The sequence below is a fragment of the Roseovarius sp. THAF27 genome, from assembly GCF_009363655.1.
Classification (GTDB): Bacteria; Pseudomonadota; Alphaproteobacteria; order Rhodobacterales; family Rhodobacteraceae; genus Roseovarius.
Genome location: NZ_CP045393.1, coordinates 2,469,912 through 2,525,014, shown reverse-complemented (window position 1 = coordinate 2,525,014; position 55,103 = coordinate 2,469,912). Strand labels below are relative to the sequence as shown.

Annotated in this window: 57 protein-coding genes (2 of these 57 cut by a window edge); 45 read left to right on the top strand and 12 right to left on the bottom strand. The window is 66.1% G+C overall.

Going from position 1 to position 55,103, the window contains the following annotated elements; genetic code table 11:
* A protein-coding gene (locus FIU89_RS12625) for a hypothetical protein (protein ID WP_152492926.1) crosses the window boundary here: on the top strand, positions 1 to 399 show its 3' portion. Its footprint begins 225 nt before the window's first position; 399 of the gene's 624 nt are visible here — the last part of the coding sequence; its start codon lies beyond the left edge, outside the window; it ends in the stop codon at positions 397 to 399.
* Positions 400 to 465: 66 nt separating this feature from the next.
* On the opposite strand, the gene FIU89_RS12620 is transcribed toward FIU89_RS12625, so the two are convergent.
* The 4 genes from FIU89_RS12620 to FIU89_RS12605 all read right to left on the bottom strand — a co-directional run bounded on the left by FIU89_RS12620 (position 466) and on the right by FIU89_RS12605 (position 3,879).
* Positions 466 to 1,038 (bottom strand): outer membrane protein, encoded by a 573-nt coding sequence (locus tag FIU89_RS12620; RefSeq protein WP_172978101.1) that lies wholly within the window; start codon positions 1,036 to 1,038, stop codon positions 466 to 468.
* Positions 1,039 to 1,176: 138 nt separating this feature from the next.
* Positions 1,177 to 2,820 carry a CTP synthase gene (locus FIU89_RS12615; protein ID WP_152492924.1) on the bottom strand — a complete coding sequence of 548 codons (1,644 nt, stop codon included), beginning with the start codon at positions 2,818 to 2,820 and terminating at the stop codon, positions 1,177 to 1,179.
* Between the two features lie 170 nt (positions 2,821 to 2,990).
* Positions 2,991 to 3,356, bottom strand: a complete 366-nt coding sequence (gene secG, locus FIU89_RS12610) for a preprotein translocase subunit SecG (RefSeq protein WP_152492923.1) — start codon at positions 3,354 to 3,356, stop codon at positions 2,991 to 2,993.
* 124 nt (positions 3,357 to 3,480) lie between these two features.
* Positions 3,481 to 3,879, bottom strand: coding sequence for a DUF6524 family protein (locus FIU89_RS12605; RefSeq protein ID WP_152492922.1), 399 nt, complete (start codon positions 3,877 to 3,879; stop codon positions 3,481 to 3,483).
* Between the two features lie 141 nt (positions 3,880 to 4,020).
* Here FIU89_RS12605 and FIU89_RS12600 point away from each other — a divergent pair, with 141 nt between their 5' ends.
* Positions 4,021 to 5,316, top strand: a complete 1,296-nt coding sequence (locus tag FIU89_RS12600) for an adenylosuccinate synthase (protein ID WP_152492921.1) — start codon at positions 4,021 to 4,023, stop codon at positions 5,314 to 5,316.
* Positions 5,317 to 5,341: 25 nt separating this feature from the next.
* The gene (locus FIU89_RS12595; protein ID WP_152492920.1) at positions 5,342 to 5,572 is read left to right on the top strand and encodes a DUF2842 domain-containing protein; all 231 of its coding nucleotides are present in this window, start codon (positions 5,342 to 5,344) and stop codon (positions 5,570 to 5,572) included.
* A gap of 1 nt (position 5,573) precedes the next feature.
* On the opposite strand, the gene ribA is transcribed toward FIU89_RS12595, so the two are convergent.
* The gene (gene ribA / locus FIU89_RS12590) at positions 5,574 to 6,656 is read right to left on the bottom strand and encodes a GTP cyclohydrolase II (protein ID WP_152492919.1); all 1,083 of its coding nucleotides are present in this window, start codon (positions 6,654 to 6,656) and stop codon (positions 5,574 to 5,576) included.
* Between the two features lie 172 nt (positions 6,657 to 6,828).
* Between ribA and FIU89_RS12585 the strand changes: the two genes are divergently transcribed.
* From FIU89_RS12585 to FIU89_RS12565, 5 genes are all read left to right on the top strand, one after another.
* Positions 6,829 to 7,515, top strand: coding sequence for a response regulator transcription factor (locus FIU89_RS12585; protein ID WP_152492918.1), 687 nt, complete (start codon positions 6,829 to 6,831; stop codon positions 7,513 to 7,515).
* Between the two features lie 300 nt (positions 7,516 to 7,815).
* Complete coding sequence (locus tag FIU89_RS12580; RefSeq protein ID WP_152492917.1) at positions 7,816 to 8,604, top strand: exodeoxyribonuclease III; 789 nt, start codon at positions 7,816 to 7,818, stop codon at positions 8,602 to 8,604.
* 829 nt (positions 8,605 to 9,433) lie between these two features.
* Positions 9,434 to 10,348 (top strand): co-chaperone YbbN, encoded by a 915-nt coding sequence (locus tag FIU89_RS12575; protein ID WP_152492916.1) that lies wholly within the window; start codon positions 9,434 to 9,436, stop codon positions 10,346 to 10,348.
* Between the two features lie 27 nt (positions 10,349 to 10,375).
* Positions 10,376 to 11,020, top strand: a complete 645-nt coding sequence (locus tag FIU89_RS12570; RefSeq protein WP_152492915.1) for an LON peptidase substrate-binding domain-containing protein — start codon at positions 10,376 to 10,378, stop codon at positions 11,018 to 11,020.
* Complete coding sequence (locus FIU89_RS12565; RefSeq protein ID WP_152492914.1) at positions 11,017 to 11,211, top strand: Trm112 family protein; 195 nt, start codon at positions 11,017 to 11,019, stop codon at positions 11,209 to 11,211. The genes FIU89_RS12570 and FIU89_RS12565 overlap by 4 nt, the downstream gene beginning before the upstream one ends.
* A gap of 179 nt (positions 11,212 to 11,390) precedes the next feature.
* On the opposite strand, the gene FIU89_RS12560 is transcribed toward FIU89_RS12565, so the two are convergent.
* Positions 11,391 to 12,131, bottom strand: coding sequence for a FadR/GntR family transcriptional regulator (locus FIU89_RS12560; RefSeq protein ID WP_152492913.1), 741 nt, complete (start codon positions 12,129 to 12,131; stop codon positions 11,391 to 11,393).
* Between the two features lie 68 nt (positions 12,132 to 12,199).
* Here FIU89_RS12560 and FIU89_RS12555 point away from each other — a divergent pair, with 68 nt between their 5' ends.
* The 19 genes from FIU89_RS12555 (at position 12,200) to FIU89_RS12465 (ending at position 30,004) form a co-directional block, all read left to right on the top strand.
* Positions 12,200 to 13,060 carry a DUF2182 domain-containing protein gene (locus FIU89_RS12555; RefSeq protein ID WP_152492912.1) on the top strand — a complete coding sequence of 287 codons (861 nt, stop codon included), beginning with the start codon at positions 12,200 to 12,202 and terminating at the stop codon, positions 13,058 to 13,060.
* Between the two features lie 3 nt (positions 13,061 to 13,063).
* A complete protein-coding gene (locus FIU89_RS12550) occupies positions 13,064 to 13,768 on the top strand; it encodes a DUF1326 domain-containing protein (protein ID WP_152492911.1) in 705 nt (234 codons plus the stop codon).
* Between the two features lie 11 nt (positions 13,769 to 13,779).
* Entirely contained in the window at positions 13,780 to 14,289 is a 510-nt protein-coding gene (locus FIU89_RS12545) for a DinB family protein (RefSeq protein ID WP_152492910.1), read from the top strand.
* A gap of 4 nt (positions 14,290 to 14,293) precedes the next feature.
* Entirely contained in the window at positions 14,294 to 14,542 is a 249-nt protein-coding gene (locus FIU89_RS12540) for a hypothetical protein (RefSeq protein ID WP_152492909.1), read from the top strand.
* Positions 14,542 to 15,645 (top strand): dimethylsulfoniopropionate demethylase, encoded by a 1,104-nt coding sequence (locus tag FIU89_RS12535; protein ID WP_152492908.1) that lies wholly within the window; start codon positions 14,542 to 14,544, stop codon positions 15,643 to 15,645. Before FIU89_RS12540 ends, FIU89_RS12535 begins: the two co-directional genes overlap by 1 nt.
* 155 nt (positions 15,646 to 15,800) lie before the next feature.
* Complete coding sequence (acuI, locus tag FIU89_RS12530; protein WP_152494507.1) at positions 15,801 to 16,790, top strand: acryloyl-CoA reductase; 990 nt, start codon at positions 15,801 to 15,803, stop codon at positions 16,788 to 16,790.
* Positions 16,777 to 17,283, top strand: coding sequence for a GNAT family N-acetyltransferase (locus FIU89_RS12525; protein ID WP_152492907.1), 507 nt, complete (start codon positions 16,777 to 16,779; stop codon positions 17,281 to 17,283). The genes acuI and FIU89_RS12525 overlap by 14 nt, the downstream gene beginning before the upstream one ends.
* 177 nt (positions 17,284 to 17,460) lie before the next feature.
* The gene (locus tag FIU89_RS12520; RefSeq protein WP_152492906.1) at positions 17,461 to 18,018 is read left to right on the top strand and encodes a DUF1629 domain-containing protein; all 558 of its coding nucleotides are present in this window, start codon (positions 17,461 to 17,463) and stop codon (positions 18,016 to 18,018) included.
* 844 nt (positions 18,019 to 18,862) lie between these two features.
* The gene (locus tag FIU89_RS12515) at positions 18,863 to 19,366 is read left to right on the top strand and encodes a division/cell wall cluster transcriptional repressor MraZ (protein WP_144435427.1); all 504 of its coding nucleotides are present in this window, start codon (positions 18,863 to 18,865) and stop codon (positions 19,364 to 19,366) included.
* A 3-nt stretch (positions 19,367 to 19,369) separates the two neighbouring features.
* Entirely contained in the window at positions 19,370 to 20,359 is a 990-nt protein-coding gene (rsmH, locus tag FIU89_RS12510) for a 16S rRNA (cytosine(1402)-N(4))-methyltransferase RsmH (RefSeq protein WP_152492905.1), read from the top strand.
* Positions 20,359 to 20,703, top strand: coding sequence for a cell division protein FtsL (locus FIU89_RS12505; RefSeq protein ID WP_152492904.1), 345 nt, complete (start codon positions 20,359 to 20,361; stop codon positions 20,701 to 20,703). The genes rsmH and FIU89_RS12505 overlap by 1 nt, the downstream gene beginning before the upstream one ends.
* On the top strand, positions 20,700 to 22,484 hold the full coding sequence (locus FIU89_RS12500) for a penicillin-binding protein 2 (RefSeq protein WP_152492903.1): 1,785 nt from the start codon (positions 20,700 to 20,702) through the stop codon (positions 22,482 to 22,484). The genes FIU89_RS12505 and FIU89_RS12500 overlap by 4 nt, the downstream gene beginning before the upstream one ends.
* A 24-nt stretch (positions 22,485 to 22,508) precedes the next feature.
* The gene (locus FIU89_RS12495) at positions 22,509 to 24,008 is read left to right on the top strand and encodes a UDP-N-acetylmuramoyl-L-alanyl-D-glutamate--2,6-diaminopimelate ligase (RefSeq protein ID WP_152492902.1); all 1,500 of its coding nucleotides are present in this window, start codon (positions 22,509 to 22,511) and stop codon (positions 24,006 to 24,008) included.
* Complete coding sequence (gene murF, locus FIU89_RS12490) at positions 24,005 to 25,447, top strand: UDP-N-acetylmuramoyl-tripeptide--D-alanyl-D-alanine ligase (protein WP_152492901.1); 1,443 nt, start codon at positions 24,005 to 24,007, stop codon at positions 25,445 to 25,447. Before FIU89_RS12495 ends, murF begins: the two co-directional genes overlap by 4 nt.
* The gene (gene mraY, locus FIU89_RS12485; protein ID WP_152492900.1) at positions 25,448 to 26,530 is read left to right on the top strand and encodes a phospho-N-acetylmuramoyl-pentapeptide-transferase; all 1,083 of its coding nucleotides are present in this window, start codon (positions 25,448 to 25,450) and stop codon (positions 26,528 to 26,530) included.
* 1 nt (position 26,531) lies between these two features.
* Positions 26,532 to 27,248, top strand: a complete 717-nt coding sequence (locus FIU89_RS12480) for a hypothetical protein (protein WP_152492899.1) — start codon at positions 26,532 to 26,534, stop codon at positions 27,246 to 27,248.
* Positions 27,249 to 27,266: 18 nt separating this feature from the next.
* The gene (locus FIU89_RS12475) at positions 27,267 to 27,677 is read left to right on the top strand and encodes an ACT domain-containing protein (RefSeq protein WP_152492898.1); all 411 of its coding nucleotides are present in this window, start codon (positions 27,267 to 27,269) and stop codon (positions 27,675 to 27,677) included.
* 70 nt (positions 27,678 to 27,747) lie between these two features.
* Positions 27,748 to 29,145, top strand: a complete 1,398-nt coding sequence (gene murD, locus FIU89_RS12470; protein ID WP_152492897.1) for a UDP-N-acetylmuramoyl-L-alanine--D-glutamate ligase — start codon at positions 27,748 to 27,750, stop codon at positions 29,143 to 29,145.
* A gap of 64 nt (positions 29,146 to 29,209) precedes the next feature.
* Positions 29,210 to 30,004: a phytanoyl-CoA dioxygenase family protein gene (locus tag FIU89_RS12465; protein ID WP_152492896.1), complete on the top strand. Its 795-nt coding sequence runs from the start codon at positions 29,210 to 29,212 to the stop codon at positions 30,002 to 30,004.
* A 160-nt stretch (positions 30,005 to 30,164) separates the two neighbouring features.
* On the opposite strand, the gene FIU89_RS12460 is transcribed toward FIU89_RS12465, so the two are convergent.
* Positions 30,165 to 31,346 (bottom strand): NAD(P)/FAD-dependent oxidoreductase, encoded by a 1,182-nt coding sequence (locus FIU89_RS12460; protein WP_152492895.1) that lies wholly within the window; start codon positions 31,344 to 31,346, stop codon positions 30,165 to 30,167.
* 127 nt (positions 31,347 to 31,473) lie between these two features.
* Between FIU89_RS12460 and FIU89_RS12455 the strand changes: the two genes are divergently transcribed.
* From FIU89_RS12455 to recN, 14 genes are all read left to right on the top strand, one after another.
* The gene (locus tag FIU89_RS12455; protein WP_152492894.1) at positions 31,474 to 32,418 is read left to right on the top strand and encodes a phytanoyl-CoA dioxygenase family protein; all 945 of its coding nucleotides are present in this window, start codon (positions 31,474 to 31,476) and stop codon (positions 32,416 to 32,418) included.
* Between the two features lie 109 nt (positions 32,419 to 32,527).
* On the top strand, positions 32,528 to 33,691 hold the full coding sequence (gene ftsW, locus FIU89_RS12450) for a putative lipid II flippase FtsW (RefSeq protein ID WP_152492893.1): 1,164 nt from the start codon (positions 32,528 to 32,530) through the stop codon (positions 33,689 to 33,691).
* Positions 33,692 to 33,899: 208 nt separating this feature from the next.
* On the top strand, positions 33,900 to 35,003 hold the full coding sequence (locus tag FIU89_RS12445; protein WP_152492892.1) for a glycosyltransferase: 1,104 nt from the start codon (positions 33,900 to 33,902) through the stop codon (positions 35,001 to 35,003).
* Between the two features lie 29 nt (positions 35,004 to 35,032).
* Positions 35,033 to 36,430, top strand: coding sequence for a UDP-N-acetylmuramate--L-alanine ligase (gene murC, locus FIU89_RS12440; RefSeq protein WP_152494506.1), 1,398 nt, complete (start codon positions 35,033 to 35,035; stop codon positions 36,428 to 36,430).
* A gap of 97 nt (positions 36,431 to 36,527) precedes the next feature.
* Positions 36,528 to 36,779: a DUF2484 family protein gene (locus FIU89_RS12435; protein WP_152492891.1), complete on the top strand. Its 252-nt coding sequence runs from the start codon at positions 36,528 to 36,530 to the stop codon at positions 36,777 to 36,779.
* Entirely contained in the window at positions 36,776 to 37,045 is a 270-nt protein-coding gene (locus tag FIU89_RS12430) for a DUF2484 family protein (protein ID WP_152492890.1), read from the top strand. Before FIU89_RS12435 ends, FIU89_RS12430 begins: the two co-directional genes overlap by 4 nt.
* A 68-nt stretch (positions 37,046 to 37,113) precedes the next feature.
* The gene (gene murB / locus FIU89_RS12425) at positions 37,114 to 38,046 is read left to right on the top strand and encodes a UDP-N-acetylmuramate dehydrogenase (protein ID WP_152492889.1); all 933 of its coding nucleotides are present in this window, start codon (positions 37,114 to 37,116) and stop codon (positions 38,044 to 38,046) included.
* A 96-nt stretch (positions 38,047 to 38,142) separates the two neighbouring features.
* A complete protein-coding gene (locus FIU89_RS12420) occupies positions 38,143 to 39,021 on the top strand; it encodes a D-alanine--D-alanine ligase (RefSeq protein ID WP_254701666.1) in 879 nt (292 codons plus the stop codon).
* A complete protein-coding gene (locus FIU89_RS12415; RefSeq protein ID WP_152492887.1) occupies positions 39,009 to 39,887 on the top strand; it encodes a cell division protein FtsQ/DivIB in 879 nt (292 codons plus the stop codon). The genes FIU89_RS12420 and FIU89_RS12415 overlap by 13 nt, the downstream gene beginning before the upstream one ends.
* Position 39,888: 1 nt before the next feature.
* Entirely contained in the window at positions 39,889 to 41,223 is a 1,335-nt protein-coding gene (ftsA, locus tag FIU89_RS12410; protein ID WP_152492886.1) for a cell division protein FtsA, read from the top strand.
* A 179-nt stretch (positions 41,224 to 41,402) separates the two neighbouring features.
* The gene (ftsZ, locus tag FIU89_RS12405; RefSeq protein WP_152492885.1) at positions 41,403 to 43,055 is read left to right on the top strand and encodes a cell division protein FtsZ; all 1,653 of its coding nucleotides are present in this window, start codon (positions 41,403 to 41,405) and stop codon (positions 43,053 to 43,055) included.
* 223 nt (positions 43,056 to 43,278) lie between these two features.
* Positions 43,279 to 44,202 (top strand): UDP-3-O-acyl-N-acetylglucosamine deacetylase, encoded by a 924-nt coding sequence (gene lpxC, locus FIU89_RS12400; protein ID WP_152492884.1) that lies wholly within the window; start codon positions 43,279 to 43,281, stop codon positions 44,200 to 44,202.
* Positions 44,203 to 44,366: 164 nt separating this feature from the next.
* Positions 44,367 to 45,218, top strand: a complete 852-nt coding sequence (locus FIU89_RS12395) for an outer membrane protein assembly factor BamD (protein ID WP_152492883.1) — start codon at positions 44,367 to 44,369, stop codon at positions 45,216 to 45,218.
* Positions 45,219 to 45,234: 16 nt separating this feature from the next.
* Positions 45,235 to 46,881: a DNA repair protein RecN gene (recN, locus tag FIU89_RS12390; protein WP_152492882.1), complete on the top strand. Its 1,647-nt coding sequence runs from the start codon at positions 45,235 to 45,237 to the stop codon at positions 46,879 to 46,881.
* 109 nt (positions 46,882 to 46,990) lie between these two features.
* Here recN and FIU89_RS12385 read toward each other — a convergent pair whose 3' ends face one another.
* Positions 46,991 to 48,367, bottom strand: coding sequence for an FAD-binding oxidoreductase (locus FIU89_RS12385; protein WP_152492881.1), 1,377 nt, complete (start codon positions 48,365 to 48,367; stop codon positions 46,991 to 46,993).
* 189 nt (positions 48,368 to 48,556) lie between these two features.
* On the opposite strand from FIU89_RS12385, the gene FIU89_RS12380 reads away from it, so the two are divergent.
* Positions 48,557 to 50,167, top strand: a complete 1,611-nt coding sequence (locus FIU89_RS12380; protein WP_254701665.1) for a chloride channel protein — start codon at positions 48,557 to 48,559, stop codon at positions 50,165 to 50,167.
* Positions 50,168 to 50,227: 60 nt separating this feature from the next.
* Here the strand turns inward: FIU89_RS12380 and FIU89_RS12375 are convergent, their stop codons facing one another.
* From FIU89_RS12375 to cobS, 4 genes are all read right to left on the bottom strand, one after another.
* Positions 50,228 to 51,463 (bottom strand): lytic transglycosylase domain-containing protein, encoded by a 1,236-nt coding sequence (locus tag FIU89_RS12375; protein WP_152492879.1) that lies wholly within the window; start codon positions 51,461 to 51,463, stop codon positions 50,228 to 50,230.
* Between the two features lie 4 nt (positions 51,464 to 51,467).
* On the bottom strand, positions 51,468 to 51,782 hold the full coding sequence (locus FIU89_RS12370) for a hypothetical protein (protein ID WP_152492878.1): 315 nt from the start codon (positions 51,780 to 51,782) through the stop codon (positions 51,468 to 51,470).
* 103 nt (positions 51,783 to 51,885) lie between these two features.
* Entirely contained in the window at positions 51,886 to 52,254 is a 369-nt protein-coding gene (locus FIU89_RS12365) for a hypothetical protein (RefSeq protein ID WP_152492877.1), read from the bottom strand.
* A 3-nt stretch (positions 52,255 to 52,257) separates the two neighbouring features.
* Positions 52,258 to 53,244 carry a cobaltochelatase subunit CobS gene (gene cobS / locus FIU89_RS12360; RefSeq protein ID WP_057789947.1) on the bottom strand — a complete coding sequence of 329 codons (987 nt, stop codon included), beginning with the start codon at positions 53,242 to 53,244 and terminating at the stop codon, positions 52,258 to 52,260.
* A 141-nt stretch (positions 53,245 to 53,385) separates the two neighbouring features.
* Between cobS and FIU89_RS12355 the strand changes: the two genes are divergently transcribed.
* From FIU89_RS12355 to FIU89_RS12345, 3 genes are all read left to right on the top strand, one after another.
* Positions 53,386 to 53,934 carry a sigma-70 family RNA polymerase sigma factor gene (locus FIU89_RS12355; RefSeq protein WP_152492876.1) on the top strand — a complete coding sequence of 183 codons (549 nt, stop codon included), beginning with the start codon at positions 53,386 to 53,388 and terminating at the stop codon, positions 53,932 to 53,934.
* Positions 53,931 to 54,626 (top strand): anti-sigma factor, encoded by a 696-nt coding sequence (locus FIU89_RS12350; protein WP_152492875.1) that lies wholly within the window; start codon positions 53,931 to 53,933, stop codon positions 54,624 to 54,626. The genes FIU89_RS12355 and FIU89_RS12350 overlap by 4 nt, the downstream gene beginning before the upstream one ends.
* Positions 54,627 to 54,732: 106 nt before the next feature.
* Positions 54,733 to 55,103 carry the 5' portion of a fasciclin domain-containing protein gene (locus FIU89_RS12345; RefSeq protein WP_152492874.1) on the top strand. 184 nt of this gene lie beyond the right edge of the window, so only the first 371 of its 555 coding nucleotides appear in the window; the start codon lies at positions 54,733 to 54,735; the stop codon falls past the right edge of the window.

The following is a 55,103-nucleotide window of genomic DNA, read 5'->3' as shown; positions in this document are numbered from 1 at the left end:
AACTACATGCCCAAGCGCGATGTCCCGCACGAGCTTTGCGGCGCGGCACAGATGCTGGATACGATCTGTCTCAGGCTGAACTCGGGCTTCTATCTTGCCTGGCCGGATCAGGATGTCTCGGATCGTGCCCGGATCCTGCGCTGGATGGATGCCCAGGCAGAGGATCGGCAGGAAGGCCGGCAGGGGCGCTATATTCTTGACGAACGGATCGTCGCGACGCTTCTGGATGATGAACTGCGCCTGGATCCCAGGGCGGAGACGGCCGTCTACCACGAAAACCGGTCGCTGTTGCGCGATCTTTTCAGTCCGGTCCTGGAACTCGGCGTGTCCCGCAGGATGCTTCGGTTTCATCCGCCGCAGGAAGATCCGAACGGCGATCTGACCAACCTGCGCTACTGACATGGGGCCGGAAACGGCAACAGGGCGCCCGGTGCAAGGCGCCCTGATCATTCTCTGGACCCGCGATCAGAACTTGTAAGCCACGCCGACGGTAAAGGCGTCGACGTCACCGTCGCGTCCGCCAAGGCCCGGCCCCGAGAAATCGTAACTTGTCCGGGTATACTCGAACCGGGTGGTGATGTTGTCGGTCAGCATCGTCTCCAGGCCCACACCGTAGGAGATGCCCTGGCCGGATCCCGAAACCCCGGCCGCTGCGACATCCCAGTCGGTCCAGCCATAGCCCAGCGAGCCGTAGAGCAGCGAGTTGCCGAAGGCATAGCCGCCGCGACCGCGGACGCTGACGTTGTTTTCCAGGTCCAGGCCCGTGCCCATCACCGTGTAGTCGAGCTTGCTGTCATATCCCAGTTCGGCGCCGATCACGAAATTGGGGGCAACGGCGTGGTTGTAGCCGCCAAAGACCCCGGCATTGATCTCGGGGTTGATGCCGAAGGGCACGTCCGAGATCTCGAGATTTTGCATGTTCACGCGGCCACCGAGGTAGAAGCCTTGCCACTTTTCGGCATCCTGTGCGGCGGCGTTGGTGGCGATGGCCGAGACCAGTGCAGCGGCGGCAGTCAGGGATTTAAAGATCGTTTTCATATGGAACCTCATGTCAGTTATCGGCCCGGGACAATCCCGGGGCTCGGACATGGGTCGGCGTGATCTGGGAAAGGGTTCAAACCGCGTGTTGAAAAAATGGGACGCTGCGGTTTCGCATTGAAATAATTGAAAAATATCTCAGACGAGGCGCGATGTCTCCACCGCCGCACGCACGAAATCGGCGAACAGAGGATGCGGCTTGAACGGCTTCGACTTCAGTTCGGGGTGGAACTGAACGCCGATGAACCACGGGTGATCGCTCCATTCCACGATTTCGGGCAGGCGGCCATCGGGCGACATCCCGGAAAAGACCAGCCCGCATTCCTCGAGCTTCTTGCGGTACTCGATGTCCACCTCGTAGCGGTGGCGGTGGCGTTCGTCGATGGCAGTACCGCCATAGACCTCGGCCACCTTCGAGCCGTCCTTGAGCACGGCATCATAGGCGCCCAGCCGCATCGTGCCGCCCTTGTCGTCGGTCACCTTGCGCTTGACCTTCTCGTTGCCCTGCACCCATTCCTTGAGATGGTAAACGACCGGCGTGAACCGTTTCTTGCCGGCCTCGTGGTCGAATTCCTCCGAGCCGGCATCCTTGAGCCCCGCCTTGTTCCGGGCGGCCTCGATCACCGCCATCTGCATCCCCAGGCAGATGCCCAGGTAGGGGATCTTGCGTTCGCGGGCGAATTGCGCGGCCTTGATCTTGCCTTCGGTGCCGCGCTCGCCGAAGCCGCCGGGCACGAGGATCGCGTGGTAACCTTCCAGATGCGGAGCGGCATCCTCGCGGTCGAACACCTCGGCATCGACCCATTCGACATTGACCTTTACCCGGTTGGCCATGCCGCCATGGGTGAGCGCCTCCTTGATCGACTTGTAGGCGTCTTCCAGCTGCGTGTACTTGCCGACGATGGCGATGTTGACCGCGCCGTCGGCGTTGTGGATACGGTCCACGACGTCTTTCCAGATGGTCAGGTCGGGACGCGGCGCCGGCGAGATGTCGAAGGCGTCGAGCACGGCCTGGTCCAGCCCTTCGTGGTGATAGGCCAGCGGCGCTTCGTAGATGGAATTGAGGTCGTAGGCGGCGACGACCGCCTCCTTCCGGACATTGCAGAACAGTGCGATCTTCTCGCGTTCCTTTTCCGGGATCGGCTGTTCCGAACGGCAAACGAGGATGTCCGGCGCGATCCCGATGGATTGCAGCTCCTTCACGCTATGCTGGGTCGGCTTGGTCTTCAGCTCGCCGCTGGCGGCAAGATAGGGCAGAAGTGTCAGGTGCATGAAGATGCACTGCCCGCGCGGGCGGTCGTGGCTGAACTGCCGGATCGCCTCGAAGAAGGGCAGGCCCTCGATGTCGCCCACCGTGCCGCCGATCTCGCACAGCATGAAATCGACCTCGTCATCGCCGATCGAGATGAAATCCTTGATTTCGTTGGTGACGTGGGGAACCACCTGGATGGTCTTGCCGAGGTAATCGCCGCGGCGTTCCCGCTCCAGCACGTTGGAATAGATGCGCCCCGAGCTGACCGAATCCGTCATCCGGGCGGGGACGCCGGTGAAGCGTTCGTAATGGCCCAAGTCGAGGTCGGTTTCGGCGCCGTCATCGGTGACGAAGACCTCGCCATGCTCGAAGGGCGACATCGTGCCGGGATCGACATTCAGGTAGGGGTCCAGCTTGCGAAGACGCACCGAAAAGCCGCGCGCCTGCAACAGCGCGCCAAGTGCCGCCGAGGCAAGACCCTTGCCGAGAGAGGAAACAACGCCGCCGGTGATGAAAATATAACGTGCCATGCGCTGGCAATCCCCCGTGATTGCGGCGTTTATCGCCAGTTAGATGCGGTCGAATCGAAGCCATAAGCACCGCATCACCACGGGACTCGAGCCATAAAGGATTCGGATGAAAGGCGCAATATGCTGTGACGCGCGGGTGCGCGTCCGCAAGCCTTAGTGGTGTTTCTGGGTCAGTCTGCGGTAGGTGTCAATGGCGCGTCATCGCCGGCCGACGGAGGCAGGAGTCCGTCGCCGCTGCTGTCGAGACCAGGGTTGCTTTCCTCGGCCGCGGGGCGGTCATCGGTGATGCGGTCCAGAACCGAGGAGCCGCCGGAGTTCTGCGCCGCGATCACGGTCAGCGTCAGCGTGGTCGCAAAGATCGACAGGCCCAGGATCCAGGTCAGCTTGCCAAGCGCGGTGGTGGCCGAGCGCCCGGTGTTCACGTTGCCGCCGCCGCCGCCCATGCCAAGGCCGCCGCCTTCGGAGCGCTGCAACAGCACGACACCGATCAGCGCGAGCGCCAGCAGCAGGTGAACAAGCAGGATGACATTTTCCATAAGACGCGGTCCCTCGGGTTCGGATGGGCGGTATCTAAGCAATTCGGGCGTCCCCCGCAACCCGCCGTTTTCGCAGTTTGCGCAGCCGCGTGCATGGCCGGGAGCGGATCTTGGGGACTGAAGATTATTCGTCCACGTCGTCCATGTCGGACTGGCCCGACAGGCGGCGACGCACGTGGCTCCAGCTGAGCCCGATTCCGAGGACCAGCGACAACGCGGCAAGGCCCAGCCACAGATTTTGCGTCGGACTGTCGATGTTGAGGAAACCGTAGTCCACGAGCACCCATGCCACCGCCGCGGCAATGGCGAGGATCAGCCCCATGCCGAACGCCCCGATCGAGCGCAGCGTGGCGCGCAGGTAGATGATGTAGCCCACCAGAAGCAGCAGCGCGAAGAGCACGGTCAGCGGCATCTGCGCGTCCCAGTTGTTTTGCGCCCAGACGATGAAATTGTACCGGGTCGGGTTGAACGTCGCGGCCAGCAGGACAAAGGCCAGTGCCCACCTCACGATAAATCCGGTCATGCGTGCTCTCCTGCCTTGCGTCCGGTCAAGAAGTGCCCGGCCCGGCGCGGGCTGTCCAGCCCGGGCGCGAAATTCCGGTTTCGCAGGCGGGACGGTGTGGGTATACGGGCGCGGGGTTCAACCACCGCCTGAGAGGTTTTCATGGCAAATGTCGTCGTTGTCGGCGCCCAGTGGGGTGACGAGGGTAAAGGCAAGATCGTTGACTGGCTGAGCGAGCGCGCGGATGTGATCGCGCGGTTCCAGGGCGGGCACAACGCGGGCCACACGCTGGTCATCGACGGCAAGGTCTACAAGCTGAACGCGCTGCCGTCGGGCGTGGTGCGCGGCGGCAAGCTAAGCCTGATTGGCAACGGCGTGGTGCTGGACCCGTGGCATCTGGTCAACGAAATCGCCTCGATCCGCGAGCAGGGCGTCGAGATCAGCCCCGAGACGCTGATGATCGCCGAGAACACGCCGCTGATCCTGCCGATCCACGGCGAGTTGGACCGCGCGCGTGAGGAAGCGGCCAGCAAGGGCACCAAGATCGGCACCACGGGTCGTGGCATCGGGCCGGCCTATGAGGACAAAGTCGGCCGTCGCTCGGTCCGCGTGGCGGACTTGGCGGATGACGCCACGCTCGAAGCGCGCGTGGACCGCGCGTTGCAGCACCACGATCCGCTGCGCAAGGGGCTGGGCATCGAGCCCGTGGACCGCGACGCGCTGGTGGTGCGGCTGAAATCCATCGCGCAGGATCTGCTGCCCTATGCTGCGCCGGTCTGGAAAGTGTTGAACGACCAGCGCAAGGCGGGCAAGCGTATTCTGTTCGAGGGCGCACAGGGCGCATTGCTGGATATCGACTTCGGCACCTATCCGTTCGTGACGTCCTCCAACGTCATCGCGGGACAGGCCGCGACAGGCGTCGGCATGGGGCCGGGCGCGATCGATTACGTGCTTGGGATCGTCAAGGCCTATACAACCCGCGTGGGCGAAGGTCCGTTCCCGACCGAGTTGCAGGATGACGATGGTCAGCGACTGGGGGAGAGGGGTCGCGAATTCGGCACCGTCACGGGCCGCCAGCGCCGCTGTGGCTGGTTCGACGCGGCGCTGGTGCGCCAGACCTGTGCGACCTCGGGCGTGACCGGGATTTCGCTGACCAAGCTGGATGTGCTGGACGGCTTCGACACGCTGAAGATCTGTGTCGGCTACGAGTTGGACGGCAAGCAACTGGATTACCTGCCCACGGCGACCGACCAGCAGTGGCGCTGCAAGCCGATTTACGAGGAAATGCCGGGCTGGTCCGAGACCACCGAAGGCGCGCGAAGCTGGGCAGACCTGCCCGCCAACGCGATCAAGTACGTGCGCCGGGTCGAGGAGTTGATCCAGTGCCCCGTCGCTCTACTCTCAACCTCGCCGGAGCGTGAGGATACGATCCTCGTGACCGACCCCTTCGCCGACTGAAACCGGCAGACCGCAAGAGGACCGCATGGCCCTGAGTTACAAAGCCCGCCGCCGCTGGTCCCTGGTGATCCTGCTGATCGCTCTGCCGCTTTACATCGTGGTGGCGGTCAACCTGACAGACTGGCTGCGGGCAGAATACGACGTGGGCATCCTGACCGAACTGGTGGTCTTCGTCGTGCTGGGCATCGCGTGGATCGTGCCGCTGAAGCCGGTCTTTCGCGGCGTCGGCCAGCCGGACCCGGACGCACGGGACTAGGTCAAAGCAGGTGGCCTGACTTCGCAGCCTTGGTGGCAAGATAGGCGCGGTTGTGCGTGCCTTCGCCCACCTTGAGCGGCACGCGTTCCACCACGTCGATGCCGCAACTTTTCATCATCTCGATCTTGGCGGGGTTGTTCGTCAGCAGCCGCACCGCGCCGAAGCCCATGTTGCGCAGGATGTCGGCGCCGATGCGGAAATCGCGCTCGTCATCCTCGAACCCCAGCCGATGATTGGCCTCGACCGTGTCAAAGCCCTGGTCCTGCAGCGCGTAGGCCCGCATCTTGTTGGCCAGGCCGATGCCGCGGCCTTCCTGGTTGAGGTAGAGCAGCACGCCCGCGCCCGCCGCGCCCATCTGCGCCAGGGCCGCGCGCAGTTGAGGTCCGCAATCGCATTTCAGGCTCCCCAAGATGTCGCCGGTAAAGCAGGCGGAATGCAGGCGCGACAGCACTGGCTCGCTGCGGGACGGGCTGCCGATTTCTATGGCGTAATGTTCCTCGCCGCCATCCTCGGGGCGCCAGATATGCAGGCGACCCGCCTCGGACACTTCCAGCGGCAGGCGGGCGCTGACCACCTTGTGCAGGGGGCTGGCCTCTTTCAGATGTGCGGTGATGTCGGCCACCTCGAGCACGGTCAACGCAGGGTCCAGCGCGTCGGCCGGGAGTGTCATGACCAGTGCAGCAGGCAGAAGGCGGGCGGATTTTACAAGCAGCAGCGCGGCGCGATGCGTGTCGGCCTTGCCTTCGCGGGCCGAGGTCAGCGGTCCTTTCATCGGCGTGCGCAGATCGTCGGCCGGATCGGCCACGGCCTGCACCCAGGAAAGCGGCGCGTCGTGCGGAACTTTGACGCGCGCGAGGTCGCCATCATAAACCCGGGCCTTCAAGGTGTCGGCGCGGCGCGATGAGATGACAAGATGCAGGTCCAGCCCCGTCGCTTGCAGCGCCTTCAGACGGTCCGCATCGCAGGTCTCTGCCGCCGCGACGATGGCCAGTGCAGAGCCATCCCGCAAGACCACCGGCACGCCCATGCGAAGGTCCGCGCGGGCGCGTGCCAGGTATTCCGTCTTGCCGGGGCCAAGCTGCATAACGCGCCCTTTCTTTTTTGTCAGATCACGGCGAGGCTTTCACCTACAGCGTTTTGTAACTGAATGAAACAAAACACGCTTCGCCATAACTAGCCCGTGATTGGCCTGTCACAGTACTTGTGCGATGCGACGCTTCGGCACAAGTAGCTGACAGGCAACGAGGAACAGGAAAATGGCTCAGCTGAAGAAAATTCTGCTTGTGGACGACGACGAGGACCTGCGCGAAGCTCTGAGCGAGCAATTGGTGATGACCGAGGATTTCGACGTCCTCGAGGCCGGCAACGGATCGGAGGCGATGGCGCATGCGAAGGACGGACTCCATGACCTGGTGATCCTCGACGTTGGTCTGCCCGATACGGATGGACGCGAGCTTTGCCGCCTGATGCGCAAGCAGGGCGTCAAGGCGCCGATCATGATGCTGACCGGCCATGACGGGGATGCCGACACGATCCTCGGCCTCGACGCCGGGGCGAATGACTATATCACCAAGCCGTTCAAGTTTCCCGTTCTGCTGGCCCGCATCCGCGCGCAACTGCGCCAGCACGAGCAGTCGGAGGATGCGATTTTCCAGCTTGGACCCTACACGTTCAAGCCCGCGATGAAGATGCTGATCACCGAGGAGGATCGCAAGATCCGGCTGACGGAGAAGGAAACCAACATTCTGAAATTCCTCTATCGTTCGCCCGACGGCGTAGTGGCGCGTGACGTGCTGTTGCACGAGGTCTGGGGCTATAATGCCGGGGTGACGACCCACACGCTGGAGACGCATATCTATCGCCTGCGTCAAAAAATTGAACCGGATCCCTCCAACGCGCGTTTGCTGGTGACAGAGTCAGGCGGCTATCGTCTCCTGTCTTGATCTGGGTCAAGGGCGCGACGCGGTCGGCCCGGTAACGTGATACCCAACCCGCCGCATACGGGTTTAAATCTATGCACCTCCCTGTTGGACTGACCCCGGCCTGGCCGGGGTCTTTTTTTGTTGCCTCGGGCAGGCGGCCGGTATCGGTCGACTTAGGGCCGAGGGCGGCGCGGTGCCGTCTCTTGCTGCGCCTTGCCGACCGTTCGGCAGCGCGACGCCCGATGCCTTCCTGCTTGTGCTGCGAGGGACGCTGGGTTTTATATCCCGGCGAACCTGAAACGCCGAACCGACAGGAGTCCCATGCCCTTCACCCTTGCCACCTGGAACATCAACTCGGTCCGCCTGCGCGAACCTATCGTCCTGAAACTGTTGCAGGAGGAGGCGCCGGATATCCTGTGCCTACAGGAGTGCAAGTCGCCGGTCGAGAAGATCCCGCTGGAGGGGTTCGCGGCCCTTGGCTATCCCTACGTGATCGCGCGCGGGCAGAAGGGCTATAACGGTGTGGCGATCCTGTCGAAGCTGCCCATCCGCGATGTGGGCGAGCGGGATTTCGCGGCGCTGGGCCATGCGCGCCACGTGGCCGGAGAGCTTGAGAACGGTGTGGTGATTCACAACTTCTATGTGCCCGCGGGCGGCGATGTGCCGGACCGCGAGGTGAACCTGAAGTTCGGGCAGAAGCTCGACTACCTGACCGAGATGCGCGACTGGTTCCGCGAGGACAGGCCGCAGAAATCCATCCTCGTGGGCGACCTCAACATCGCCCCGCGCGAGGACGATGTCTGGAGCCACAAGCAACTGCTGAAGGTGGTGAGCCACACGCCGGTCGAGGTGGAGCATCTGACCAACGCGCAGGAGGCCGGAAACTGGACCGACGTCACCCGCGCGGACATTCCCGAAGGGCAGCTTTACAGCTGGTGGTCGTACCGGGCCAAGGATTGGGACGCGGCCGACAAGGGCCGGCGCCTGGATCATGTCTGGGCCAGTGACGACCTCAAGTCCGCAGCGCATTCCAGCCGCATTCTCAGGGCCGCGCGTGGTTGGGAAAAGCCATCGGACCATGCGCCGGTCTTCGCGACGTTCGACCTTTGACGCGGCACGGGATCACGGATGTCGGACCTCGGAGTCACGGGCGGCTCTGCCCGCCTGCGTGATGGAAGAGGTACCGCGCTGGTCGGACTGATGCGCCATTCCGAGGTGGTGCGCGGTCGGATGTCGGGGCCGGGTGGTGTGCGCTTTTCGTCGGACCCGCGGCGGCCGTTTCGCAGGCAGGCGAGGGGTCCGGGGCGATCCGTTTCTTCCGACAGCCCGGTGTCTGGCGATTCGCGAAACCGGGGAATCGTTAACGTGAGTGGCCGGGCCGCAGGATTGCGGCCTCTGGAGGGCGTCGGGGGTCTGCGCCTGGCGCGCCTCCATGACTGGCAGGCGCTGGGCGCTGGCACTGGACGGCGGCAAGGCGGGATCGGGCGGAGCGACGATGGTGGTGGCGGTCGCGCCCGATGCGGCGCGGGGCGCTACCCTTTTGTTTCCGCAGGATAGTTTCGTGTCCGACCTGTCGCGCGGTGCGGCGGTGACCGGCGGGGGAATGCCCGGGGGACCGTGCAGGGCGAGCGTCCCGGGGCCTGGTTCTGGCGCCGTATCGGGCCGGGAGCGGACGTGTGGCCCCCCGGGCTGCCGGAATGTTCACCGCTGGCCGGAGGTATCGCGTTAACCGAGTCGAAGGCGTCGAAAACGACGTCGGTATCGCGTCGGTATCCGGGTGGTATCGCGACGGTGCGATTTTTTCGATCGGTCGCATCGCCCGGTTCGTGACGTCACCGTGCGGTGCGGCAACGACGGCGGCGGCGCCGCCCCTTGCAACACGGGGCCGCGTGGGCCATTTAGACGGCAAATGACATGCCCACGCGATGCGGAGGATACGATGCTTGAACTTGGTGGCCAGAGCCAACCCCAGACCGACCTGATCAAGGACGTCTCGGAGGCGAACTTCATGACCGAGGTCGTCGAGGCCTCGCAGAGTGTGCCGGTGATCGTCGATTTCTGGGCGCCCTGGTGCGGCCCGTGCAAGACGCTGGGACCGCAGCTGGAGGCGGCGGTCACCAAGGCGAACGGCGCGGTGAAGATGGCCAAGGTCAACGTGGACGAGAACCAGATGATCGCGCAGCAGTTGCGGGTGCAGTCGATCCCGATGGTCTATGCCTTCTGGCAAGGCCAGCCGATCGACGGGTTCCAGGGCGCGGTGCCGGGATCGGAGATCGACGCCTTCGTGAACCGAGTGATCGAGGCCGCGGGCGGCCAAGCCGGCGACGCAGGGTTGGAAGAGGCCATCGCGGCGGCGCAGGAGATGCTGGAGCAGGGCGCGGCGACGGATGCCGCCCAGACCTTTGCCGCGATCCTGCAGGAGGACGACAAGAACGCCGCCGCCTATGCCGGCCTGGTATCGAGCCATATCGCGATGGACGACCTGGAGCAGGCGGAAGCGATTTTGAACGGCGCGCCGGCGGAGATCTCGAAGGCGCCGGAGCTGGAAGCGGCGGCGGCGCAGCTGGCGCTGGCGCGGCAGGCCGCGGATGCGGGGCCGGTGAGCGAATTGCGCGACAAGGTGGAGGCAAACCCGGACGACCATCAGGCGCGGTTCGACCTGGCGCAGGCGCTGCACGCCTCGGGCCAGACGCAGGAGGCGGTGGATGAACTGCTGGAGCTCTTTCGGCGCGACCGCGAGTGGAATGACGCGGCCGCGAAGACGCAGCTTTTCACCATTTTCGACGCGCTGAAACCGGGCGATCCGGTGGCGCAGGCGGGACGCCGCAAACTGAGCTCGATGATATTTGCCTGACGGACGGCACGGGCTACGTCCCCGGACATGATATTACAGGGTGATCTGCCGGAGATAATCCCGGTCTTTCCATTGCCGGGCGCGCTGCTTTTGCCGCGCTCGCGGCTGCCGTTGCACCTGTTCGAGCCGCGCTACCTGGCGATGCTCGAGGATGCGCTGAAGACGCCGCACCGCCTGATCGGGATGGTGCAGCCGGACCCCGGCGCGCGGGCGGGCGAGCACGGGCTGCACCGGATCGGCTGTGCCGGTCGCGTCACGCAGTTTTCCGAGACCGAGGACGGGCGGTACATGATCACGCTGTCGGGCGTGTCGCGATACCGCGTGACCTCGGAGGTGGAGGGGTTCACGCCCTATCGCCGGGCGCAGGTCAGCTGGGAGGGGTTCGAGCAGGACCTGGAGCCCAGCGACAGTGATCCGGGGTTCAAGCGGAAGCCCTTCATGGATCTTCTGTCGCGCTATTTCGAGGCGCGCGAACTCTCGACCGACTGGGAGACGCTGAAGGAGGCCGAGGACGAGTTGCTGATCAATTCGCTGTCGATGCTCCTGGGGTTCGAGCCGGAGGACAAGCAGGCGCTGCTGGAGGCGCCGAGCCTGTCGACGCGGCGCGAGACATTGGTGACGCTGATCGAGTACGATCTGCGCGCCGGCGACGACAAGGACGTGATGCAATGAGTGAGACCGACCCCACCGCGCCGGAATTCGACCGGCACATGTTGGAGGCCCTGATCTGCCCGCAGACCCATTCGGTGCTGGAATACGATGCGGAGGCGCATGAGCTGATCAGCCGCAACGCGGGGCTGGCCTTTCCGATCCGGTCGGGGATTCCGATCCTGCTGATCGACGAGGCGCGCAGCTTGGACTAGCGGAGTGCGCGCGGGGCGCGCGCGCACGCTCGACGTCTCGGCGTCGGCCTTTGGCCGCCGCCTCGGGGCGCGGGGCGGCGTGACGCTTTGACCCAGTCGCTGCGCGGGGGGGGCTGCGTCGGAGCCTCCGGCGGGGATATTTGGGGCCAGAGGAAGAGTTGGGTCGGCGTGGTGTGGCGTCAGGTGCTCTTGCGGGCGCGGGTGGCCATCACGTCGCGGCCCAGGGAAAGGGTGTAGGCCTCGAGCCGGTGCAGGGCGGTGTTGGCGGCGCGGGCGTCCTGGTGTTCCAGCGCGTCGGTAAGGGCGGCGTGCAGGCCGACGATTTCGCCGCGGGAGCGGGCGGTGAAGGTGATCATGTTCATCAGGGGCTGCATGGCCTCGACTGCGCCGGCAAGCTGGTAGCTGAGCACGGGGTTGTCGGCCGCATCGACCAGGGCGCGGTGGAGCGCGACGTCGGAGGCGCAGAAGGCCTCGTCGGAGAGGCCCGGCTGCGACTGGCGGGCTATCTCGGCGCGCATGGTGGCGAGGCTGTCGTCGGTGCGGCGCCGGGCGGCGAGGGGGGCGCAGGCGCGTTCGAGCGTGTAGCGGGCCTCGCACGCGGTCTCGAAGCTGACGGCGTTCATCGACAGAAGCAGCGTGGAGGTGGTGATGTGCTGGCTGTAGGCGCCCTGGTAGCTGAGCCGGTTGACGAACGCGCCGCCGAACGCGCCGCGCTGGGTGCGGATCAGCGATTGCGCGGCCAGGCGTTTGAGGGCCTCGCGCACGGTGGAGCGGGAGACGCCGAATTGCTCGGACAGCTCGGCCTCTGAGGGCAGGCGTTCGCCGGTGATCATGCGGCCCTCGACGATGGCATCGCGGATCGCCTCGGCGATCTGGGCGGAGAGATCCTGTCGCGGCTGGGCGGGGTCGGCGGTTTTCATTTGTCAGACCTTTAATTGTCTGACATTCATAAGGGCAATCGTGACTCGAACCAAGGGTGATCTTCTGCATGTCGGCTCTTTCCCTGCGCTCGGTGGCCTGGCTGGCGTTTTTCGCGGCGATCCTGGCGGCGTGGGTGGTGATGTACCTGATGGCGACGGGGATGGACCTGGACCTGATCGGGCGGCCCGGGCCGATGGGCGAGACGATGCGGGCGATGCAGCCGGGCATGGAGATGGGCATGGGCGCCGGTATGTCGGGTGGCATGTCTGGGGGCATGAGCGGCGAGATGTCGGGCGGCATGGACACGATGGCGATGGACAGGTTCGGGCCGCTGTTCGCAATGTGGGCGATCATGATGGCGGCGATGATGCTGCCCACGATGGTGCCGACGCTGCGCTGTTACGACGATCTGTGCCGCAGCGCCGATGGCACCACCGCCGGATGGCTGGGCGTGCTGACGGGGTATTCCATCGCCTGGGTCGGGTTCGCGGCGGTGATCGCGGGCGTGCAGGTGGCGCTGCTCTATGGCGGTGTGATCGACATGCTGGGGATCGCCAAGTCGTCCGCGATTGCGGGCGGCCTGCTGATCGTCGTGGGCGCGTTTCAGTTCACGCGGGCCAAGGAGCTGTGCCATGGCGTGTGTCACAGCCCGATGACCTATTTCCTGGGGCATTGGCGCACGGGATTTGGCGGCGGCGTGCGCATGGGGCTGGGGCTGGGCGCGTTCTGCGTGGGCTGCTGCTGGGGCTTCATGGCGCTGGGGTTCGTGGGCGGCGTGATGAGCCTCTTGTGGATGGGCCTGGCCACGCTTTTCATGGTATTGGAGAAACTGCCGCAGATCGGGCACCGGGTGATCCGGCCGATGGGTGTGGCGCTGATCGCGGGCGGGGTGGCGGTTCTGGCCGCGCCGCTGGTAACGGGAGGATAGAGCATGGCTTTGACACGCCGGAAGGACGCCGACAAGTTGCCGGTGTCGCAGCGTATCGACAACCGGATGGCCAACCCCAAGCGGCGCAAGATGACGCCGACCGAGTGGGCGATCAAGGGCGAGCTGTTCCTCAACTGTTCCTGCACCGTGTTCTGCCCCTGCGTGGTGAGCCTGGGGGCGCATCCGCCCACCGAGGGGCATTGCCATGCGTGGATGGCGATTGCCATCGACGAGGGCCATTACGAGGGTGAGGACCTGTCGGGCCTGAACCTGGGCTTGCTGGTCGACATCCCCGGGCGCATGGGCGAGGGCAACTGGAAGGTGGCCGCCTATGTGGACGAGCGGGCCTCTGGCCGCGCCTATAACGGGATCCTGCAGATCTTCAGCGGGGCGGCGGGGGGCACGACCGGCCTTTTCACCATGCTGGTGAGCGAGATCATCGGAGCCGAGCGCGAGAAGGTGGAGATCGTGCGCGACGGCAAGAAACGGGGGCTTTACATCGGGCGCAAGATCCAGGGCGAGATCGAGATGCTGGACGGCGCGAGCCCCGATCATCCGGTGATGGTGACGAACTCGAAATACTGGATGGGGCCGGATATCATCGCGGCGAAGGGTTTGAAGAGCCGGGTGCGCGATTATGGCCGGGTCTGGGATTTCGGAGGCATGTCGGCGGAGGTTTGCCCGATCGACTGGAAAGGGCCGAAATAGGGACGCCGAGCATGATCACACCCGAGTATTGCCGCGTGATGGCGCGGTACAATGCGTGGCAGAACCGGCAGCTGACCGAGGCGCTGGACGGCCAGTCGCTGGAAGTGCTGACCGAGGATCGCGGCGCGTTCTTCGGCTCGATCCTCGGCACGCTCAATCACCTGCTATGGGGCGACCTGATGTGGATGGCGCGGTTCGATCCGTCGGTCGAGGCCCCGACGGTCGGCGTGAAGCAGAGCGTGGAGATGCACCCGACGCTGGGGGCGTGGAGCGCGGCGCGGTATCACGTGGACGGCAAGATCGGGCATTGGGCCAATTCGCTGCGGGCGATGGACCTGACAGGCGACCTGCACTGGTATTCCGGCACGGCGCAGCGCGACGTGGTCTCGCCCAGGGCTTTGTGCGTCACGCATATGTTCAATCACCAGACCCATCACCGGGGACAGGTCCACGCGATGATGACCGCCGCCGGGCTGGAGGCGCCGGTGAGCGACATGTTTCTGATGCCCGGGGAGGGCTGAGCCGATGCTGGCCTTTGTCCTGGCGCTGGTGGTGATCGCGGCTGTCGCATGGAGCCTCGGGCGCGGTCGCGTGGGCGGCCGCATGGCCGGGCCGGGGAAACGGCCCGCGAGGCGGGCCTGCAAGTGGAGCGAGACCGGCAACAGCAACGGCCGGTTCGTCGAGTATCGCTGTGCGGCCTGCGGGGTCGCGGCCTATTCCGCCACGGGCGACGCGCCGGTGATCTGCAAGAGCAACCTGAAGGGATCCGTCTGATGCCGATGATCTCGCTGTCGCGCCGGTTGCGGCGCACGCCTTTTTCCGACGGGGTCGAGGCCGCCGGGGTGAAGGGCTACACGGTCTACAACCACATGTTGCTGCCGACGGTGTTCCGGTCCGTCGAGGAGGATTATCGCCATTTGAAGGACGCGGTGCAGGTCTGGGACGTGGCCTGCGAACGGCAGGTGGAGCTGCGCGGGCCAGACGCGGGGCGGCTGATGCAGATGCTGACGCCGCGCGACCTGCGGGGGATGACGGCGGGGCAGTGTTATTACGTGCCGATCGTGGACGAGACGGGCGGCATGCTGAACGACCCGGTGTCGGTGAAGCTGTCGGAGGATCGCTGGTGGATCTCGGATCCCGACAGTGACCTGCTATACTGGGTGAAGGCCACGGCGCATGGCTGGCGGCTGGACGTGCTGGTGGACGAGCCGGACGTGTCGCCCCTGGCGGTGCAGGGGCCGAAGGCCGACGAGCTGATGGCGCGGGTCTTTGGCGACGGGGTGCGCGACATCCGGTTCTTCCGCTTCGGCGTGTTCGATTTCCAGGGGCGGGACATGGTGATCGCGCGCTCGGGCTATTCCAAGCAGGGCGGTTTCGAGATCTATGTCGAGGGGGAGGACATCGGTATGCCGTTGTGGCACGCTTTGATGGAGGCGGGGCGCGATCTGGACGTGCATGCGGGCTGTCCCAACCTGATAGAGCGGGTCGAGAGCGGGCTTCTGAGCTATGGCAACGACATGACCGACGACAACACGCCGCATGAATGCGGGCTGGGGAGGTTCTGCAATACGCAGAGTGCGATTGGCTGTATCGGGCGTGATGCGCTCTTGCGAGTGGCCAAGGAAGGGCCGGTGCAGCAGATCTGCGCGATTGCCATCGACGGGCCGAAGGTGCCGGGCTGTGATCGGTGGTGGCCGGTGACGGCGAATGGAAAACGCGTGGGTCGGGTGAGTTCCGCCGCGTGGAGCCCGGATTTCGAGACCAACGTGGCCATCGGCATGGTGCGGATGACCCATTGGGACGCGGGCACCGAATTGCAGGTCGAGGCGCCGGATCAGGTCCGGCGCGGGGTGGTGCGGGAAGGTTTCTGGAACTGATGCCCGCTTCGGAGGGGGAAGCGAGGGGCCAGCCCCTCGCGCTCCCCGGGATATTTTTGGCCAGAGGAAAAGCAGGGGCGGCGTTGGTGCGGCCCCGCACATACTTGGAACGATGAAAGCGGGGGAGCCTCGCTATGCAAGACAGGAGACTGGACATGTTCAACGCATTGGTTGTCGAGAAGGACGAAGAGAGCGGCAAGACCTCGGCGGAGGTCAGGCAGATCGGCTTGGACGACCTGCCCGAGGGCGAGGTGACGGTCGCGGTCGAGTATTCGACGGTGAATTACAAGGACGGGCTGTGCATCGGGCCGGGTGGCGGGCTGGTGCGGAAGTACCCGCATGTGCCGGGGATCGACTTTGCCGGGACGGTCGAGGAAAGTTCGGACGACCGATACAGCCCCGGCGACAAGGTGGTGCTGACCGGCTGGCGCGTGGGCGAGGCGCATTGGGGCGGCTATGCCCAGAAGGCGCGCGTGAAGGCCGACTGGCTGGTGCCGCTGCCCGAGGGGCTGGATACGCGGGCTGCGATGGCGGTGGGGACCGCCGGGTTTACCGCGATGCTGGCGGTCATGGCGCTGGAAGACCAGGGGCTGAAGAAGGGCCCGGTGCTGGTGACCGGGGCCGCGGGTGGCGTGGGCAGCGTGGCGACCGCGATCCTGGCCAAGCTGGGGCACGAGGTGGCGGCCGTCACCGGGCGGCCGGAGCAGGAGGACTACCTGAAGAGCCTTGGGGCGAGCCGGATCGTGCCGCGGGAAGAGTTGACCGAAGTGACCAAGAAGCCGCTGGAGGCGGAAGCCTGGGGCGGCTGCATCGACGCGGTGGCGGGTGCGATGCTGGGCCGGGTGCTGAAGCAGATGGAATATGGCAGCTCGGTCGCGGCCATTGGCCTTGCCGGGGGCGCGGCCATCGAGGGGGCGCTAATCACGCCTTTCATCCTGCGCGGTGTGAACCTCTTGGGGATCGACTCGGTCATGCAGCCATATGACAATCGCCTGCGGGCTTGGGAGCGGATCGCCAGGGACCTGCCGATGGACAAGCTGGACGAGATGGTGCAACCCGCGACCCTGTCGGACCTGCCGGAGTTGGGCCGCGACATCCTGAAAGGCCAGGTGAAGGGCCGTGTCGTCGTCGATGTCAACGCGTGACGACCTGACCATCCGGCTGGTGCGCGACGGCGATGCCGACGCGCTCTGGCCGATCCTGCGCGAGGTGGTGCGCGCGGGCGACACCTATGCCATCGAGCCGGACCTGTCGCAGGGTCGGTTGATGGATTACTGGTGCGAGGCCCCGCGCGCGACCTACGTGGCGGAACTGGATGGCCAGATCCAGGGGACCTATTACATCAAGACCAACCAGGCGGGCGGCGGCAGCCATGTGTGCAACTGCGGCTACATTACCGCGCCTGCGGCGCGGGGGCGGGGGGTGGCGCGGGCGATGTGCGAGCATTCGCAGGGTGTGGCGCGGGAGCTGGGCTACGAGGCGATGCAGTTCAATTTCGTCGTGACCAGCAATGTGGGGGCCATTGCGCTGTGGACGAAGCTGGGCTTCGAGACGGCGGGGCGGTTGCCCAAGGCGTTCCGGCATCCCAAGCAGGGGCTGGTGGATGCGCTGGTGATGTTCAAATGGCTGGGGAGCTGAGGTGTCTTGCTCTCTGCGCGCTCGGTGGAGAGGCGGCGGTTGTCCATAAAATGCTACTTGATCGCGGGCAATTACGGCACGCCGGATTTCCTGGATTACGTGTTCGCGCGTGCGCCGGACTATGGTGAGCGGATTCACTATGACGATTAAGACGGCGAATGGGTTCCCGGACGCGACATGAAGTACGAGCATGGCGGGCCGGACTCGTGCGGTGCTGAAGTAAAGGGCGGGCGGTTCACGGACCAGACCCGTGCCGAGTTTCTGAAGCTTTGGTGTGTCAGCAGGCCCAAGGCAGAGCGGACATTCGATGTCATCAAGCCGTTCGGTGAAAGCCTCAAGGCCATCCCCTTGTTTTCAGAGCGTCTCAAGGACGCGCTCGAGGCGGTCGATCCTGCTTTGTTCGAGTTCGTGCGCATGGACCGCACCTGGGATGATGTCCACAAGACGCCGATCTCGGGTGGGCCGTTTTATCTGGCCAATCTTCTGGCGCGCCGAGACTGCTGGGATCAGGGCCGCACGCGGATCGTGCCTCAGAAGCGTGGCGACGGCAGCTATTTCAACACGATCTCGGGGTCCGGGCGCGCGGTGCTGCGGTCGCGTGTGACAGATGCGCTGATCTGGCGTGATACCCTGACCAAAACCGTCGTCTGCACCGATGCGTTCAAGGGGATGGTTGAAATTGTCGGCTGTAAAGGATGGTGGTTTCGGGAAATCGCCGTGACGGACGACAGGTAAGGTTGTTCCAAGGAGTTTACGACCGGGCGTTGTCGCGCGACGGGGGCGCGGGCGGGTTGACCGTGGAGGCGCGTGGGTTTCACCCACCCTACGGGGCATGTTTCGGGCGGCGCGGTCACGGGGTAGGGTGGGCGAGAGCCCACGTGCCGCACGCTAGGATGCGGGTTGCGTTGGGCGCCGCGTGGGTTTTCACCCACCCCACGGGGCAGATGGCGCGTCGTTTCGGGAAATCATGGAATCGATGGATCGGGTTCTGGGAAATCATGGACCCGTGAGCGGATTCGTGCGAATCGCGCCATGGAACAGGCGCGGATTCGAGGGAGGATTCGTTGAATCCGCGGCCGGAGACCTCATGTTTCAGGCTGTGCAGAGAAAAAAATCGGGAAATCGTGGGAAATATCCATCCGCGTTCCAGACCACCATATATTGTGTTGGGCTTTTGGTCTTCCGCTAGGTGGTGCGTCAAAATGGCTCTGATCGACACATGATGTTGATCAGGGAGGGGGTCAAAATCAACATTCTGTAGGTAAACGGGTCATTTTTTCGTTGAGTTCCATAAAGTACCATGTCATACCTTTAACCACGATGAGGGCGGACACAGGGGCACACAACGACCCCGAATAAAACAAAGACCAGAGCAGGTTTCATACAGGCACCCGCTTCATCAGAACGAAGAGATCCGGCGCGCGGGCGAGCAGACATCCCCCCAGGTGGCGCGCGCAGCTGGACACCCCGCGAGAGCGGGACGAGGGCGGCGGATTGGGCAGTGGCAGCAGCTCAATCCGCCGTTTCGTGTTTCGGACGGTAGTTTTTGCAACCGGGGGAACGAGGGACGGGCCGGACAGTGGTTCTGAGCTTCAGAGGCGAGTTCAACCAGAAGGTTGACGGCAAGGGTCGGATGTCGATCCCTGCCGATTTTCGCGCTGTGCTGGCCGATGGCGATCCGCGCTGCCCCGAAGCTCCGCTGCCGCGTGTCGTCGTGCTGCACGGGCCGCATCTGAAAAACTGTCTTCACGCCTATACGATCGACGCCATGGCCGAGATCGAGGACGGCATCCGCAAGTTGCCGCGCGGCTCGGACGCGCGCAAACGCGCCAGCCGGATGATCCTTGGGAAATCCTGGGACACGGAAGTGGACAAGGACGGGCGCATCGTGCTGCCCCAGCGCCTGCGCCAGCAGATCGGGCTGGAAGGCGAGGCGGTGATGGTCGCGATGGGCGATTATTTCGAGATCTGGAACGCGGCGACCTACGAAGAGGTCGAGGCGGCGGAGACCGCGGCCTTCCTGGAAGAGCAGGATGGCGATTTCGATCCGCTGACCCTGATCGATCCGCCCGGGGAGGGATGAGCGATGGGGAGTGCTGCCGCAAACAATCCCCATGTTCCCGTTCTGATAGAGCCGATCCTGCGCGCCGTGGCGCCGGTGCAGGGCGTCTGGCTGGACGGGACCTTGGGCGCGGGGGGCTATACCCGCCGCCTGCTGGTGGCCGGGGCCGAAAGGGTGATCGGTGTGGATCGCGACCCGCTGGCCATCGAACTGGCGGTGGACTGGGCGGACGACCGGGTGGAACTGGTGCAGGGGACGTTCTCGAAGCTGGATGAGTATGGGCAGGACCTGGACGGCGTGGTGCTGGACCTGGGCGTGTCGTCAATGCAGCTGGACCGGGCCGAGCGGGGGTTTTCCTTCATGAAGGATGGCCCGCTGGACATGCGCATGAGCCAGGACGGGCCCAGTGCCGCGGACATGGTCAATTCCATGGAAGAGGCGAAACTTGCGGACATCCTGTTTCTTTATGGCGAGGAGCGGGCGAGCCGGCGGATTGCGCGGGCCATCGTGAAAAAGCGCGAGGACGTGCCGATTGTCACCACGCTGCAACTGGCGGAAATCATCGAGGGATGCCTGCCGCGCCCCAAGCCGGGACAGGTGCATCCGGCGACGCGCAGCTTTCAGGCGATCCGCATCGCGGTGAACGACGAGTATGGCGAGCTGGTCGAGGGGCTGGAGGCCGCCGAGCGCGCGCTGAAGCCGGGCGGGCAGCTGGCCGTGGTGACGTTTCATTCCATCGAGGACCGTATGGTGAAACGCTTTCTGGCCGAGAAGACCGGAAACACCGGCGGCGGCAGCCGGCACGCACCGGTGGTGGAGCAGGATCCGCCGACCTTCAGCCAGACCACGCGCAAGGCCATCGGCCCGGACGAGGCGGAACTGGCGGAGAACCCGAGGGCGCGCAGCGCCAAGCTGCGGGTGGCGACGCGGACCGAGGCCGCGCCGCGGCCGGTGGACAGGGGGCGCATCGGGATGCCGGTGCCGAAGACGCATAATCGACGAGGGGTGAGGTAATGCGCAGTTTCTTCTATGTTTTGACCGCTGTCATGGTCATCGGTCTGGCCTTCTGGGCCTACCGGGAAAACTACGAGACGCAGGCCGCGCAGGCGCGGTCGGAGGCCGTGCAGCAAAAGATTGCCGACCAGCGGCAGCGCCTGCGGGTGCTGAACGCGGAATGGGCCTATCTGAACCGGCCGGATCGGCTGCGCGACCTGGTGGAGATCAATTTCGATCAGCTGGGACTGTTGCCGTTCCAGCCTTACCAGTTCGGCAAGATCGACCAGGTGGCCTATCCGACCGAGGGGCCTTTGCCGATTTCCAATGTCATCGACGTGATGGAACGGGAGCAGCAGCCATGATCCGTACCCCTTTGCGCCCGCTGGCGCGTATCCTGAAAGCCCGCGAGGAGGGAGAGAACCCCGACGCCATCGAACGCGAGAACATACGCCTGCGCCACGAGGAGATGCGCGACCGCGCCCGGATGCGGGCGGAAGGCCGGCTGCTGGTGATGGGCGCGTTCTTTGTCTGCGCCTTTGCCGTCATCGGCGGGCGGATGGGCGTGCTGGCCAATACCGACCCGGCCGAGCCGCGCACCGGGTTCGCGGGTGCGGATATCCTGGCGCAGCGGGCCGATATCGTGGACCGCGAGGGCCGCATCCTGGCCACGAATTTCGAGACCTACAGCCTTTATGCGCAGCCGCACCAGATGGTGGAGCCGGAACGGGCGGCCGAGGAGCTGGCGGCGATCTTTCCCGACCTGAAGGTGGAGCGGCTGAAGAAGGATTTCACGGGCAAGCGCAAGTTCCTGTGGGTGAAGAAGAAACTGAGCCCCGAGCAGCGCCAGGCGGTGCATGATATCGGCGAGCCGGGGCTGCTGTTCGGGCCGCGCGAGATGCGGCTTTATCCCAATGGCAAGCTGGCTGCGCATGTGCTGGGCGGGGCCAGTTTCGGGCGCGAGGGCGTGCATGCCGCCGAGGTGATCGGCGTCGCGGGAGTCGAGAAGTATTTTGACAAGCGGCTGCGCGATCCGGCCATGGGGCACAAGCCGCTGCAACTGTCGATCGACTTGTCGGTACAGTCGGCGGTCGAGCGGGTGCTGCAGGGCGGCATGATGCTGATGAACGCCAAGGGCGCGGCCGCCGTGCTGATGGAAGTGCAGACCGGCGAGGTCGTGGCTCTGGCCAGCCTGCCGGATTTCGACCCCAACGACCGCCCGCGCCCGCCGATTGCCGGGGAAAAGCCCGGCGACAGCCCGTTGTTCAACCGGGCGGTGCAGGGCGTCTACGAGCTGGGCTCGGTCTTCAAGGCGTTCACCATCGCGCAGGCGCTGGACCTTGGGGTGGTGAACCCGTCGACCGTGATCGACACCAAGGGGCCGGTGCGGTTCGGCAAGTACCGAATCCGGGATTTCCGCAACTATGGCCCGGAACTGAGCGTCACCAAGGTGCTGGTCAAGTCGTCGAATATCGGCACCGCGCGGATCGCGCAGATGATCGGGATCGACCGGCAGCAGGATTTCCTGAAATCGCTGGGTTTCTTCGAGCCAACGCCGTTCGAGATCGTCGAGGCGGAAGGCGGCAAGCCGCTGTTGCCCTCGAAGTGGACCGACCTGTCGCTGATGACGATTTCCTACGGCCACGGGCTGTCGTCGAGCCCGCTGCACCTGGCGTCGGGCTATGCGACCATCGCCAATGGCGGGCGGCTGGTGAAACCGACGGTGATCAAGCAGCCCAAGGGGCAGCTGGGGCCACGGGTGATGTCGGAACGCGCCGCGGCGCAGACGATGCAGATGCTGCGCGACGTGGTGACCGACGGCACCGCCTCTTTCGCCGAGGTCGATGGCTATGCGGTGGGCGGCAAGACCGGGACGGCGGACAAGCCCAAGCCCACCGGCGGGTATTACGAGGACAAGGTGATCGCGACCTTCGCCAGCGTGTTCCCGGCGCATGACCCGCGCTATGTGCTGGTGGTGACGCTGGACGAGCCGGTGGAGACGACGGGCCCCGAGCCGCGCCGCACGGCGGGCTGGACCGCGGTGCCGGTGGCGGCGGAAATCACACGTCGCGTCGCGCCGCTTCTGGGGCTGCGGCCCGAGATTGAACCCGCGCCATTAACAGGTATAACGCTGACATCGAATTGACGGGTTGAGACAAAGGCCAGAGGCGTGGGGCAAAGCAAATCCTTGGCAGAGCTGGGCCTGACCGCCCAGGGGGGCCGGCGGGCCGAGATCACCGGGCTGGCGGTGGACAGCCGCGAGGTGAAGGACGGGTCCCTGTTCGCGGCGCTGCCCGGCAGCAAGGTGCACGGGGGCGAGTTCATTTCCTATGCGCTGCGCATGGGGGCGGCGGCGATCCTGACCGACCCCGAGGGCGTTGCGCTGGCCGCCGAGGAGCTGGCGGCAAGTGACGCGGCGCTGGTGGTGGCCGAGGACCCGCGCCAGACGCTGTCTTTCGCGGCGGCGCTTTGGTACGGTGCGCAGCCCGAGACGATGGTGGCGGTCACCGGGACCAACGGCAAGACATCGGTGGCGAGTTTCACCCGGCAGATCTGGATGGCGCTGGGGCTGGAGGCGGTGAACCTGGGCACCACGGGCGTCGAAGGCGCGTGGGAGGCGCCGCTGGCGCATACGACGCCCGAGCCGATTACGCTGCACCGGGTCCTGGCCGAGGCCGAGGCCAACGGCATCACCCATGCGGCGATGGAGGCGTCGAGCCATGGCCTCGCGCAGCGGCGGCTGGACGGCGTGCGGCTGGTGGCGGCGGGGTTCACGAACCTGAGCCAGGATCACCTGGATTACCACTCCGATTTCGACGATTATTTCAACGCCAAGGCGGGCCTGTTCGAGCGGGTCCTGCCCGAGGACGGCGTGGCCGTGGTCAATATCGACGACCCGCGCGGGCCGGGCATGGCGGACGTGGCCTATGGCCGGGGACAGGACGTGCTGGCGGTGGGCCGGGCCGAAGGGGCGGACCTGCGGATCCTGAACCGGGTGTTTTCACCGACCGGGCAGACCTTGCGGTTTTCCTGGCGCGGGCAGGTCCACCAAGTGGAGCTGAACCTGATCGGCGGCTTTCAGACCGACAACGTGATGCTGGCCGCGGGGCTGGCCATCGGTGCGGGCGCGGACCCGGACCGGGTGTTCGCGACGCTGCCGGTGATGCGGACCGTGCGGGGCCGGATGCAGCTTGCCGCGACGCGCTCCAGCGGGGCGGCGGTGTTCGTGGATTACGCCCATACGCCCGAGGCGGTGTCGACCGCGCTTTACGCGCTGCGCCCGCATGTGCTGGGCCGGATGGTGGCCATCGTGGGCGCGGGCGGCGACCGCGACCGGGGCAAGCGGCCCCTGATGGGGCGCGCGGCGGCGGAAAATGCCGACGCGGTGATCGTGACCGACGACAACCCCCGCAGCGAGGTGCCGGGCGACATTCGCGCCGCGGTGATGGAGGGCGTGCGCCAGGCGGGCGGCGAGGACCGGGCCATCGAGGTGGGCGACCGGGCCGAGGCGATCCTGCGCGGCGTCGACATGCTGGGGCCGGGCGATGCGCTGCTCATTTGCGGCAAGGGGCACGAGACCGGGCAGGTCGTGGGTGACGACGTGTTCCCCTTCGACGATTGCGAACAGGCGAGCGTGGCGGTCTCGGCGCTGGACGGGGGCGTGGCGTGAGCGAGTTGTGGACAGCGCGGGAGGCCGTGGCGGCCACGGGCGGGCGCAGCACCTGCGACTGGACCGCGACGGGCGTTTCGATCGACACGCGGACATTGCAACCGGGCGATTTGTTCGTGGCGCTGAAAGACGTGCGCGACGGGCATGATTTCGTGGCGCAGGCGCTGGAAAAGGGCGCGGCGGCGGCGCTGGTTGCCCGCGTGCCCGAGGGCTTGGACGAGACGGCGCCGCTCTTGATCGTGGACGAGGTTCTGCCGGCGCTGGAGCATCTGGGCCGCGCGGGCCGGGCGCGCACCGACGCGAAGGTGGTGGCGATCACCGGGTCGGTGGGCAAGACCTCGACCAAGGAGATGATGCGTGCCGCGCTCGAGGGGCAGGGGCGCACCCATGCCGCCGAGGCGAGCTATAACAACCACTGGGGCGTGCCGCTGACGCTGGCGCGGATGCCGCGCGACACCGAGTTCGCGGTGATCGAGATAGGGATGAACCATCCCGGCGAGATTTCTCCGCTGGCCGTGATGGCCCGCCCGCACGTGGCGTTGATCACCACGATTGCGGCGGCGCACCTGGAGGCGTTCGAGAATATCGAGGGGATCGCGCAGGAGAAGGCGGCGATTTTCGACGGGCTGGAGCCGGGCGGCACGGCGGTGATCAATGCCGATGTGGGCACTGCGGATATCCTGCTTAAGGCGGCGACAGCGAAGGCCGAAACCGTTGTGCGGTTCGGCACCTCAGAGGCGGCCGAGATGCGGCTGACGGATGTGACGGTGCATGATGCCGCGACGGTGGGCCATGCGCAGGCGGGCGGTGACGACATACTGTTCAAGGTCGGCACGCCGGGCCGGCATTTCGCGCTGAACGCGCTGGCGGTGATCGCCGCGGCAGAGGCGTTGGGAGCCGACCGCGACGTGGCGGTCTGCGACCTTGGGCAGTGGCGGCCCTACAAAGGGCGCGGCACGCGCGAGGTGCTGGTGCTGGACATGGTCGAGGAAGCGATGTCGATCGAGCTGATCGACGACGCGTTCAACGCCAACCCCACCTCGATGGCCGCGGCGCTGGAAGTGCTGGCCGCCGCCCGGGTGCGCGACGATATCGGGCGGGTGGCCGCGGGGCGGCGGATCGCCATCCTTGGCGACATGCTGGAACTGGGTCCCGACGAGGCGCGGATGCACCGCGAGGTCGCGGACCTGCCGTTCGTGAAGGACATACAGGTCATCCATTGCGTCGGCCCGCGCATGAAAACCCTTTACGACGCGCTGCCCGAGGCGCAAAGGGGCCGCTGGGTGGAAAGCGCGGGCGAGCTGGCCGCCGAGGCGCACCGGCTGGTGGATGCGGGCGACGTGATCCTGGTGAAGGGGTCGAAAGGCAGCTACGTGAGCGAAGTTGTCACCGCGCTGCGCCGGCTGGCGCAGGCTGTCGCGGAAAAAGAGGACGTTTGAATGCTCTACTGGTTAACCGAATTGTCGGATGGCGGCGATGTCTTCAACCTGTTTCGCTATATCACCTTCCGTTCGGGCGGGGCGTTCCTGACGGCTCTGGTCTTTGGGTTCATCTTCGGGCGGCCGCTGATCGACGTGCTGCGCCGGACCCAAGGCAAGGGCCAGCCCATTCGCAGCGACGGCCCCGAGGGGCACCTTGCGAAGTCGGGCACGCCCACCATGGGCGGCCTGCTGATCGTGGGGGCCTTGCTGACCTCGACGCTGTTCTGGGCGCGGCTGGACAACCCCTTTGTGTGGCTGGTGCTGTTCGTGACCATGTCCTTTGGGGTGATCGGGTTCTGGGACGATTACGCCAAGGTCAGCAAGCAGAACCACAAGGGCGTGCCGGGCAAGGTGCGGCTGGGGCTGGGCTTTCTGATCGCCGGGATCGCGGCCTATTGGGCCAGCCTGTATCACCCGGAGGAATTGCAGTACCAGCTGGCGCTGCCGGTGTTCAAGGACACGCTGATCAATATGGGGCTGTTCTTCATCCCTTTCGCGATGTTCGTGATCGTGGGCGCGGCCAACGCGGTGAACCTGACCGATGGCCTTGACGGGCTGGCGATCATGCCGGTGATGATCGCCGCCGTGACGCTTGGGATCATCGCCTATGCGGTGGGGCGCGTGGACTTTACCGAGTATCTGGACGTGCATTACGTGCCGGGCACGGGCGAGATCCTGATCTTCGTGGCCGGGCTGGCCGGGGGAGGCCTCGGGTTCCTGTGGTACAACGCGCCGCCGGCCGCCGTCTTCATGGGCGACACCGGGTCGCTGGCCCTGGGCGGCGCGCTGGGGGCCATCGCGGTTGCGGCCAAGCACGAGATCGTGCTGGGCATCGTCGGCGGCATCTTCGTGGTCGAGGCGCTGTCGGTCATCATCCAGGTGTTCTATTTCAAGCGGACCGGCAAGCGGGTCTTCCTGATGGCGCCGATCCATCACCATTACGAGAAAAAGGGCTGGGCCGAGCCGCAGATCGTGATCCGGTTCTGGATCATCGCGATCATCCTCGCGATGATCGGGCTGGCGACGCTGAAGGTGCGGTGACATGGGCATGATGTCATGGCTGGTGGCCGGTCTTGCAGGGACGGCAGCCTTGATCGCGCCGGGCGCGGGCATGACCCAGGGCATGACACGGGCCGGGTCGGGCGGCACGTCCGAGGCGCCGCTGAGCGATGCCCAGATCCTTCAGGCGGTGGACGAGTTGACGGAGGGTGATCCTGTCGCGATCACCGCTGCGAAGGCGATGCTGTCAGGACAGGCGGGCGGGGAGAGCCCCTTTGAGTATTACCGCTCGTTTGCGCCCGATGTTGCGGTGCTGGGCCATGCGCTTTGGTCTGCGGACCGGCTGGCCGAACTGGACTGGGCGGCCGGGACCGAGGACAGTCTGGACCAGTTCGACCTGATGGTGTCTGCGGTCGGGCTGGATCTTCCCGGGGGTATCGCGGAGCATATCGACGCCGGGGCGGCGGCCGGAACGTTGCGGCGGGGTGACGTGGTGGGCGAGGTATACGCGATGGTCTGGCCCCGGCTGCGCGCGGAAGGATATCACGTTGTCGGCCTGAATACCGACAGCGACATGCACATGATGTTCGTCAGTCCCGAGGCGGCGGCGCTGCGGTGGCAGTCGGTCGCGATCGGGCCGAACATGTATTTCGAGGTCGCGGATTGGCAGTTTTCCCGCAACATGCAGGATGCAGGGTTGGCGGTGAGCGTCCCGGATCACCCGGGCACCCATACGCGCACGCCACCTAAGCCGGACTGATGGACGGAGCGATGGACGATGGCGACACGGGTCACTGACACAAAGGACATGATCAAGGGCATGGCGCCGGTGCGCGACCCCGAGACCTGGCATTTCTGCACGACCGCTGACCGGGACATGGCGGAGCGGGGGCGGCCCCATGCGCTGGCGGTGTTTGCCGAGGAGGAGGGCACCTCGCTGATCCTGCCGGACGAGGTGGCGCGGGACCTCGGCTTTGCGGTGGAGATGCCGATGAGCCGGATCACCCTGTCGGTACATTCGGCGCTGGATGGCGTGGGGCTGACGGCGGCGGTGGCAACGGCGCTGGCCGCGGCGCTTATCCCCTGCAACGTGGTGGCGGCCTATCACCACGATCATGTCTTCGTGCCGGAGGAACTGGCCGAGGGCGCGATGACGATCCTGCGGGACGTGGCGCGGGGCGCCGGTTGATCGCGGGTTTCTGGCCAAGCGTCACGGGATCGGGTAGCGAAGGGCAAACACCAGTCGGGAGGCATGTGGCGTGATACCTGTTCGGGGAGTGGAAGGGCACTGCGTGGCGGTGCTGGGCCTGGGGCGGTCCGGCCTGTCGGCGGCGCGGGCGCTGCGGGCGGGCGGCGCGGACGTGCTGTGCTGGGACGATAACCCGGCCGCGCGGGAAGGCGCGGCGGAGGAAGGGTTTGACATCCGGCAGTTTCGCTCGGCGGAGGATTTTGCCGATGTGGCCAGCCTGATCGTCAGCCCCGGCATTCCGCATCTTTACCCAGAGCCGAACAAGGTCGTGGCCGCCGCCCAGGAGGCGGGCGTGCCGGTGGACAACGATATCGGCCTCTTTTTCCGGTCGCTGGCTACGAGCGAGTGGGACAGTTTCGACACCGCGCCACGTGTCATCGCGGTGACCGGGTCGAACGGGAAGTCGACCACCTCGGCGCTTATACACCACATTTTGCAGGAGGCGGGGCGCGAGGCGCAGCTGGCGGGAAATATCGGGCGCGGCGTGCTGGATATCGACCCGCCCGGCGATGGCGGCGTGGTGGTGCTGGAACTTTCGAGCTATCAGACAGAGCTTGCCCGCGCGCTGACGCCGGACGTGGCGGTGTTTACCAACCTCAGCCCCGATCACCTGGACCGGCATGGCGGGCTGGGGGGGTATTTCGCGGCCAAGCGGCGGCTGTTTGCCGAGGGCGGGCCGGACCGGGCCGTGATCGGCGTGGACGAGCCCGAGGGGTTGTTTCTGGCGGGGCAATTGTCTGAAGCGCCGGGAGACGACCGGGTGATCCGGGTGTCGGTGGACCGCAAGCTGACCGGGCCGGGATGGCAGGTCTTTGCGCGCAAGGGATTCCTGTCGGAATACCGCAAGGGCCGGCAGGTGGGATCGATCGACCTGCGGCAGATCAAGGGCCTGCCGGGGGCGCATAACCACCAGAACGCCTGTTGCGCCTTTGCCGCGTGTAGGACGCTGGGGCTGTCGCCGCGGGATATCGAACGCGCGATGATAACTTTCGCGGGCCTGCCGCATCGCAGCCAGATGGTGGCCGAGAAGGACGGCGTGCAGTTCGTCAACGACAGCAAGGCCACGAACGTGGATGCGGCGCTGATGGCGCTCTTGGCCTTCGACAGGATCCGGTGGATCTGTGGCGGGTTGGAGAAAGAGGGCGGGTTGGCCGGACTGAAAGACGGTCTGGGCCACGTGACGAAGGCCTATGTCATCGGGCGCGAGGCGGCGGGGTTCGCGCTGCAACTCGAGGGCGTCGAGGTGGAGGTCTGCACCACCATGAGCCACGCGGTGATGCGGGCGATGGAGGATGCGCAGCCGGGCGAGACGGTGCTACTGGCGCCGGCGGCGGCGAGTTTCGATCAATATGACAGCTTCGAGCGGCGGGGCGAGGATTTCATCGGCGAAGTGAAGGCGCGGCTGTAGCGGCGCGCTTGGCAAGAACCGGACGGCGTGCCAGCATGATCCCGGTATCTGAGGGGAGACTGGCATGGCGGATCTGTTGAAGGCCGAAACCGTCGCGGAGTTCCGCGCCAAGGGCGCGACGGTGCTGCGGGCTGTGTTCGACGACTGGATGGAGGTGTTGCGGGCGGGGGTGGATTACAACCTGGAGCATCCCGCACCGAACGCGCGGGATTACCGCACCGAGGAGGGCGGGCGCTTCCTGTCGGACTACTGCAACTGGGACCGGATTCCGCAATATCGCGATTTCATCGAGAACGCGCCCGCTGCAAGGATCGGTGCCGAGCTGATGGGCAGCAGAACGGTGCGGCTGTTTCATGAGCATGTGATCGTCAAGACGCCCAGGACCGGGATGCCGACGCCGTGGCACCAGGATCTGCCCTATTACTGTCTGGACGCCACGCAGACGGTCAGCATCTGGATCCCGATGGACGCGGTGCCGCGCGAGCGGACGCTGGAATTCGTGGCAGGCTCGCATCTGTGGGGCAAGTATTTCCGGCCCCAGCGCTTCGACGGAACGGCGCTGAATGAGAATGACGGGCTGGAGGCTCTGCCCGATATCGACGGGGACCGCGACGCCTATGATATCGTCGGCTGGGCGCTGGAGCCGGGGGATGCGGTGGCGTTCGATTACCGCACGGTACATGGCGCGCCCGCGAACAATTCGGCCACGGCGCAGCGGCGGGCGTTCTCACTGCGGCTGGTGGGGGATGACGCCACCTTTGCGCGGCGCGAGGGGATCACCACCTCGCCGCCTTTCGAAAGTGTGACGCTGGCGCATGGGGCGCCCTTGGAGGGGCCGGAGTTTCCGCGGTTGCTCTGAGTGGCAGGAGGTCCCGGATCAGGTCCGGGACGTGTTACGCTTGGTGCGCAGGGCTGCGCAGGCGAGGGGCCAGCCCCTCGCGCTCCCCGGGATACTTCTAGCCAGAGGAAGATGAGGTCAATTTGGCCAGAGGAAGTCTTTTGGCCAGAGGAAGAGAAGGTCAGGCTGTGGCGGCGATGGCGGTGCCGGCGGCCCAGCCGGAGGACCACGCCCATTGGAAGTTGTAGCCGCCGAGCCAACCGGTGACGTCGATGGCCTCGCCGATCATGTAGAGGCCGGGGACGTCGCGGCTTTGCATGGTCTTCGATGAAATGCGGTCGGTGGCGATGCCGCCCAGGGTGACTTCGGCGGTGCGGTAGCCTTCGGAGCCGGTGGGTTTGAGCTGCCAGTGGCGCAGGGCGTCGGTGATCTGCGCCAAGCGCGCGTCGGATTGGTCGGCGAGATTGCCGGTGAGGGCGAGCGCGGGGGAGAGGTGGTCGACAAGCCGGGCGGGCAGGTGGCGGGCGAGTACGGTGGTGAGGGCGCGGCGGCCCTCGGTCTGGCGCTGGGCGCGGAGGGTGTCGTAGAGGCTGGCGTCGGGGTCGAGGTCGAGGGTGATGGCGTCGCCTTCGTGCCAGTAGGAGGAGGCTTGCAGGATGGCGGGGCCGGAGAGGCCGCGATGGGTGAAGAGGACGGCCTCGGTGAAGCCGGTATTGCCTGTCGTGACGCGGGCCGGGGCGGCGACGCCGGAGATGGGGGCGAAGCGCTGGTCGGAGAAGGTGAGCGGCACGAGGGCGGGGCGCGTGTCGGTCACGGCGTGGCCGAACTGGCGGGCGATGTCGTAGGCGAGGCCGGTGGCGCCCATCGCCGGGATCGACTTGCCGCCTGTGGCCAGAACGAGGTTGCGGGCGGTGACGCGGTGGCGCGCCCCTTCGCGGTCAAGCGTGACGGAGAAGTGCGTGCCGTCATGGGAGATTTCGCCCACATTGGTTTGCAGCCAGAGGGCGGCGCCCGCGGCCGTCATCTCGTCGCGCAGCATCCGGATGATCTGGGGGGATTTGCCGTCGCAGAAAAGCTGGCCAAGGGTCTTTTCACGCCAGGTGATGCCGTGGCGGGCGACGAGGTCGATGAAATCCCACTGGGTGTAGCGGCTGAGCGCGGATTTGTGAAAATGCGGGTTCTGCCCGAGGAAGTTCGCCGGCGCGGTATGGAGGTTGGTGAAGTTGCAGCGCCCGCCGCCGGAAATGCGGATCTTTTCGCCCGGGGCCTTGGCATGGTCCACCACGAGCGTGCCCGGGCCGGCATGGGCCGCGCACATCATGCCGGCGGCGCCGGCGCCGAGGATCAGGGTGGTGACGTTCATGCGGTTCCCGTGCCCCACCGGCGGGCGGGCGTCAAGGTGGCGTAGCTTTGTACGGTTCCTGTCATTGGAACACTGGGCTTTCGGGGGGTGTTGACGTCTCGCAACCCAAGACAAATGGAGGAGTCACATGAACATCCAGACACGACACGAAATGCTGACTGCTCAGGACGAGTATCCGACCCGTGTGCCGGGCGAGGAGCGGCTGAGCGAACGCAAGGACCCTGTTCTGTGGTCGGAGTGGTCCGAGGACGCGCCGATCGGCAAGGACGAGGCGGAGCATTACGCCGGGAACGGCTATCTTGTGCGCCGCGACATGTTCGACGCGGACGAGCTGAAGGTGCTGACCGAGACCGCGGACATGCTGCGCGAGGGCGGCGGGGACATTCCCGACAACGACCTGATCCGCGAGCCCGATAGCGACGCGGTGCGCACGGTCTTTCGCCTCGACGAGCATTCCAAGGCATTCCGCCGTCTGGCCTGCGATCGCCGCCTGGCTGGCGTGGCCGAGTTCCTTCTGGGCGACGAAGTATACCTGCACCAGTCGCGGCTGAACTACAAACCGGGGTTCGCCGGCAAGGAGTTCTACTGGCATTCGGATTTCGAAACCTGGCACGCAGAGGACGGGATGCCGCGGATGCGCGCGGTGTCGGCCTCGGTATTGCTGACGCCGAACGGGCCGCACAACGGTCCGCTGTTGCTGGTGCCGGGATCGCAGGACGTGTTCATCAGCTGCGTCGGCGAGACGCCCGAGGACAATCACGAGACCTCGCTGAAAGAGCAGAAGGTGGGCGTGCCGCAGCCCGGCACGATCGACCGGATGGCGCAAAAGGCGGGCGGCATCGCGTCGGCCGAAGGGGACACCGGCACGGTGATCTTCTTTGACTGCAACACGCTGCATGGCTCGAACGGGAACATCACGCCCGATCCGCGGGCCAACGCGTTCTTCGTCTACAACGCGATGTCGAACGCGCTGACGCGGCCCTATGCGGCCCGTGGCCCGCGGCCCGATTTCCTGGCCAACCGCGAGGCGCCGCAGGCGATCCGCACGGTTTCGGGAAAACTGACCGGCTGAAGACTGCCCGGTGGGGCGCAGAACGCTTCCCACCGGGCGAAACTGCTGCTATACTGGACCGAACGCCCCCGGAAAAAGAGGGGCAAGAGGCAGTGTTCGGCGGATTCAAATGACAGACATGGTGTATGGTGCGGCCCCCGTGCAGGGCGGCGAACCGATCCTCCCAAAATGGTGGCGGACCCTCGACAAGTGGTCGATTTCCTGCGTGCTCATCCTCTTCGGGATCGGGCTTTTGCTGGCGCTGGCGGCCTCGGTGCCGCTGGCCGAGAAGAACGGGTTCGAGCAGTTCCATTACGTGAAACGGCAGGCGGCGTTCGGCTTCATGGCGTTGGCGGCGATGCTGCTGACCTCGATGATGAGCCCGCTGCTGGTGCGGCGGCTGTCGGTCGTGGGGTTCGTGATCGCCTTCATCGCCCTGGCGATGCTGCCGTTCTTCGGTACGGATTTCGGCAAGGGGGCGATGCGGTGGTACAGCCTTGGCTTTGCCAGCGTGCAGCCCTCGGAATTTCTCAAGCCCGGTTTCGTGGTGGTGGCCGCCTGGATGATGGCCGCCAGCAAGGAGATCAACGGACCGCCGGGAATGCGGCTGAGCTTTTTCATGGCGGTGATCATCGTGCTGATGCTGGCGATGCAGCCCGATTTCGGGCAGGCCTGCCTGGTGCTGTTCGGCTGGGGCGTGATGTATTTCGTGGCCGGCGCGCCGATCCTGTTGCTGGTGCTGATCGCGGGCGTCGTGGTGTTCGCGGGCTCGCTGGCCTATTCCAACTCGGAACACTTCGCGCGGCGGATCGACGGCTTCCTGAGCCCGGATGTGGATCCCAACACGCAGCTGGGCTTTGCCACCAACGCGATCCGCGAGGGCGGGTTCTTCGGCGTGGGCGTGGGCGAAGGCTCGGTCAAGTGGTCGCTGCCCGACGCGCATACGGATTTCATCATCGCGGTGGCGGCCGAGGAATACGGCCTGATCCTGGTGCTGGCCATCATCGTGTTATACGCCAGCATCGTGGTGCGGTCGCTGAGCCGCCTGATGCGCGAGCGGGACCCGTTCATCCGGCTGGCGGGCACGGGGCTTGTGGCGATGTTCGGCGTGCAGGCGATGATCAACATGGGCGTGGCCGTGCGGCTGTTGCCCGCCAAGGGCATGACGCTGCCCTTTGTCAGCTATGGCGGGTCGTCGCTGATCGCCACAGGGATCGCGGTGGGAATGCTGTTCGCCTTTACTCGCAGCCGTCCGCAGGGCGAGATCAACGACATCCTGAGGGCGCGGCGGTGATGCGCCGGTTCTGGCAGACCGCGCCGGGCGGGCGCCGACCCGCGGGGTGGCGCTGCACCGGATTTTTTGCGCGGTTTATGGTCGTCACTGGCGCGCTACTCTCATTCGCGGGCGTAGCGTCACCCAAGCGCCGCCCCGAGGGGGCGGGTCGGCGCACGCCCGGCGCCTTCGGCGCTGTTCGGGCGGCCCATGGAACCAGAGGTCTCGCATGACCGACCGCGCGCCTCTTCTCATTATCGCAGCAGGTGGCACGGGCGGGCACATGTTTCCCGCGCAAAGCCTGGCCGAGGCGATGCTGCGGCGGGGCTGGCGGGTGAAGCTGTCGACCGACCCGCGCGGCGCGCGGTATACTGGGGGCTTTCCGCATTCGGTCCAGATCGAGCAGGTGGCGAGCGCCACCTTCGCGCGCGGCGGGATCTTCAACAAGCTGGTGGCGCCGTTTCACATCCTGGGCGGGGTGCTGGGCGCGACGGTGCGCATGATGCGCGACAAACCGGACGTGGTGGTGGGGTTCGGCGGGTATCCGACGATCCCGGCGCTCAGTGCGGCAATGATCCTGCGGCGACCCCGGATGATCCATGAACAGAACGGCGTGCTGGGGCGGGTGAACAAGCTTTTCGCCAAGCGCGTGGACAGGGTTCTGTGCGGCACATGGCCCACGGCGCTGCCCGAGGGCGTGGAGGGCACGCATGTAGGAAACCCGGTGCGGCTGGCGGTGCACGAGCGCGCGGGGGCGGGGTATATTCCGCCCGGCGATTACCCGATGTCGATCCTTGTCATTGGTGGCAGCCAGGGCGCGCGCATCCTGAGCGACGTTGTGCCGCCCGCGATTGCGAACCTGCCGATGGACGTGCTGCGCAACATCCGCGTCAGCCATCAGGCGCGGGACGAGGATGGCGAGCGGGTGGCGACGCTGTATGCCGAGAACGGGATCGACGCAGACGTGCAGCCGTTTTTCCGCGACGTGCCCGCGCGCATGTCCGAGGCGCAGCTGGTGATCAGCCGGGCGGGGGCGAGCAGCGTGGCCGATATCTCGGTCATCGGGCGGCCCGCGATCCTGATCCCCTTCGCCGCCGCGACGGAAGATCACCAGGCGGCGAACGCCAAGGGATTGTCCAAGGCCGGGGGCGCGATCGTCATCCCGGAATCGCGGCTTGAGGTCGAGGCGCTTTCGGAGCAGATAGCCTCGGTACTGACGAATCCCCAAGGGGCGAGCCAGATGGCACAGGCGGCGCTGAGCGTGGGCATGCCCGACGCGGCACAGGCGCTGGCGGATATAACAGAAGAACTGGCACGGAGCAGACTGTCATGAGGGACCTTTCATTCGAAGGAGCCAAACCGATGAACGCGGCATTGAAACTTCCCGGCGACGTCGGGCCCATCCATTTCGTGGGCATCGGGGGTATCGGCATGTCGGGCATTGCCGAGGTGCTGCTCAACCATGGCTATACCGTGCAGGGCTCGGACCTGAAGACATCGAAGATCACCGACCGGCTGGAAAAGGCCGGCGCGACGATTTTCGAAGGGCAGGAGGCCGCGAACCTGGATGACGCGCAGGTCGTGGTGATCTCGTCCGCGATCAAGCCGGGCAATGCCGAGCTGGACGAGGCGCGGCGGCGCGGCCTGCCGGTGGTGCGCCGGGCCGAGATGCTGGCCGAGCTGATGCGGCTGAAATCGAACGTGGCCGTGGCCGGAACCCATGGCAAGACCACCACGACGACGATGGTCGCCGCCCTGCTGGATCACGGAAAGTACGACCCCACTGTGATCAATGGCGGGATCATTCACGCCTACGGCTCGAACGCGCGTGTGGGGCAGGGCGAATGGATGGTGGTCGAGGCCGACGAGAGTGACGGCACCTTCAACCGGCTGCCTGCCACCATTGCCATCGTGACCAATATCGACCCGGAGCACATGGAGCATTGGGGGACCGAGGAAAAGCTGCACCAGGGGTTCCTGGATTTCGTGTCGAACATACCGTTCTACGGCCTGGCGATCTGCTGCACCGACGACCCGGACGTGCAGACCCTGGTCGGCCGGATCAGCGACCGGCGCGTGATCACATTCGGCTTCAATGCGCAGGCGGATGTGCGGGCGATGAACCTGACCTACGAGGCCGGCGTGGCGCATTTTGACGTAGCACTTCAGGCCGAGGACAAGGTGATCGAAGGCTGCACCTTGCCGATGCCGGGCGATCATAACGTGTCGAACGCGCTGTCGGCGGTGGCCGTGGCGCGCAGCCTGGGCATGAAGACGGACGAGATCCGCGAGGCGCTGGCAGCCTTCGGCGGCGTGAACCGCCGCTTCACCCGCGTGGGCGAAGTGGACGGGGTGACGATCATCGATGATTACGGCCACCACCCGGTGGAGATTGCCGCGGTGCTGAGGGCCGCGCGGCAGGCCACAAAGGGCCGGATCATCGCGGTGCACCAGCCGCACCGCTATAGCCGTCTGCATTCGCTGTTCGACGATTTCTGCGCATGCTTCAACGATGCCGACGTGGTCGCCATCGCCGAGGTCTATGCCGCGGGCGAGGACCCGATCGAGGGCGCCACGCGCGACGATCTTGTGGCGGGGCTGATTGCCCATGGCCACAGACACGCTCGGGCGATCCTGGGCGAGGACGACTTGGTGCGGCTGGTGCGCGAACAGGCGAAACCGGGCGACATGGTGGTCTGTCTGGGCGCGGGGACGATCAGCGGCTGGGCCAACGGGTTGCCCGAAAAGCTGAAGGCGTGACGGTGGCCGGAATTTTACGAAAATTCCGGGCCGGAAAATGCGCATTCTCCGTTACGTTTTCCGCGCGGAAAACGGCGCGCGCCATCGGGGGTGGCGCATGACGCTTGTGGTTCTGGCCTGTCTTTGGGTCATCGCCGGGGCGCTGGTGGCGATGCTGCCGATGCGGCACCAGTATGCGCCGGGGATCGCGCTTCTGGCGCTGGCGCCGGTGTTGATCTGGATGATCGGGCGGGATTACGGTGTTCTGCCCGCTGCGCTGGAAGCACTTGCGCTGGTGTCGATGTTTCGCAATCCGTTGCGGTACTTCGCGCGGCGTCTAATGGGGGAAAAACCGGAGGTTCCGAAATGAGCATGTCTCTTGTGCTGGCCTGCATCTGGGCGCTGGCCGCAAACCTGCTGGCGATGATCCCCAGCCGCGACAACCACTGGCGGCGGGCCTATGCGCTGATTGCCGTGGGCATCCCGATCCTGGGATACGTGACATGGCAGAACGGGCCCTGGGTGGGGTTGTTCGTGCTGGCGGCGGGCATGAGCCTCTTGCGCTGGCCGGTGATCTATCTGGGCCGCTGGGCCCGGCGGGCCGTGGACGGTGACATGGCCCGCGGTGGGGATTGAGTATTTTCGGCAAGAAAAAGCCGGTGGCTGTCTTTCGGTTCAGGCCGGGTTGAGGCAGAAGAGGCCGCATGAGTGATCTTCCCGAACCCCGTGGCCGCCTGAGCGAGAAGCGCATGCTGGCCGATCTGACATGGCTGCGCGTGGGCGGGCCGGCGGACTGGCTGTTTCAGCCGGCGGACCTGGACGACCTGGCGGCGTTCCTGCGTGACCTGCCAGCGGACATGCCCGTCTTTCCGATGGGCGTGGGCAGCAACCTGATCGTGCGGGACGGCGGCTTGCGCGCCGTGGTGATCCGGCTGGGGCGCGGGTTCAATGCCATTGAAGTGGACGGCTCCCGCGTGACCGCGGGTGCTGCGGCGCTGGATGCGCATGTGGCCCGGCGCGCGGGCGAGGCGGGGGTGGACCTGACCTTTCTGCGCACCATTCCCGGCGCCATCGGCGGGGCCGTGCGGATGAACGCGGGATGCTATGGCAGCTACGTGGCCGATTATTTCGTGGAAGCGCAGGCAGTGAGCCGCGCGGGCGAGGTGGTGACGCTGACCGCCGATGACCTGAAGTTCCACTACCGCCAGACCGATCTGCCCGAGGGCTGGGTGATCACGCGGGCGACGTTCGAGGGCGTTGCGGGCGATCCCGAGGAACTGGCCGCGCGGATGGACGCGCAGTTGAAGAAGCGCGACGAGACGCAGCCCACCAAGGATCGCACGGCCGGAAGCACGTTCCGCAACCCGGCGGGGTTCAGCAGCACCGGGCGGGCCGACGACACCCATGACTTGAAGGCGTGGAAGGTGATCGACAACGCCGGGATGCGCGGCGCCACGCGCGGCGGGGCGCAGATGAGCGAGAAGCATTCGAACTTCCTGATCAACACCGGGGGCGCCACGGCGGCGGACCTGGAGGGTTTGGGCGAGGAGGTGCGAAAAAAGGTTTTCCAAGACAGCGGAATAGAGTTACATTGGGAAATCATGAGGGTCGGCGAAACGGCCCCTTCCGCGGATTGAGGCGGACACAATAAAACAAGGGTCGATAACGACCCGGGACATTGAGGCAGTAAGGTGGTTTCTTCGAGCGGAAACGCCCCGGCTGTTGCGGTGATAATGGGTGGCCCCTCGGCCGAGCGCGAGGTGTCCCTCTCGTCAGGACAGGAATGCGCCGCAGCACTCCGGGAGGCAGGCTATGAGGTGGTCGAGGTCGATGCCGGCCGCGACCTTGCCGTGGTTCTGGCCGATCTCAAACCCGACGTGGTGTTCAACGCCCTGCATGGCCGCTGGGGCGAGGATGGCTGCGTGCAGGGCCTGCTGGAATGGATGCAGATCCCCTATACCCATTCGGGCGTTCTGTCCTCGGCGCTGGCGTTGGACAAGCAACGCACCAAGGCAGCGTACCGTGCGGCGGGCCTGCCGGTGGTCGAGAGCCTCATCGTGGACAAGGACGAGGTGGGAAAGGCGCATGTGATGTCGCCGCCCTACGTCGTGAAGCCCAACAACGAAGGCTCGTCCGTCGGCGTCTATATCGTGCACGAGGCCGCCAACGCGCCGCCGCAGCTGTCGCCGGACATGCCGCAGACCGTGATGGTGGAGGCGTTCGCGCCGGGGCGCGAGCTGACCACGTCGGTGATCGGCGACAAGGCGCTTGGGGTGACGGATATCATCACCGACGGCTGGTACGATTATCACGCGAAATACGCCGCCGGCGGATCGCGCCACGTGATCCCGGCGGACATTCCGAAAGACATTGCCGACGCCTGCGAGGACTATGCGCTGCGTGCCCATGCGGTGCTGGGCTGCCGCGGGCTGAGCCGCACCGATTTCCGCTGGGATGAGGCGAAGGGGCTGGACGGGCTGATCCTGCTGGAGACCAACACCCAGCCCGGGATGACGCCGACCTCGCTGAGCCCCGAACAGGCCCAGGCGGCGGGCATGAGTTTTCCGCAATTGTGCGACTGGCTGGTCAAGGACGCGTCATGCAACAGGTGAAACGACTGGAGCCCAAGGCCGATCCGGCGCCGTCGCGGTGGTCTTACCGCTATCAGCGGCTGATGCTGACGCCGCTCTTTCGCAAGCTGTTGCGGGTGGGGGTGCCTTTATGCCTGACCGTCGGTCTGGCCACGGCGTATTTTTCCAACCCCGAGCGGCGCGAGGCGATCGTGCTGGCGGTGGCCGATCTTCGCGAGCAGGTCGAGACCCGGCCCGAATTCATGGTCAACCTGCTGGCCGTGGAAGGCGCCAGCGCCACGGTCGAGGAGGATATCCGCGAGATTTTCCCGCACGACCTGCCGGCCAGTTCCTTTGACATCGACCTCGATGCGGTGCGGCTGTCGATCGCGGGGCTGCCCGCCGTTGCCAGCGCGTCGGTGCGGGTGCGCCAGGGCGGGGTGCTGGTGGCGCAGGTGGAAGAGCGTCAGCCGGTGGCCGTCTGGCGGTCGCGCGACGGGCTGGGCGTGGTGGACATCGAAGGCGTGGTGATCGGCGATATCGCGCATCGGGCGGACCGCGCCGACCTGCCGGTGATTGCCGGCAAGGGCGCGACCCGGGCGGTGCCCGAGGCGATGGCGATCCTGCAGGCGGCGGCGCCGCTGAGGCCGCGGCTGCGCGGGCTGGTGCGCATGGGCGAGCGCCGCTGGGACGTGGTGCTGGACCGCGGCCAGCGCATCCTTCTGCCGGAAACCGACCCGGTGCGCGCGCTGGAGCGCGTGATCGTGCTGGCCGAGGTGCAGGACATGCTGGAGCGCGACCTTGCGGCGGTGGACATGCGCCTGGCGTCCCGGCCGACTATAAGAATGAACGAAAACGCGGTGTCCGAGTGGTGGCGCGTGACAAATATGACCGTAGGGGCGGAATGAGATGATCGAGCTTTATGAATCGCAAAGGGCGATGCGGAACATGCGCCGGGCGGCGATGCAGCGCGGTGTCGTGGCGGTTCTGGACGTGGGGACCTCAAAGATCGCCTGCCTAGTGCTGCGTTTCGACGGCAGCGACCGTCTGCGCGAGACCGAAGGCGTGGGCGCGCTTGCGGGTCAGGCCGGGTTCCGGGTGATCGGGGCGGCGACGACACGGTCGCGCGGCGTGCGATACGGCGAGATCACGACGATGGCCGAGACCGAGCGCGCCATCCGCACAGCCCTGCAGGCGGCGCAGAAGATGGCCAATATCCGGGTCGATCACGTGATCGCGTGCTTTTCGGGGGCCGAGCCGCGCAGCTATGGCCTGGCGGGGCAGGTGGAGCTGGAGGCCAGCACCGTGTCCGAGCAGGACATCAGCCGGGTGCTGTCGTCCTGCGACGTGCCCGATTTCGGCGAGGGCCGCGAGGTGCTGCACGCCCAGCCGGTGAATTTCGCGCTGGACCACCGCTCGGGGCTGAGCGATCCGCGCGGGCAGCTGGGGCAGGACCTGGCGGTGGACATGCACATGCTGACGGTCGACGGGGCGGCGATCCAGAACCTGGCGCATTGCGTCAAGCGCTGCGACCTGGAACTGGCGGGGCTGGCAAGCTCGGCTTACGTGTCGGGCATCTCGGCGCTGGTGGAGGACGAGCAGGAGCTGGGTGCCGCCTGCATCGACATGGGTGGCGGCAGCGCCGGCGTGTCGATCTTCATGAAGAAGCACATGATCTATGCCGACACCGTTAGGATCGGGGGCGAGCACGTCACCGGCGACATCTCGATGGGGTTGCAGGTGCCGCACGCCACGGCGGAGCGGATCAAGACCTTCTATGGCGGCGTCGTGGCCACGGGCATGGACGACCGCGAGATGATCGAGATCGGCGGCGAGACCGGCGACTGGGAACATGACCGGCGCACGGTGAGCCGGGCGGAACTGATCGGCATCATGCGCCCGCGGGTCGAGGAGATCCTGGAAGAGGTGCGGGCCCGGCTGGATGCGGCCGGATTCCAGCACCTGCCGAGCCAGCAGATCGTGCTGACCGGCGGCGGCAGCCAGATCCCCGGCCTTGACGGGCTGGCGACGCGCATCCTGGGACAACAGGTGCGGCTGGGCCGGCCCCTGCGGGTGCACGGGCTGCCGCAGGCGGCGACAGGGGCGGGATTTGCCAGCGCGGTGGGCATGTGCCTGTTCGCGGCGAATCCCCAGGACGAATGGTGGGACTTTGAAATTCCGGTGGATCGCTACCCTGCGCGGTCCCTCAAGCGGGCGGTGAAATGGTTCAAGGACAACTGGTGATCGCAAAATATGGGGGTTTCGGCGAAATCCCGCGTGAATCCGCTAAAAAAGACCCATATTTTGTGGTGTTTTCGTGTTTTTTGGGTGACGTAACGGCGACGGGACGGTACTGTTAATGCAATTTAGGCGGATCAAGCCTGCGCAAGGCGGGCATAACAGCAGGCAAAGAAGGCGGAGCTATGACACTTAACCTCAGCATGCCAGGTCAGGGACAGGACCAGGAACTCAAGCCGCGCATCACCGTTTTCGGTGTCGGCGGGGCAGGCGGCAACGCCGTGAACAACATGATCGAGAAACAGTTGGAAGGCGTCGATTTCGTCGTCGCCAACACCGATGCGCAGGCGCTGTCCCAGAGCAACGCGCCGAACCGGATCCAGCTGGGTGTGAAAGTCACCGAAGGGCTGGGCGCCGGGGCGAAGGCCGCCGTGGGCGCCGCCGCCGCGGAAGAGAATATCGAGCAGATCGTCGATCAGCTGGCCGGGGCGCATATGTGCTTCATCACCGCCGGCATGGGCGGCGGCACGGGCACCGGCGCGGCCCCGATCATCGCTCAGGCAGCGCGTGAACTTGGCGTGCTAACCGTCGGTGTCGTCACGAAACCTTTCCAGTTCGAGGGCGCCAAGCGGATGCGCCAGGCCGAGGAAGGCGTGGACAGCCTGCAAAAGATGGTCGACACGCTGATCATCATTCCGAACCAGAACCTGTTCCGGCTGGCGAACGAGAAGACGACCTTTACCGAGGCGTTCTCGATGGCCGATGACGTGCTCTACCAGGGTGTGAAGGGCGTGACCGACCTGATGGTGCGTCCGGGCCTGATCAACCTCGATTTCGCCGACGTGCGCGCGGTGATGGACGAGATGGGCAAGGCGATGATGGGCACCGGCGAGGACGACGGCGAAGAACGCGCGATCCAGGCCGCCGAGAAGGCCATCGCGAACCCGCTGCTGGACGAGATCAGCCTGCGCGGCGCGAAGGGCGTCCTGATCAACATCACCGGCGGGCACGACCTGACGCTGTTCGAATTGGACGAGGCCGCGAACCGTATCCGCGAGGAAGTGGACGCAGACGCCAACATCATCGTGGGCAGCACGTTGGACCCGACGATGGAGGGCTTCATGCGCGTGTCGGTCGTGGCGACCGGCATCGACGCCAGCGACGAAAGCCGCGAAATGCCGGTGCCGCGCCGCTCGCTCGCCGAGCCGCTGAAAACGGCCGAAGAGGTCGAGGTCGAAGCCCACACGTTCGAAGAGCCGTCGCAACCGGCGGCAGAGCCGGAAGTGGCCGCCGCCAGCATCGAGGCCGCGGAGGAACCCAGCCTGTTCAATGCGTTCGATGCGCAACGCGCCGCCGCGGAAGAGCAGATGGAAGACATCTTCGAAAGCGAGAGCGCCGAGGATGCGGTGCCGGCCCCGGCCTACACGCCGCGGCCCGAGCCCGAGACCTTCGTGGCCGAGGCCGAGGAGCCTGCCGAGAGCTTCGTGGCGCCCAAGGCACCCGCACCGGGCACGCCGTCGCAGGACGCGCTGGCCCGCCTGCAGGCTGCCGTGCATCGCACGCCGGGCAGCGCCAACCGTCCGCAGCAGCGCCCCGCCCCCGAGGCACCGGCAGCGCGCGCGCACGATGCCGGCGGGGAGAAGCCGCGTTTTGGCATCAACTCGCTGATCAACCGGATGACGGGACATGGCACGGAAGCCGCCGCGCCGCAGCAGCGCACGGTGCGCCAGCAGCCCCCGATGCAGGCCGCGGCGCCTCAGCCCGAGGTGCGCGACGAGCGCGAGGAAGAGGACGACCAGATCGAAATCCCCGCCTTCCTGCGGCGTCAGGCGAACTGATCCGGACAACAATTAACCATGTTGATAGGGCCGCTTCGCGCGGCCCTTTTTCTTTTGCTTCAGAGACTTGAGAGGGATTGGGCCCATTTCGGCAATAATCCGCCAAGCCTGGAAACAATGATGTTTCAGCGCGTTGCAAAGAGTGAATTGAGCAATGGTGCCGCGCGAAATAGATGTGTCGCAGTTGAATAAAACGAGCCGGTTTACGGCCTGAGGATCTAACGTGCAGAATACGGTCAGAACTCCGGTATCCTTCGATGGCGTCGGCCTTCACTCGGGCGAAGCGGCGCGACTTACCATATTGCCGGCCCCCGCGAACCGCGGCATCGTCTTTCGTCGTCTGGACTGCGACTTGCACCATTGCGAGATCCCGGCCCGCTGGGATTTCGTGAACCAGTCGCCGCTGTGCACGCTGCTGCAGAACGCGGCGGGCGTGAGCGTGTCGACGGTCGAGCACATCATGGCGGCGTTGTCCGGCTGCGGCGTGCACAATGCCGTGATCGAGGTCAACGGCCCCGAAGTCCCGATCCTGGATGGCAGTTCCGCGCAGTTCGTGCACGGCATCCTGTCGGCCGGTCTGCGGCGCCAGCATGCCCCGGTCCGGGCGCTGAAGGTGCTCAAGCCCGTCGAGGTTCGCAAGGGCGATGCACGCGCCAGCCTTGCGCCGCACGACACGCTGCTGATCGAGTTTGCGATCGAGTTCGAGGATGCGGCGATCGGGTATCAGAAGAAAACGCTGAACATGGCGAATGGCAGCTTCGTGCGGGAATTGTCCACCGCGCGCACATTCTGCCGCAAGGCGGATGTGGATGCGATGCAGGCCAATGGCCTGGCGCTTGGCGGAGAGCCCGGCGTCAACGCTGTGGTGTTCGATGGCGAGCATGTGCTGAGCCCCGGCGGCCTGCGCCAGCCGGACGAGCCGGTGCGGCACAAGATGCTGGATGCGCTTGGCGACCTTGCGCTGGCCGGCCTGCCGATCCTGGGCCATTACCGGGGCGAGCGCGCCGGCCACGCGGTCACGAACGATCTTTTGCGCACCCTCTTTGCCCGGCCCGACGCCTTTGAAATCGTGACCTGCACCGCCGCTGTCGCGGCGCGTCTGCCGGGCGCCGGCGTGCACTGGGCGGAAATCCCTGAGGTCGCCTGACAACAGGCGTCGGGTTTGTGCCAAACAATCGGTCCAAAGGCGTTTTGCACCGGAAAATTATGTGCTAGGACCCACGTGACGTCGCGGATACCATGCCGCGGGGTCAGCGCGGCTTTCGGGCCCGTATACGCGTTGGGCAAAGATTTTTGAGGGAACGGGCGAGCATGACAGGCGGCAGAATCGGGATCGGTTTGGCGGCGGCGCTTTTGGCCTCGACGATGCTGGCGGGCTGTGGCGGCATCAATGCGCGCATCGAGCGCGACACAGTCGATTACGAACAGTTCACCGCGGAACAGATCTATGGCCGGGCCGAGTATGACCTGGCCCGCGGCGATCCCGAATTGGCGGCCAAGGTGTTCGGCGAGGTCGAGCGTCTGTACCCTTATTCGGAATGGGCGAAACGGGCCGTCATCATGCAGGCCTTCGCCTATCACCGGGACGAGGATTACGAGAACAGCCGCTCGGCGGCGCAACGGTTCCTCGATTTCTATCCCGCCGATGGCGACGCGGCCTATGCGCAGTACCTGCTGGCGCTCAGCTATTACGACCAGATCGACGAGGTGGGCCGCGACCAGGGCCTGACCTTCCAGGCCCTGCAGGCGCTGCGGGAGGTGATCGAGCAGTATCCGGACAGCGAATACACCAGCTCGGCGATCCTGAAATTCGACCTGGCTTTCGACCATCTGGCGGCCAAGGAGATGGAGATCGGGCGCTATTACCTGCGGCGCGATCACTTTACCTCGGCCATCAACCGCTTCCGCGTGGTGGTGGAGGATTTCCAGACCACGACCCACACCGCCGAGGCGCTGCACAGGCTGGTCGAGGCGTACCTGTCGCTGGGCCTGACGAACGAGGCACGCACCGCGGGGGCGATCCTGGGCCACAACTTCAAGAGCACCGAATGGTACGAGGACAGCTACAAGCTGTTGACCGGGCAGGGGCTGACACTGGAAGCGGTGGGCGACAGCTGGCTGAACCAGGTCTATCGGCAGACGATCCTCGGCCGCTGGTTGTAACGCCCGGGGGCCATGAATGCTCCGTGCGCTGGAGATTCGCGACATTCTGATCATCGACCGGCTGGACCTGGCGTTTCAGCCCGGCCTGAACGTGCTGACTGGCGAGACCGGGGCGGGCAAGTCGATCCTGCTCGACTCGCTGGGCTTCGTGCTGGGCTGGCGCGGCCGGGCCGAGCTGGTGCGGCAGGGGGCCGGGCAGGGCGAGGTGGTGGCCGAGTTCGATCTGCCCCAAGGGCACGCGGCGCGGGCCGTGCTGGAGGAAGCAGGGCTGCCGGTGGAGGACACGCTGCTCTTGCGCCGGGTCAACACCGGCGACGGGCGCAAGACCGCCTGGGTCAATGACCGGCGCTGTTCGGGGGATGTGCTGCGGGCGCTGTCGGACACGCTGGTGGAACTGCACGGACAGCATGACGACCGGGGCCTGCTGGACCCGAAGGGGCACCGGGACCTGCTCGATGAGTTCGGCGGGCTGGCAGGGCAGCGCGACACGGTGCGGGGCGCGTGGAAGGCGCGTAGTGCTGCGCGCAAGGTATTGCGCGAGGCCGAGGCCAAGCTGGCCGAGATGCGCGCCGAGGAAGAGTTCCTGCGCCACGCGGTCGCGGAGCTGGATGCGCTGTCGCCCCAGCCGGGCGAGGAGGCGGAGCTGGACACGCGCCGCCGCCTCATGCAGCAATCCGAACGCATCCGCGAGGATATCGCCAAGGCGCAGGCGGCCTTGCGCGATGGGGCCGAAGGGCAGGCGCAGGACGCGCTGCGCTGGCTGGAGGGCGCGGCCGAAAAGGCCGAGGGCCGCCTGGAAGCGGCGCTGGCGGCATTGGGGCGCGCGATGGTCGAGCTGGACGAGGCCGCCAGCGGCGTCGAGGATTGCCTTGAGGCGCTCACCTTCAACCCGCTGGAACTGGAAGAGACCGAGGAACGGCTGTTCGCGATCCGGGCGCTGGCGCGCAAGCACGGCGTGGCGCCGGACGAGCTGGCCGGCTTCGCCGAGGACGTGCGGGCGCAGGTCGCACGTCTTGAACAGGGGGATGCGGATCTCAAGGCGTTGCAGGCGGCGGTTGCCGAGGCCGATGCGGCCTATGCCGACGCGGCCGGAGCGCTGAGCGAGGCGCGCACCAGGGCGGCGGGCAAGCTGGACAAGGCCGTGATGGCGGAGCTGGCCCCGCTGAAGATGGACCGCGCGGTCTTTGCCACGCAGGTGAGCCCGACCGACCCGGGCGAGACCGGGCAGGACGCGGTGACCTTTACCGTGGCCACCAACCCCGGCGCGCCGGCGGGCCCATTGGGCAAGATCGCCTCGGGCGGGGAGTTGAGCCGGTTTCTGCTGGCGCTCAAGGTCTGCCTGACCGGGGGGCAAAGCGGGCTGACGCTCATCTTCGACGAGATCGACCGGGGCGTGGGCGGGGCCACCGCCGATGCGGTGGGCCGGCGGCTGGCGGGGCTGGCGTCGGACAACCAGGTGCTGGTGGTCACGCATTCGCCGCAGGTGGCCGCCCGGGGCGCGCATCACTGGCGCGTCGAAAAGCGCGTGACCAGGGGACAGACCCTGTCGACGGTCACGGCCCTCGATGCCCCCGCCCGCACCGACGAGATCGCGCGGATGCTGTCGGGTGAGACCATCACCGAAGAGGCCCGCGCCGCCGCCGAAGCGCTGATGGCGGGCTGACCCACCCCTTTTCCTCTGGCCAAAAATATCCCGGGGGGAGCGTCGAAACCGGGGTTTCGACGTGGGGGGGCAGCGCCCCCCTCTCCAAGGCGTCAAATGCGCCGCGCCGTCAGTTCCGGGGCGGCACCAGCTTGCCGGGATTCATGATATTCTGGGGGTCGAGCGCCTGCTTGATCGTGCCCATGAGGCCCCAGGCGGGGCCATGCTCGCGCTCCATGTAGCCCAGCTTGCCCACGCCGATGCCATGCTCGCCCGTCGCGGTGCCGCCCAGCGACAGGGCCAGTTCGACCAGGTGTTCCGAGGCCTCGAGCACGCGGGCCTTGTCGGCGGCATCCTCGGGGTCGAACTGCAGGATGGCGTGGAAATTGCCGTCGCCGACATGGCCCAGGATCGGGCCTTCGATACCTTGCGCGTCAAGATGGCTGCGCGTCTCCTCGAGCGCGCGGGCGAGGTTCGAGATCGGCACGCAGATATCCGTCACCAGCGCCTTGGTCCCGGGGCGGTGGGCGACGATGGCATGGTAGGCGGCGTGGCGCATGGCCCAGAGCGCGGTGCGCTCCTCGGTCTTGCGGGCCCAGTCGAAGCCCTTGCCGCCGAACTCCTGCGCCAGGTCGCCGAACATCTGCGCCTGCTCGGCCACGCCGGCCTCCGAGCCGTGGAATTCCAGTAGCAAATGCGGGCAGGCAGGCAGGGCGGCGCCGGAATAGGCGTTCAAGGCCTCGACGCTTTGGGTGTCCATCAGCTCGATCCGCGCAAGCGGCAGGCCCATCTGCACGGCCGCCATGACCGTCTCGACCGCGTCGCCGACGGTGTCGAATGCGCAGACCGCGGCGGAAATCGCCTCGGGCGTTCCCTGAAGGCGCAGGGTGATCTCGGTGATCAGGCCCAGCGTGCCTTCGGACCCCACGAACAGCGCCGTCAGGTCGTAGCCGGCCGAGGATTTGCGGGCGCGGGTGCCGGTGCGGATGACCTCGCCGGTGGCCGTGACCACCTCGAGCCCCAGCACGTTGTCGCGCATCGTGCCGTAGCGCACCGCCGTGGTGCCGCTGGCGCGGGTCGAGGTCATGCCACCGATCGAGGCATTGGCGCCGGGATCGACGGGAAAGAACAGGCCCGTGGCCCGCAACTCCTCGTTTAGCGCCTCGCGCGTCACGCCGGGTTGCACGCGCACGTCCATGTCGCCCTGCGATACCTCGAGGATGCGGTTCATGCGCTGGAAGTCGACGCAGATCCCGCCCGAGAAAGCCTGGGCCTGCCCTTCGAGCGAGGTGCCGGTGCCCCAGCCGATCACCGGCACGCCGTGGCGGGCGCAGGCCTGCACGATCCGGCGCACCTCCTCGGTGCTTTCGGGATAGGCCACGGCGTCGGGCGGGGCGAGCGCGAAATGCGTCTCGCTCCGACCATGCTCTTGCAGATCGGACTTGGACAGGCTGAGCCGTTGCCCTAAAACGGGCGACAACTCTGAAATGGCGTCGCGAATACCCATGTCGAACCCCTGCACTCCCGTGAAACCGCACCCTAAGCGATGCGGTTCCGACAGGGAAGCGCCCTGCGTCACAAGACAGGGGGTGAAGGGGTGAGCGAGGGCGAAAGAGCACAGGACGGGGCCCGTTCGGGCCGTTTGCGGCGCGGATCGGTGCGCGCGCGCAGGGTCAGCCAGAATGCGTGGCGCCTTATGCGCGAAAAAGGACCCAGCCAATTCCAGTTCTGGTTGATCGCGCTTGGCATCGGGATCGCCGCCGGCTTTGCCGCGCTGTTCTTTCGCAAGGGAATCAACGGGCTGCAATTGTTGCTCTACGGCTCCGAAGATCCGTCGCTGATGCACAGCTGGGTGTCGACGCTGCCCTGGTACTGGGTTCTGGTGATCCCGGTGGGCGGGGGGCTGGTGGTGGGCGCGCTCCTGCACCGCTACACGCCCGATGGCCGTGCGCGGTCGGTGGCCGACGTGATCGAAGGCGCGGCGCTGAACGAGGGCCGGGTCGAGACGCGGGCCGGCGTGGCCTCGGCGCTGGCGTCGCTGATCACGCTGGGCACGGGCGGCTCGTCGGGGCGTGAGGGGCCGGTGGTGCACATGGCCGGCGTGATCTCGACCTGGGTCAGCAACCGGATCAATGCCAACGGGATCACCGGCCGCGACCTTCTGGGCTGTGCCGTGGCGGCGGCGGTGTCGGCGTCGTTCAACGCGCCCATCGCGGGGGCCCTTTTTGCGCTGGAGGTGGTGCTGCGCCACTTCGCGCTGCACGCCTTTGCGCCCATCGTCATCGCCTCTGTCGCGGGTACGGTGATCAACCGGCTGGAATTCGGCGACGTGACCGAGTTCGCGCTGCCCGTGGCCAGTATGCTGGAGTTCTACGTGGAACTGCCGGCCTTTCTGATCCTAGGGCTGCTGTGCGGGGTGGTGGCCTTTGCCCTGATGCGCGGGATCTTCTTTGCGGAAGGGTTCGCCGACCGTGTGCAGGCGCGCACGGGTCTGCCGCGCTGGCTGCGCCCCGGGGTGGCGGGGCTGATGCTGGGCATTCTGGCCATCGGGTTTCCGCATATCATCGGCGTGGGGTACGAGACCACCTCGAAGGCGCTGACCGGCAAGCTTCTGTGGAACGAGGCGGTGGTGTTCTGCATCCTCAAGGTCGTCGCCGTGGCGATCACCATCGGCGGGCGCATGGGCGGCGGGGTGTTTTCGCCCTCGCTGATGGTCGGCGCGCTGACCGGGCTGGCCTTTGGCCTGGTGGCCACGGCACTGTTGCCGCAATGGTCGGGCGCGCCGACGCTTTATGCGCTGGCCGGGATGGGGGCGGTGGCCGCCGCCGTTCTGGGCGCACCCATATCGACCACGCTGATCGTGTTCGAGCTGACGGGCGACTGGCAGACCGGGCTGGCGGTGATGGTGGCGGTGTCGATGTCCACGGCGCTTGCGTCGAAACTTGTGCGGCACTCGTTCTTCCTGACGCAGCTGGAGCGGCGGGGGGTGCGGCTGGCAGCCGGGCCCCATGCGTACCTGCTGACCATGTACCGTGCCGCGCGGGTGATGCGCGAGACCGGCGCCGAGCGGAGCGCGCGCGAGGACGCGTGCTGGGAGCTGATCGAGGACGGGGTCTATATCGACGCCAACGCGACGCTGGACGTGGCGATGCCGATCTTCGAACGCACGGGTGTGGCGTTCATCCCGGTGGTCACCCTGACGGGCGAGGATTCCAAGCCCGAATTGCAAGGGGCGCTGTTCCATGTCGATGCGCTGAAGGCCTATAACCGCGCGCTGACGGCGGTGTCGGCGGAAGAGCATAGCTGAGCGGCGAGGCCGGAATTTTGGATAATTCCGGGCAAGAATTTTCGAAAATTCTTGGGGCGCCTAGCGGACCAGCTGCGCTTTCATGCCCGGTTCGGGGAAACACGTGGCGGCGCGGCCGGTTGCCACTTGCCAGCGGCCGATGGAGCGACGGGTCTTGAAACCGGGCAGACCGTCGGCGCCGCCGACGTCGTGGCCCATGCCCTCCAAGCTGCGTTGCATGGCGGCGATGTCGGAGCGGTACATCTTGCCCACCGCGCCCCAGGGGGCGGAGAAATCGTCGACGCCGTACTGGATGCGATCACCGACATGGCCCACGTAGAGCGCGTAGAGGTCGGACATGTTGTAGTCCTTGAGCACGTAGAAATTGGGCGTGACCACGAAGGCCGGACCGTTTCGCCCGGCGGGCATCATCAGGAAACCCTCGCCGCTGCGTTCGTGGTCGGGGAAGGGGCGGCCCGAGACACGGGTGATGCCCATCGCCTCCCACTCGGAAATGGGGCGGCCCTGATCGGGGCCTTCGAGGGAGCACGAGACGGACGCCGGCACGGTCACCTCGAACCCCCAGTCGCGGCCCGCGACCCAGCCGTGGCGGGCGAGGTAATTGGCGATGGAGGCCAGCGTGTCGGGCACCGAACCCCAGATATCGGCGCGCCCGTCCCCGTCGCCATCGGCGGCGTATTGCAGGAAATTGGACGGCATGAACTGCGGCTGGCCGAGCGCGCCGGCCCAGGAGCTGCGCAGCGGGCCGCTGGCGTGGCCGGCCTCGCCGATTTGCAACGCGGCGATGAGTTCCTCGCGGAAATAGGGGGCGCGGGTGGCCATGAAGCCCTTGGTGCCAAGGACCTCGAACACATTGTGCGGGATCTTGGCCCGGCCATAGGCGCTTTCGCGGCCCCAAATCCCGAGGAGGATACGGCCCGGAACGCCGGTCTGTTTCTCGATCCGGGCGAGGGTGGAGGCGTGGCGGCTGGCCAGTTGGCGGCCGATGGCGGCGTCGCCGGATACGCCGCGGAAATAGCGGCCCGGCGCGCCGAATTCGGACTGGGTTTGGCGCTTGGGCGTGGTGGCTTTCGATCCCGGCGGGACGAGGTCTGGCAGGTCCCAGTTGAGGCGGACGCCACCCATTGCGCGTTCGAAGGTGGCGCGGGAGACGCCCTTGGCCCGGGCGGCGGGCCAGACGTCCTGTTCCAGCCACGTGCGGAACTGCTGTTCGATGGCGGCGCGGTCCTGTGCCAGCGCGGGCAGGGTCGGGAGCAGGGCGACAAGCAGCGCGAGGCGCGACAAAAGGCGGATCATGCGGTCATCCTTCCTCGAACCGGGTGAGGCAGTCGGTGATGCGCTCGACGGCTGCCTCGTATCGGGCGATCTGGTCGTCGGAGAGGTTCTCGTAGTCCTCCATCAAGAGGCCACGACCCTCGGTGATCGGGGTGGCGAAGCGCAGGGCGCAGGCGCGGTCGGGGCACGCGCAGGTGTCCACAGCCGCATCCTCGGCATGAAGAAGGCGAACATTGTCGGGATGACATGCGGCGAGGAAGGTGAGGCAGGCAATGACGGTCACGCATCGCAACGGGTGTCCAAGCTGTTTGGTGCGGAACCGTTGCAAGATTTCGGCCATGTCATGTCTCACGGTCCACCTATGAAGCAGCCCCAGCCTCGCGCCGTCGCCCCAAGGGTCACATGGCGCGGGAGAAAGGGCAAGACCGCCGGAGTGTTCGGCGTTATCGGAAACGGCAGGTCATCCCGGCGAGTTTGACGCGCGTGAATTCCGGGTGTGCCGCGCAATTGGAACCAGATGGGGTTGCCAGGTTCAGCCACGGAACGCCAGCTTGCACAGTGATGCTGTCCACGAAATAGACCTCCGGGAATTCAGACACGATCTTGCCTGTCTGGCCAGCGGGTCTTTCGTAGGCAACCGGATAGCCCTGCACTGACGTGCATAAGCCCGAAAGTTCGGGGCTCTTGGCGAAAAGCTGTTCCGCCTTCCAGTAAGGGACGCGGTTTGTTCCGCAGGGCAGTAGCACATCAGATGCGGCGGCTGAGGTCGTGCATAGCGCGGTCATGACGCCAAAAAAGGCGGCCCGCAGCATCACTTACCCCAAACTTACGCTCGCCGCGCTTTCGGGCAGTTCCTCGTCGAAGCAGCGCTGGTAGAATTCGGCCACGGTCTGACGCTCCAACTCGTCGCACTTGTTGAGGAAGGTCAGGCGGAAGGCGTAGCCCACGTCGCGGAAGATGCGGCTGTTCTGAGCCCAGTTGATCACCGTCCGGGGGCTCATGACCGTCGAGAGGTCGCCGTTCATGAAGGCCGTGCGGGTGAGGTCGGCGACGGTGACCATCTGGCTGATCGTCTTGCGCCCGGCCTCGGTGTTCATTTGGGGGGTCTTGGCGATGACGATGGCGGTTTCGGCGTCGTGGCTGAGGTAGTTCAGCGTGGCCACAAGCGACCAGCGGTCCATCTGCGCCTGGTTGATCTGTTGCACACCGTGATAGAGCCCGGTGGTGTCGCCCAGACCCACGGTGTTGGCGGTGGCGAAGAGGCGGAAGCAGGGGTGGGGTGTGATGATCTCGTTCTGGTCCAGCAGGGTCAGCTTGCCGTCATGTTCCAGCACGCGCTGGATGACGAACATCACGTCGGCGCGGCCCGCGTCGTATTCGTCGAACACGATGGCGACGGGGTTGCGCAGCGCCCAGGGCAGGATGCCTTCGTGGAACTCGGTGACCTGCACGCCTTCGCGCAGCTTGATCGCGTCCTTGCCGATGAGGTCGATCCGGCTGATATGGCTGTCGAGGTTGACGCGCACGGCGGGCCAGTTGAGGCGCGCTGCGACCTGTTCGATATGGGTCGACTTGCCGGTGCCGTGATAGCCCTGGATCATGACGCGGCGATTGTGGGAGAACCCGGCGAGGATCGCCAGCGTCGTGTCGGGGTCGAACTTGTAGGTCGAGTCGATATCGGGCACGCGTTCGGTTTTGTCGGCGAAGCCCTTGATGACCATGTCGGTGTCGATCCCGAAAACATCGCGGACCGAAAGTTCCTCGGTCGGTTTCATGTCGTGATCCATGTTCCCGTCGGCCATCTGCCTTGTCCTTCAATCGTCGCTTTTTCGTTCGCCCTTCCGTGCAACATATCGCCGGGAAGGGCAAGGGAAAGGGAAAGAATTACTGGCACTCGCCATGTGCCTGCCCTAGGTTTCGGTTTCGAAAGGGATGCGCGTTCCATGAAAGACCTCGACGCTATTGAACACCTTATCGGTCGGTGCGCCCTGAAGGACAGGAACGCGTTTTCCGATCTTTATTCCGCGACATCGGCGAAACTATTCGGCGTGATCCTGCGTGTGTTGAATAACCGGGCCGAAGCCGAGGAGGTGTTGCAGGAGGTCTACGTGAAGATCTGGCGCAATGCCGACCGCTACAGCACGGGCGGGTTCAGCCCCATGACATGGCTGATCACGATCGCGCGGAACGCAGCCATCGACATGCTGCGCAAGCGCAAGGGGACGGGCGAGCAGATGCCGGAGGGACTGGCGGAAGCGATGCCCGATTCCGCACCGGGGCCGGAGGCGCAAGCCGTGCAGGCGTCGGAGCGGGAAAGGTTGGACGGGTGCTTTGACGAGCTTGAAGCCGACCGCGCCGAGGCCGTGCGCGGGGCTTACCTTGACGGAGAGACCTATGCCGATCTTGCGGCGCGCTTTGACGTGCCGCTGAACACGATGCGAACCTGGCTGCGCCGCAGCCTGCTGAAACTGAGGGAGTGCCTGTCGCGATGAGCGAGGTGCCGGAAAAAGACGACGACATGGTCCTGGCGGGTGAATACGCGCTGGGTCTGCTGTCGGCTGCGGAGGCGTCGGCCTTCGAGGCGCGTCTTGTTGCCGAGCCCGAATTGCGGGCGCTCTACGCTCAATGGGCCGAGGATTTTGCCGTTCTGGCCGAGGATATCCCCGAAGAAACGCCCCCCGCGCGTATCAAGGCGGCGCTGGACGCGCGCCTGTTCGGCGAGGCCCGCCCGGCGCGGCGTGGCCTGTTCGAGCGGTTCGGCCTTGCGGGGCTGGCGGCGGCGGCGCTTGTCGTCGGGCTGTTCTTCGTGGTGGACCTGCCCGGGACGGGCGTGCAGCCGCCCGAGAACCCGGTCTATCATGCCGACCTGCGGGCCAGCGGTGAAGAAGAAATCATCCTTGCGGCGGGCTATGACGCCACGACGCAGGAAATGTATGTCGAGCGGCGCGGGATGCAGGACCGGCCCGAGCGCGACATCGAGATGTGGCTGATCGCCGGGGACAATCCGCCGGTGTCGCTGGGCGTGCTGCCGGAGAACGAGCGCATCCGCCTGCCGATGACGCCGGAGCAGATCGAGGTGTTGCAGGGCGCGACCCTGGCGATTTCGGACGAACCCGAGGGCGGTTCGCCCACGGGCGCGCCGACCGGCGATATCCTGGCCACCGGTCCGCTTGAAGACGTCTGAGATATTTTCGAAAAATAGCTGAAACTTTCGGCGCGCGTCTCCCGTGGCTGCATGTGAGTTGGGCAACAAAGCCTTGCTTGTGTGTATTAAGTTAGGGAGTAGAATTATGTTTAACCTGAAATCCATGACGGCCGCCGCGGCAATCGCAGCAACCGCGAGCGTCGCCTATGCCGACAATCCGATGGTCGGCGGTGCGGCGATGTATGCCGACAAGAATATCGTTGAAAACGCGGTGAACTCTGCCGATCACACGACGCTGGTGACCGCCGTCAAGGCTGCGGGCCTTGTCGATACGCTGTCGGGCGACGGTCCGTTCACCGTGTTCGCACCGACCAACGCCGCCTTTGGCGAGCTGCGCGAAGGCGCGGTCGAGGCGCTGCTGCAACCGGCCGCCAAGAAGCAGTTGACCGAGATCCTGACCTGCCACGTGGTGTCGGCCGACGCGATGTCGACGGCGATCAAGGGCATGGTGGACGA

Excerpts from the sequence above, each read along its gene's own strand:
- FIU89_RS12620 (WP_172978101.1), bottom strand. The coding sequence starts at position 1,038 with ATGAAAACGATCTTTAAATCCCTGACTGCCGCCGCTGCACTGGTCTCG.
- FIU89_RS12615 (WP_152492924.1), bottom strand. The coding sequence starts at position 2,820 with ATGGCACGTTATATTTTCATCACCGGCGGCGTTGTTTCCTCTCTCGGC.
- secG (WP_152492923.1), bottom strand. The coding sequence starts at position 3,356 with ATGGAAAATGTCATCCTGCTTGTTCACCTGCTGCTGGCGCTCGCGCTG.
- FIU89_RS12605 (WP_152492922.1), bottom strand. The coding sequence starts at position 3,879 with ATGACCGGATTTATCGTGAGGTGGGCACTGGCCTTTGTCCTGCTGGCC.
- FIU89_RS12600 (WP_152492921.1), top strand. The coding sequence starts at position 4,021 with ATGGCAAATGTCGTCGTTGTCGGCGCCCAGTGGGGTGACGAGGGTAAA.
- FIU89_RS12595 (WP_152492920.1), top strand. The coding sequence starts at position 5,342 with ATGGCCCTGAGTTACAAAGCCCGCCGCCGCTGGTCCCTGGTGATCCTG.
- ribA (WP_152492919.1), bottom strand. The coding sequence starts at position 6,656 with ATGCAGCTTGGCCCCGGCAAGACGGAATACCTGGCACGCGCCCGCGCG.
- FIU89_RS12585 (WP_152492918.1), top strand. The coding sequence starts at position 6,829 with ATGGCTCAGCTGAAGAAAATTCTGCTTGTGGACGACGACGAGGACCTG.
- FIU89_RS12580 (WP_152492917.1), top strand. The coding sequence starts at position 7,816 with ATGCCCTTCACCCTTGCCACCTGGAACATCAACTCGGTCCGCCTGCGC.
- FIU89_RS12575 (WP_152492916.1), top strand. The coding sequence starts at position 9,434 with ATGCTTGAACTTGGTGGCCAGAGCCAACCCCAGACCGACCTGATCAAG.
- FIU89_RS12570 (WP_152492915.1), top strand. The coding sequence starts at position 10,376 with ATGATATTACAGGGTGATCTGCCGGAGATAATCCCGGTCTTTCCATTG.
- FIU89_RS12565 (WP_152492914.1), top strand. The coding sequence starts at position 11,017 with ATGAGTGAGACCGACCCCACCGCGCCGGAATTCGACCGGCACATGTTG.
- FIU89_RS12560 (WP_152492913.1), bottom strand. The coding sequence starts at position 12,131 with ATGAAAACCGCCGACCCCGCCCAGCCGCGACAGGATCTCTCCGCCCAG.
- FIU89_RS12555 (WP_152492912.1), top strand. The coding sequence starts at position 12,200 with ATGTCGGCTCTTTCCCTGCGCTCGGTGGCCTGGCTGGCGTTTTTCGCG.
- FIU89_RS12550 (WP_152492911.1), top strand. The coding sequence starts at position 13,064 with ATGGCTTTGACACGCCGGAAGGACGCCGACAAGTTGCCGGTGTCGCAG.
- FIU89_RS12545 (WP_152492910.1), top strand. The coding sequence starts at position 13,780 with ATGATCACACCCGAGTATTGCCGCGTGATGGCGCGGTACAATGCGTGG.
- FIU89_RS12540 (WP_152492909.1), top strand. The coding sequence starts at position 14,294 with ATGCTGGCCTTTGTCCTGGCGCTGGTGGTGATCGCGGCTGTCGCATGG.
- FIU89_RS12535 (WP_152492908.1), top strand. The coding sequence starts at position 14,542 with ATGCCGATGATCTCGCTGTCGCGCCGGTTGCGGCGCACGCCTTTTTCC.
- acuI (WP_152494507.1), top strand. The coding sequence starts at position 15,801 with ATGTTCAACGCATTGGTTGTCGAGAAGGACGAAGAGAGCGGCAAGACC.
- FIU89_RS12525 (WP_152492907.1), top strand. The coding sequence starts at position 16,777 with ATGTCAACGCGTGACGACCTGACCATCCGGCTGGTGCGCGACGGCGAT.
- FIU89_RS12520 (WP_152492906.1), top strand. The coding sequence starts at position 17,461 with ATGAAGTACGAGCATGGCGGGCCGGACTCGTGCGGTGCTGAAGTAAAG.
- rsmH (WP_152492905.1), top strand. The coding sequence starts at position 19,370 with ATGGGGAGTGCTGCCGCAAACAATCCCCATGTTCCCGTTCTGATAGAG.
- FIU89_RS12505 (WP_152492904.1), top strand. The coding sequence starts at position 20,359 with ATGCGCAGTTTCTTCTATGTTTTGACCGCTGTCATGGTCATCGGTCTG.
- FIU89_RS12500 (WP_152492903.1), top strand. The coding sequence starts at position 20,700 with ATGATCCGTACCCCTTTGCGCCCGCTGGCGCGTATCCTGAAAGCCCGC.
- mraY (WP_152492900.1), top strand. The coding sequence starts at position 25,448 with ATGCTCTACTGGTTAACCGAATTGTCGGATGGCGGCGATGTCTTCAAC.
- FIU89_RS12480 (WP_152492899.1), top strand. The coding sequence starts at position 26,532 with ATGGGCATGATGTCATGGCTGGTGGCCGGTCTTGCAGGGACGGCAGCC.
- FIU89_RS12475 (WP_152492898.1), top strand. The coding sequence starts at position 27,267 with ATGGCGACACGGGTCACTGACACAAAGGACATGATCAAGGGCATGGCG.
- FIU89_RS12465 (WP_152492896.1), top strand. The coding sequence starts at position 29,210 with ATGGCGGATCTGTTGAAGGCCGAAACCGTCGCGGAGTTCCGCGCCAAG.
- FIU89_RS12460 (WP_152492895.1), bottom strand. The coding sequence starts at position 31,346 with ATGAACGTCACCACCCTGATCCTCGGCGCCGGCGCCGCCGGCATGATG.
- FIU89_RS12455 (WP_152492894.1), top strand. The coding sequence starts at position 31,474 with ATGAACATCCAGACACGACACGAAATGCTGACTGCTCAGGACGAGTAT.
- ftsW (WP_152492893.1), top strand. The coding sequence starts at position 32,528 with ATGACAGACATGGTGTATGGTGCGGCCCCCGTGCAGGGCGGCGAACCG.
- FIU89_RS12445 (WP_152492892.1), top strand. The coding sequence starts at position 33,900 with ATGACCGACCGCGCGCCTCTTCTCATTATCGCAGCAGGTGGCACGGGC.
- murC (WP_152494506.1), top strand. The coding sequence starts at position 35,033 with ATGAACGCGGCATTGAAACTTCCCGGCGACGTCGGGCCCATCCATTTC.
- FIU89_RS12435 (WP_152492891.1), top strand. The coding sequence starts at position 36,528 with ATGACGCTTGTGGTTCTGGCCTGTCTTTGGGTCATCGCCGGGGCGCTG.
- FIU89_RS12430 (WP_152492890.1), top strand. The coding sequence starts at position 36,776 with ATGAGCATGTCTCTTGTGCTGGCCTGCATCTGGGCGCTGGCCGCAAAC.
- murB (WP_152492889.1), top strand. The coding sequence starts at position 37,114 with ATGAGTGATCTTCCCGAACCCCGTGGCCGCCTGAGCGAGAAGCGCATG.
- FIU89_RS12420 (WP_254701666.1), top strand. The coding sequence starts at position 38,143 with ATGGGTGGCCCCTCGGCCGAGCGCGAGGTGTCCCTCTCGTCAGGACAG.
- FIU89_RS12415 (WP_152492887.1), top strand. The coding sequence starts at position 39,009 with ATGCAACAGGTGAAACGACTGGAGCCCAAGGCCGATCCGGCGCCGTCG.
- ftsA (WP_152492886.1), top strand. The coding sequence starts at position 39,889 with ATGATCGAGCTTTATGAATCGCAAAGGGCGATGCGGAACATGCGCCGG.
- ftsZ (WP_152492885.1), top strand. The coding sequence starts at position 41,403 with ATGACACTTAACCTCAGCATGCCAGGTCAGGGACAGGACCAGGAACTC.
- FIU89_RS12395 (WP_152492883.1), top strand. The coding sequence starts at position 44,367 with ATGACAGGCGGCAGAATCGGGATCGGTTTGGCGGCGGCGCTTTTGGCC.
- recN (WP_152492882.1), top strand. The coding sequence starts at position 45,235 with ATGCTCCGTGCGCTGGAGATTCGCGACATTCTGATCATCGACCGGCTG.
- FIU89_RS12385 (WP_152492881.1), bottom strand. The coding sequence starts at position 48,367 with ATGGGTATTCGCGACGCCATTTCAGAGTTGTCGCCCGTTTTAGGGCAA.
- FIU89_RS12380 (WP_254701665.1), top strand. The coding sequence starts at position 48,557 with ATGCGCGAAAAAGGACCCAGCCAATTCCAGTTCTGGTTGATCGCGCTT.
- FIU89_RS12375 (WP_152492879.1), bottom strand. The coding sequence starts at position 51,463 with ATGATCCGCCTTTTGTCGCGCCTCGCGCTGCTTGTCGCCCTGCTCCCG.
- FIU89_RS12370 (WP_152492878.1), bottom strand. The coding sequence starts at position 51,782 with ATGGCCGAAATCTTGCAACGGTTCCGCACCAAACAGCTTGGACACCCG.
- FIU89_RS12365 (WP_152492877.1), bottom strand. The coding sequence starts at position 52,254 with ATGCTGCGGGCCGCCTTTTTTGGCGTCATGACCGCGCTATGCACGACC.
- cobS (WP_057789947.1), bottom strand. The coding sequence starts at position 53,244 with ATGGCCGACGGGAACATGGATCACGACATGAAACCGACCGAGGAACTT.
- FIU89_RS12355 (WP_152492876.1), top strand. The coding sequence starts at position 53,386 with ATGAAAGACCTCGACGCTATTGAACACCTTATCGGTCGGTGCGCCCTG.
- FIU89_RS12350 (WP_152492875.1), top strand. The coding sequence starts at position 53,931 with ATGAGCGAGGTGCCGGAAAAAGACGACGACATGGTCCTGGCGGGTGAA.